Genomic DNA, 55103 nt, shown 5'->3' on the forward strand with positions numbered 1-55103 from the left:
GCAGTCCATGCGCGGAGCCACCCACGCCCAGTGGGCCGCATGTGCGGTGGCCGTCGCCCTCGCGGCGACGGCCTGCGGCGGCGGGAGCGACAGCGGCGGGGGCGGTGGCGGCGCGGCGGGGATCGTCAGCTCCTCCTGGGGTGACCCCCAGAACCCGCTGGAGCCGGCCAACACCAACGAGGTGCAGGGCGGCAAGGTCCTCGACATGCTCTTCCGCGGCCTCAAGCGCTACGACGCCAAGACCGGCGAGGCCCGCGACATGGTCGCCGAGAAGATCGAGACCACCGACAGCCAGAACTTCACCGTCACCCTGAAGGACGGCTGGAAGTTCAGCAACGACGAACCGGTCACCGCCCAGTCCTTCGTCGACGCCTGGAACTACGCGGCGGACGTGCGCAACAAGCAGAACAACGCCACCTTCTTCGCCAGCATCGTCGGCTACGACGACGTGCACCCCGCCTCCGGGGAGCCCAAGGCCAAGACCATGTCCGGGCTGGTGGTCAAGGACCCCAAGACCTTCACCGTCGCCCTGAAGTCGAAGTTCTCCACCTGGCCCCAGACCCTGGGCTACCAGGCGTTCTCCCCGCTGCCCAAGGCCTTCTTCACCGACCACTCCGGCTGGCTGAACAAGCCCGTCGGCAACGGCCCCTACACGGTGGACTCGTACACCAAGGGCACCGGTATGAAGCTGCGCAAGTGGGACGGCTACCCCGGCCAGGACAAGGCGCAGAACGGCGGCGTGGACCTCAAGGTCTACACCGACAACAACACCGCCTACACCGACCTGATCTCCGGCAACCTCGACCTCGTCGACGACGTCCCCGCGCAGCAGCTGAAGAACGTCAAGAACGACCTCGGCGACCGGTACATCAACCAGCCCGCCCTCATCATCCAGACCCTCACCTTCCCCCTGTACGACCCCCAGTGGGGCAAGGAGGGCATGGACAAGGTCCGCCGCGGCATCTCCATGGCCATCAACCGCGAGGAGATCACCGAGCAGATCTTCCGCGAGACCCGCACCCCGGCCAAGGACTGGACCTCGCCCGCCCTCGGCGACAAGGGCGGCTTCAAGTCCACGCTCTGCGGGGACGCCTGCAAGTTCAACCCGGCCGAGGCCAAGAAGCTCATCCAGGAGGCCGGCGGCCTGCCCGGCGGCAAGATGACCCTCACCTCGAACGTGGACACCGGCTCCCACCGCGACTGGATGGAAGCCGTCTGCAACAGCGTCAACAACGCCCTGGGCGAAGGCCCCGTCTGCACCGTCAACCCCATCGGCACCTTCGCCGACTTCCGCAACCAGCAGAGCGCCTTCAAGCTGACCGGCCCCTTCCGCTCCGGCTGGCAGGCCGACTACCCGCTCATCCAGAACTTCCTCCAGCCGCTCTACTACACCGGGGCCTCCTCCAACTACGGCAAGTTCAGCAGCCCGGAGTTCGACAAGCTGGTCGACGAGGCCAACCAGGAGAGCGACACCGCCAAGGCCGTCGGCAAGTTCCAGGACGCCGAGAAGGTCCTCGCCGAGCAGATGCCCTCCATCCCCCTCTGGTACCAGAACGGCAGCGCCGGCCACTCCGAGCGGATCTCCGACGTCGCCCTGAACCAGTTCAGCGTCCCCGTCTACAACGAGATCAAGGTCAGCTGACCCCCGCCGCCGCGCCCGACACCCTGGAGCATCCATGGGACGTTACGTGATCCGGCGGCTGCTCCAGATGATCCCCGTGTTCATCGGCAGCACCTTCCTGATCTTCTTCATGGTCTACGCGCTCGGCGACCCGGTGGCGGCCCTGTTCGGGGACAAGGCCCCCGACCCCGCCACCGTCGCCCGCATCCGCAAGGACCTCTACCTCGACCGCCCCCTGTGGGAGCAGTACGTCCACTACATGGGGCAGATCTTCAAGGGCGACTTCGGCACGGCCTTCAACGGCCAGAAGGTCACCGAGCTGATGGGCACCGCCTTCCCCGTCACCCTCCGCCTGACCTGCGTCGCGATCGTCATCGAGGTCCTCGTCGGCATCACCCTCGGCGTGGTCAGCGGACTGCGCCGGGGCAAGGCGATCGACACCACCCTGCTGGTGGCCACCCTCATCGTCATCTCCGTGCCCGCCTTCGTCACCGGCTACCTGCTCCAGTTCCTCTTCGGGGTGAAATGGGGCTGGGTCCGGCCCACCGTCTCCGCCGGCGCGCCCTTCGACGAGCTGATCCTGCCCGGCGTCGTCCTCGCCCTGGTCTCCCTCGCGTACGTCACCCGGCTCTCGCGGACCTCCATCGCCGAGAACGTCAAGGCCGACTACGTCCGCACCGCCGTCGCCAAGGGACTGCCGCGCCGCCGGGTCATCACCCGCCACCTGCTGCGCAACTCCCTCATCCCGGTCGTCACCTTCATCGGCACCGACATCGGCGCCCTGATGGGCGGCGCCATCATCACCGAGCGGATCTTCAACATCAAGGGCGTCGGCTACCAGCTCTACCAGGGCATCCTGCGCGGCAACTCGCCCACCGTCGTGGGCTTCGTGACCATCCTCGTCATCGTCTTCCTGGTGGCGAACCTGCTCGTCGACCTGCTCTACGCGGTCCTGGACCCGAGGATCCGCTATGCCTGAACCCGAGCGGCAGCCCTACGACCCGCTGAAGCCGGGCGAGAACGGGGCCATCGCCCCCACGGGGCAGGGAGGTGCCATGGACCTCGCGCTGGAGGAGGCCGAAAGCCTGGAGCAGCCCCCCGCCCCCGGATCCGGCGTCCCCCGCGAACGGGCCCGCTCCCTGTGGTCCGACGCCTGGCACCAGCTGCGCCGCAACCCCGTCTTCCTCGTCTCCGCCCTGCTGATCGTCTTCCTCGTGCTCATCTCGGTCTGGCCCCAGCTCATCGCGAGCGGCGACCCGCTCCACTGCGAGCTGTCCAAGTCCCAGCAGGGCCCCGCCCCCGGACACCCCTTCGGCTACGACACCCAGGGCTGCGACGTCTACACCCGCACCGTGTACGGGGCCCGGGCCTCCATCACCGTCGGCATCTGCGCCACCCTGGGCGCCGCCCTGCTCGGCTCCGCCCTCGGCGGGCTCGCCGGGTTCTTCGGCGGCTGGAGCGACGCCCTGCTCTCCCGGGTCGCCGACATCTTCTTCGGGATCCCGGTCGTCCTCGGCGGACTCGTCTTCCTGTCCGTGGTCACCGGCACCACCGTCTGGCCCGTGGTCGGCTTCATCGTGCTGCTCGGCTGGCCGCAGCTCGCCCGCATCGCCCGCGGCTCGGTCATCACCGCCAAACAGAACGACTACGTCCAGGCCGCCCGGGCCCTCGGCGCCGGCAACGCCCGCATGCTGCTGCGGCACGTCGCGCCCAACGCCGTCGCCCCCGTCATCGTCGTCGCCACCATCGCGCTCGGCACCTACATCGCCCTGGAAGCGACCCTGTCCTTCCTCGGCGTGGGCCTGCGCCCGCCCACCGTCTCCTGGGGCATCGACATCTCCAACGCCGCCCCCCAGATCCGCAACGCCCCGCACATGCTGCTCTGGCCGGCCGGCGCCCTGAGCCTGACCGTGCTCGCCTTCATCATGCTCGGCGACGCCGTCCGCGACGCCCTCGACCCCAAGCTGCGCTGAGGAGTGAGCCGCCAGATGCTGCTCGAAGTCCGCGACCTGCACGTGGAGTTCACCACCCGCGACGGGGTCGCCAAGGCCGTCAACGGGGTGAGCTACTCGGTGGACGAGGGGGAGACCCTCGCCGTCCTCGGCGAGTCCGGCTCCGGGAAATCGGTGACCGCCCAGGCCGTGATGGGGATCCTCGACGCCCCGCCGGGCCGGATCGCGGGCGGCGAGATCCTCTTCAAGGGCAAGGACCTGCTGAAGGCGAAGGAGGAGGAACGCAGGAAGATCCGCGGCGCCGAGATGGCGATGATCTTCCAGGACGCCCTGTCCTCCCTCAACCCCGTGCTCAGCGTCGGCGCCCAGCTCGGCGAGATGTACGAGGTCCACCGCGGGATGTCCCGCAAGGACGCCCGCGCCCGCGCCGTCGAGCTCATGGACCGGGTCAGGATCCCCGCCGCCCGGCAGCGCGTGGGGGACTACCCGCACCAGTTCTCCGGCGGCATGCGCCAGCGCATCATGATCGCGATGGCGCTCGCCCTGGAACCCTCCCTGATCATCGCCGACGAGCCCACCACCGCCCTCGACGTCACCGTCCAGGCCCAGGTCATGGACCTGCTCGCCGAGCTCCAGCGCGAACTCAACATGGGCCTGATCCTGATCACCCACGACCTCGGCGTCGTCGCCGACGTCGCCGACAAGATCGCCGTCATGTACGCGGGCCGGATCGTCGAGGAAGCCCCCGTCCACGCCGTCTACAAGGCGCCCGCCCACCCCTACACCCGGGGCCTGCTGGACTCGATCCCGCGTCTGGACCAGAAGGGCCAGGAGCTCTACGCCATCAAGGGCCTGCCCCCGAACCTGCTGGCCATCCCGCCCGGCTGCGCCTTCAACCCGCGCTGTCCCATGGCGCGGGCCGCCTGCCGGGCCGAGGTCCCGCCGCTCGCGGAGGCCGGCCCCGGCCGGGCCAGCGCCTGCTTCTTCTGGAAGGAGTGCCTCGGTGCCTGAGCCCATCCTGGAGGTCCGCGACCTCGTCAAGCACTACCCCCTCACCCAGGGCGTCCTCTTCAAGAGGCAGATCGGCGCGGTCAAGGCCGTCGACGGGGTCTCCTTCGACCTCGCGGCCGGTGAGACCCTCGGCATCGTCGGCGAGTCCGGGTGCGGGAAGTCCACCGTCGCCAAGATGCTGGTCCACCTGGAACGCCCGACCGCCGGGAGGATCTCGTACAAGGGCGAGGACGTCACGAAGCTGTCGGGCAGGGCCCTCAAGGCGGTGCGCCGCAACATCCAGATGGTGTTCCAGGACCCGTACACCTCGCTGAACCCGCGCATGACGGTCGGCGACATCATCGGCGAGCCGTACGAGATCCACCCCGAGGTGGCCCCCAAGGGCGACCGGCGCCGCAAGGTCCAGGAGCTGCTGGACGTGGTGGGCCTGAACCCCGAGTACATCAACCGCTACCCGCACCAGTTCTCCGGCGGCCAGCGCCAGCGCATCGGCATCGCCCGCGGCCTCGCCCTCCGGCCGGAGGTCATCGTCGCGGACGAACCCGTCTCCGCCCTCGACGTCTCCGTCCAGGCCCAGGTGGTCAACCTCCTCGAACGCCTCCAGGCCGACTTCGGCCTCTCGTACGTGTTCATCGCGCACGACCTCTCGATCGTCCGGCACATCTCCGACCGGGTCGCCGTCATGTACCTGGGCCGGGTCGTCGAGACCGGCACCGACGCCCAGATCTACGAGCACCCCACCCACCCCTACACCCAGGCGCTGCTCTCCGCCGTGCCGGTGCCCGACCCCGAGGCCCGCGCCCACCGCGACCGGATCCTGCTCTCCGGCGACGTGCCCTCCCCGGCAAACCCGCCCTCGGGCTGCCCCTTCCGCACCCGCTGCTGGAAGGCCGAATCCCGCTGCGCCGCCGAGGTGCCCCCGCTGGCCGTCCCGGCGGCCTTCCCCTCCGGTCCGGCGGCCCACCCGTCCGCCTGTCACTTCGCGGCGGAACGGCAGGTGGTCCCCGCCCCCGGCGAACTCCGGCCCCCGCCGGCCCCGCTGACGAAGGAGTAGCCACCGATCATTTCCAGCCACCCCACGCGCCCCGCACCGGGTAGCCGATGCCGGGGCCAATCGCCCTGCGCCAAGGGTGACTTGACCGATTCTGCCCCGAGTTCCGACCCTCCGCCGGCCCGGCTGGTTACGGCCGCACGGGCACCGGAGGGCGCGAGGGCGGGCGCGCGGGGCTCCAGTCCGGCTTTTCCACGCCCCCGGCCGTGCGCGGTATGCGCCCCTCGTGCTGCCGGAATTCGACCGATGCGCTGGTACGGATAGTTATGATCCGTAGCGCACGGTGGGTATGAATCGCCGAGCAACGAGTACGCGTACCGATGTCCGTTCGACGTGGAGGTGAAACGCCGTGGCACTATCGATCTCCGCCGTGGTGCTGCTGGCGATCGTCGTCTTCCTTCTGGTCCGGAGGTCGGGACTGAAGGCGGGGCACGCGTTCGTCTGCGTACTGCTCGGGTTCTACCTGGCGAGTTCGACGGTGGCTCCCACCCTCAGCCAGCTCACCTCCAACGTGGCGAACATGATCAGTGGCCTCAAGCTGTAGGACGGCCTCGTAGGCTGGCCCCATGAACGGTCTTCCCGCCCGTCGTCTGCTCCTCGTGCACGCGCACCCGGACGACGAGTCGATCAACAACGGCGTCACCATGGCCAAGTACGCGGCCGAGGGCGCCCATGTCGCGTTGGTGACCTGCACCCTCGGCGAGGAGGGCGAGGTCATCCCGCCCGAGCTGGCCCACCTCACGCCGGACCGCGACGACACCCTCGGCCCCTTCCGGGTCGGCGAGCTCGCCGCCGCCATGAAGGAGCTCGGGGTCGCCGACCACCGCTTCCTCGGCGGCACCGGCCGCTTCCGCGACTCCGGGATGATGGGCGCCCCGCAGAACGACCGCCCCGGCGCCTTCTGGTCCACCGGCGTGGACGAGGCCGCCGGCCACCTCGTCGAGGTCGTCCGGGAGCTGCGCCCGCAGGTCCTCGTCACCTACGACCCCGACGGCGGCTACGGCCACCCCGACCACATCCAGGCGCACCGGGTCGCCATGCGCGCCGCCGAACTGGCCGCCGACCCCGCCTACCGCCCCGAACTGGGCGCCCCGCACGCCATCGCGAAGGTCTACTGGAACCGGGTCCCGCTCTCCGTCGTCGAGGAGGGCTTCGCGCGGCTGCGCGCGCTCGGCGCGGAGCTGCCCTTCCCCGGCCTCGCGACCCCGGCCGACGTGCCGGGCGTGGTCCCCGACGAGCGGATCACCGCCGAGATCGGCGACGCGGAGGGCGAGCGGTCCCTGGTGGAGGCCAAGGCGGCCGCGATGCGGGCGCACGCCACCCAGATCGCCGTGGACGGCCCCTTCTTCGCCCTCTCGAACGACCTGGCCCAGCCGCTGTTCGCCCGCGAGTACTACGAGTTGGCCGTGGGGGAGTCCGGGGCCCCGGCCGGCGAGCGCGAGCGGGACCTCTTCGCGGGGGTGGAGGCGTGACCACGGCGATGACCGCCGGGCGGATCGCCGCCCTGCTGGGCCTGCTGGTCGCGGGCACGGTCACCGGGCTGGCCGGCTGGCTCGTGGTGGACCTGTGGTTCCCGGCCGGACTGCTGCTCGCCGTACTCGCCCTCCTCGGGCTGTTCCTCGGGGCCCGGACCGCCCTCGGCGGGGGGCTCGGGGTGGGCGTCGCGGCGGCCGGCTGGTTCCTCTCGTACGTCCTGCTCGGTGTCCCGCGCCCCGAAGGGGACTTCCTGCTCGGTTCCTCCGGAATGGGTATGTACGCGTACCTTTTGGGGGGAAGTGCGGTCGCTGTGATCTGCGCCACGATGCGCGGTCCGGTGGAACCGCCGGTTTCGGCCTCGAATCGGGGCTGACGGCGGGCCGTCGAACTCCCGCGCCCCCCGATCGGGGACGGGTTGCGGGGGTTTGACGGGCCCTCGGCGGCGGGCTCCGGGAAAGCTAAGAGGAACCTTTCATTCCCCGGGGACAGTTGCGCGCGGGCGGCGGCCAGTATGGTGGACGGGCCGCCGAGCAGCCCGCGCACGGTATGACGGGCGGCGGAGCCAACCGGGAGAACCTGCCTTGAGTCGTGAAACTGACAGTTCGTCCCCCGGGCCCCAAGGGCACGGTGGAGCCGCCTACCCCTCGGGTACGCCGCCGTATGGAACCGGCCAGTCCGCGCCCGCCCCGGAGGAGAATGCTGTGACTTCGAACCCGTCCACGCCCGACACCGACGGGCCGAAGACCGAGACCACCCTGACGACCCGGATCCGGATCAACATCCCGGGTTCCCGGCCGATCCCGCCCGTGGTCGTCCGCAAGCCGGTGAAGGACGCCTCCCCGGAGGCCGGCCCCGGCTCCGCCGAGCCCGAGTCCCAGCCGGCGCCCGCCCCGCGCGGCCCGGCCCCGGTGCGCGCCGCCCTGCCCGCGCGGCCCACCGACCGGACGCCCGCCCCGGCCCCGCAGGCGCAGGCGCCGAAGGCCCCCGCCGACGCGCCGTCCGACGGCGGCTGGTTCGCTCCGCGCAAGGCGGCGACGCCCCCGCCCGCCGCCCCGGCGCCCGCGGCGAGCTACGGCTCCTCCGCGCCCGGCCCCGGCCGGGACGCGGGCGGCTTCCCGGGGGGCGCTCCCGCCGAGGCGTTCGACGGCGCCCGCGGCAACGTCCCGGGCGGCGGCTTCGACGGAGCTCCGGGTCCCGGCCCGGGCGCCGCCCCGTACAACGGCCCGGGCACCGGTGCGGGCTTCGCGCCCCCGGCCGGCCCCGGCCGCCCGCAGCCGCCCGCCCCCGCCCCCGGTGCGGGGACCGGCGCCGGCTTCGCGCCCGCCCCCGCCGTCGGCGGCCCCGGCGTCGGCTCGGCCCAGGGGTACGCGGCGTACGACGGCGGCCCCTCCACCGAGGCCTTCCCCGCCTTCACCGAGCCCTCCGGCCCCACCGGCGGGCCCGCCCTGGGCACCGTGCCCGTGGGCGCCGAGGAGCCCCCGCGCTGGCCCGGCCCCGAGGCCGCCCCGGGCGTCCCCGCCCCCGGCCCCCGGTCCGGCCCGGCCGCCCCGCCGCCCGGCCCGCGGCCGCCCCTGCCGACGCCCGCCCCCGCTCCCGCGGGCAAGTCCGGCAAGGCCGGCAAGTCCGGTAAGGCGGCCCCGGCCGGCAAGCCCACCAAGAAGAAGGGCCGCTCCAAGCTGGTCCTGCTCGGCGGCGGCCTCGTCGGCATCGTCGCCGTGGCCTACGGCGCCGGACTGCTGATGAACCACTCCGACATCCCCAAGGGCACCAAGGTCCTCGGCGTCGACATCAGCGGCAGCCGCGACGACGCCGTGGCCAAGCTCCAGACGGCCTTCGGCAAGCGCTCCGCCGCCCCGCTCCAGCTCACCGTCGGCGGCAAGAGCGTCGAGCTGAAGCCCGAGAAGGCCGGCCTGACCCTCGACAGCCAGACCACCGTCCGCAACGCCACCGGCAGCGACTACAACCCGGTCACGGTCATCGGCTCGCTGTTCGGCGTCGAGCGCACGGCCGCCGCCGTCATGCCCGTCGACGAGGAGAAGCTGAAGGACTCCCTCCAGGAGCTCGCCGGCACCGCCGGCACCGCCTCCGAGGGCACCATCACCTTCGACACCGGCAAGGCCGTCGCCGTCCCCGGCAAGGCCGGCACCAGCCTGGACGTCGACAAGTCCGTGGACCTGGTCACCAAGGCCTTCCGCGACCTCGTCGCCAACGGCAAGGCCGCCCCCGTCGAACTCCCCACCGCCACCAAGGAACCGACGGTCGGCCAGGCGGAACTGAACCGGGCCATGAAGGAGTTCGCGGAGCCCGCCATGTCCGCCCCGGTGACCGTCAAGGCGGGCACCAAGTCCCTGGCCTTCGGCGCCAAGTCCCTGCCCAAGATCCTGAGCATGCAGCCGGTGCAGGGCAAGCTCGTCGAGAAGTACGACCTGGAGGCGCTGAAGGCCACCTACGGCAACGCCTTCGACGGGGTCCTCGTCACCCGGGGCACCGGCCAGAAGACCCCCGTCACCCCGCAGGACGTCGCCGGCGCCCTGGGCAAGGGGCTGGTGGGCAAGACCGCGGCCGAGCGCGTCGTGACGATCGACACGAACGCCAACTGAGGCCGCTGAGGCCGGCAGAGGCCCGCTGCGGCCCCTGAGGAGCCCCTTCCCGGATTCCGGGGAGGGGCTCCTCACGTCCCCGGCCCCTCCCGGGCGGGCCGCGTCACCCCGGGCGCATGACATCTGTCATGCAGCTGTCACGACTGAAGACACTGCCGCGCGCACCCCCGTCCGGGAGAAGCTCGGTACATGACGACGACGACCGCGACGCAGTCCGGAGCCCCCGGACCCGCACGCGGTGCCGGCAGTGGCACCGTGGTGAGCTTCCAGAACGTGACCAAGAGCTACGGCCAGGTCAAGGCCGTCGACGGCCTCACCCTCGAACTCCACCCGGGCGAGACCGTCGCACTCCTCGGCCCCAACGGCGCCGGCAAGTCCTCCACCCTCGACCTGCTCCTGGGCCTGCGCCCCGCCGACTCCGGCACCGTCAGCCTCTTCGGCACCACCCCCCGCGAGGCCGTCACGGCCGGCCGGGTCGGCGCGATGCTCCAGAGCGGCGGCCTGATGGAGGAGGTGACCGTACGCGAGCTGATCACCCTCGGCTGCGCCCTGCACCCCCGCCCGTACCCGGTCGAGGAGGTGCTCTCCCGGGCCGGTGTCGAGGAGATCGCCGGACGCATGGTCAACAAGCTCTCCGGCGGCCAGGAACAGCGCGTGCGCTTCGCCCTCGCCACCGCCGGGCACAACGACCTGATCATCCTGGACGAGCCGACCACCGGCATGGACGTCACCGCCCGCCAGGCCTTCTGGGCCACCATGCGGGAGCAGGCCGCCCAGGGCCGCACGGTCCTGTTCGCCACCCACTACCTGGAGGAGGCGGACGCGATCGCCGACCGGGTGCTGGTCCTGAACAAGGGCCGGCTCCTCGCCGACGGCACCGCCGCCGAGATCAAGGCCAAGGCCGGCGCCCGCAAGGTCGCCTTCGACCTCGACGGCGAGATCGACCAGCAGGTCCTGCGCGCCCTGCCCGGCCTGACCTCCTTCGAGCTCAACGGCACCACCGTGCGCCTCCAGTCGCGCGACGCCGACGCCACCGTCCACGCGGTGTACGCGCTCGGCCTCTACCCCCGCAACCTGGAGGTCGCGGGCCTCGGCCTGGAACAGGCCTTCATCGCCCTCACCGAGGCCGAGGAGGCCCACGCATCGTGAACACCGGAACGCTGAACCTGGTCAAGCTGGAGATCACCCGCGCCCTGCGGAACAAGAAGTACATCTTCTTCACGCTGCTCTACCCGGCCGCCCTCTTCCTGATGCTCGGCGGCACCCTCGACGGCACCACCAAGGTCATGGGCACCGAACTGACCATGCCCGCCTTCTACATGGTCGCCATGGCCTCCTTCGGCGCCCTCACCGCCGTCCTCGTCGGCAACGCCGAACGCATCGCCAAGGAGCGCGAGGCCGGCTGGGTGCGCCAGCTGCGCCTGACCGCCCTGCCCGGCCACGGCTACGTGCTCGGCAAGACCGCCAGCGCGGGCGTGCTGTCGCTGCCGGCGATCCTGGTGGTCTTCCTCGTCGCCGCCGTCGCCAAGGGCGTCCGCTTCGAGGTCTGGCAGTGGCTCGCCCTGACCGGCTCCATCTGGGCCGGCAGCCTCGTCTTCGCCGCGCTGGGCGTGGCCATCGGCTACCTCGCCAGCGCGGACAACGTGCGGCCGCTGAGCATGCTCTTCTACTTCGGCCTGTCGATCCTCGGCGGCCTGTGGATGCCCACCGCCGCGTTCCCGCAGTGGCTCCAGGACATCTGCGAGTGGCTGCCGACCCACGCCTACGCGGGCCTCGGCCAGGCCATCGAGCTGGGCGGCGCCCCGCACCTCAAGGACGTGGCGATCCTCGCCGTGTACTTCGTACTGTTCACGGGTGCGGCCGCCTGGCTGTACCGCAAGGACTCACTGAAGGCGTAGGACCGTGGCGCTGACGCACGAGGCCGGGGACGAGGACCAGATCGGCGGGGCACCCGAGAGCACCGTCCACAAGGTGGTCAAGAGCCTCTGGATCGCCATCTGGCTCTTCTACCTCAGCGCCCCCGTCACCGACCTGGTGCGCGGCGGGCACAGCGGGGGCGCCCGGCTGCTCGGCGGGCTGGGCCTGCTGGCCTTCGTCGGCTGGTACCTGGTGCTGGTGTTCCGGCCGGACCGGCAGAAGCCCGTACGGCCGGTCCTCCTCTCGCTGACGGTGCTCAGCGCGGAGGCCACGGTCCTGTCGCTGGCCCTGGGCCGCGAGTGGCTCGTGCTCTTCGTCTACGTCTCCATCGCCTCCGGCGCCGCGCTGCCCGCGAAGATCGCCCGCTTCACGGTGCCCGCCGCGACGGCGCTGCTGACGGCGCTGGCCCTCACGGTCCCGGAGGGCGGCGACTACCTGTGGGGGCTGCTGATCCCGGCCCTGATGGGCGGGTTCGCGATGGTCGGGGTCCGCGCGATGATCCGGACCACCATCGAACTCCGCCAGGCCCGGGCCACCGTGGCGCAGCTCGCGGCCAACGAGGAACGCCTGCGGATGGCCCGCGACCTGCACGACCTGCTGGGCCACTCGCTGTCCCTGATCACGCTCAAGAGCGAGCTCGCGGGCCGGATGCTGCCCGACCACCCCGACCGGGCCGCCCAGCAGGTGGCGGACATCGAGAAGGTCTGCCGGCAGGCGCTGGTGGACGTACGGGAGGCCGTGAGCGGCTACCGGCGGCCCACCCTGCCCGGGGAACTCGCGGGCGCGCGGACGGCGCTGGCCGCGGCCGGGGTCAAGGCCGACCTGCCGGCGGACTTCACCGACACCGTGCCGGAGGAGCCGGAGTGCGCCCTGGCCTGGTCCCTGCGCGAGGCGGTGACCAACGTGGTCCGGCACAGCGGTGCCAAGCGCTGCACGGTCGCGCTGACGACCCGGCAGACGCTGGCCGGGCCGGTGCTGGAGCTGTCGGTGACCGACGACGGCTCGGGCGGCACCGCGGTCCCCGGCAACGGCCTGACCGGCCTGACCGAACGTCTGGAGGCGGTCGGCGGCACGCTGTGGGCGGGCCCCGCAGGGAAGACCGGCTTCCGGTTGCTGGCGCGGGTCCCCCTAGGATCCCGGTCATGACCCAAGCCTCCGAAGCCGCCCCGGCCCCCATCCGCATCCTCCTGGCGGAGGACCAGTCCATGGTCCGGGAGGCCCTCGCGGCGCTCCTGGGGCTGGAGCCGGACATCGAGGTGCTGGCCCAGGTGGCGCGCGGCGACGAGGTCGTGGCGGCGGCCCTGGCCCACGACGTGAACGTGGCGCTGCTGGACATCGAGATGCCGGGCATGACGGGCATCGAGGCGGCGGCGGCCCTGCGCCGCTCCCTCCCCGCCCTCAAGATCGTGGTCCTGACCACCTTCGGCCGCCCCGGCTACCTCCGGGGCGCCATGGAGGCCGGTGCCTCGGCGTTCCTGGTCAAGGACGCGCCCGCCGCGCAGCTCGCCGAGGCGGTGCGCAAGGTCCTGGCGGGTGACCGCGTCATCGACCCCACCCTCGCGGCGGCCGCCCTCGCGGAGGGCGCGAACCCCCTCACCGAGCGGGAGCGGGAGGTCCTGCGCGCGGCGGAACACGGCGCGACCAACGCCGAACTGGCGGCGGCCCTCAGCCTGTCCCAGGGCACGGTCCGCAACTACCTCTCCACCGCGATCCAGAAGCTGGCGGCCCGCAACCGGGCCGAGGCCGTCCGCGTGGCCCGCGAAAAGGGCTGGCTCTGACCGGGCGGTCTTGACCAGACTGCGCCGGTGTTCAGAAAACTGTGGGCGGCGACCGCCGCGTCGAACCTGTCGGACGGGGTGAGCCTGGCCGCGGCGCCCCTGCTCGCGGCCACGATCACCCGCGATCCGGCCCTGATCGCCGGCATCACCGTCGCCCAGCGGGCGCCCTGGCTGGTGCTGGCCTTCGTCTCCGGGGCGCTGGCCGACCGCCTGGACCGCCGGAAGGTGGCGCAGAGCGCGAACTGGATCCGCGCCGCGGCCTTCGCCGCCCTCACGGCGGCCGTCCTGTCCGGCGCCCTGTCCATGCCGCTGCTGTACGTGGTCTTCTTCGCGATCGGCACCGCCGAGACGCTCTACGACAGCGTCTCGGCCGCCTGGGTCCCGATGCTGGTCGGCCCCGAGGAGCTGACCCGGGCCAACAGCCGGCTCCAGACCACGTGGGTGGTCTGCAACGAGTTCGCGGGCCCGCCGATCGGAGGCTTCCTCTTCGCGGCGGCCGCCTCCGCGCCGTTCCTCCTGGGCACCGCCGGATACCTGGCCGCCGTGGCCCTCCTCGCCCTCATCCCCCCGGCGGCGCGCCGTCAGGACGAGCCGGAGGGCGGACCACTCACGGTCAGGAACGTGCGCGAGGACATCGTGACCGGCGCCCGCTGGTACTGGTCCTCGCCCGTGCTGCGCGCCCTGAGCCTGGTCGCGGCCGCCGGCAACGCGGCCGTCGCGGCGAGCTACGGCCTGCTGGTGCTGCTCGCCCAGGACGAACTCGGCGTCTCCGACGAGGGCTACGGCGTGATGCTCGCCGCCTCCGCGGTCGGCGCCGTCCTCGGCGGCATGACGGCGGGCCGGGTCGGCGGCCGGTTCAGGCCCGGCACCCTGATCCTCGTGACCAACCTGCTGTCGGCCGCCGCCACGGCGGGACTGGGCCTGGCCGTCAGCCCGGCGGTGACCGTCGCCCTCATGGCCCTGGACGGCTTCGTGGTCCTGGTCGTGTCCGTCCACATGGTGACCCTGCGCCAGCAGATCGTCCCGAACGAGCTGATGGGCCGGGTCACCTCCGTCTACCGGGTCGTCGCCGTGGGCTCCTTCGCCGTCGGCGGCATCGCGGGCGGCGCGGTGGCCCGGGCCTTCGGGGTCCAGGCCTCCTTCTACGCCGCCGGTGCGGCCATCGCCGTCGCCGCCCTCGCGGTGCTGCCGGTCCTGAGCAACGCCCGCCTGGCCGAGGTCAAGCGGCGGGCGGAGGCCGCCGCCGGCCCGGCCGAGGAGGCCGCGCCGGTCAGTTGAGCAGCGCCCGCGCCGAGGCGGCCTCCGCCCGGATGCGGACCGCCGCCGGCGGGTCGACCGCGTCCATGACGACGGCGTACGCGTCCATCTCCGCCGCCCCCTCCCGGAAGGAACCCCGCTCCACCAGCAGCTTCGCCCGCTCGTAGCGCAGCGCCGCCGGATGCGAGGGCAGCAGCAGGGACAGGTCCAGGGACCACAGGGCCACCGCCGAGTGCTCCGGCCGCGCCGACGCCCAGACCCGGATGTTGCCCAGGACGCGCAGCACGATGTCCAGGGTCCGCGCGGGCGTCCGCGGCCCCCGCGCCAGCTCCGCCGGGCCCGCGCCCAGCGAGGCCCCGCCCGCGAACGGGTCGACCACCACCCCCTCCTCCGGGTCCCCGAAGCCCACCGTGAAGTGCCCCGGCAGCCCCAGCCCGTACACCGGCGCCCCCGCCCGCCGGGCCACCTCCAGCCAGACCACCGACAGCAGGATCGGCAGCCCCCGCCGGCGCCGCAGCACCTCGTGCAGCAGCGAGGACTCCAGCCGGTCGTAGTCCTTCGGGGTGCCGTGGAAGCCCATCCGGCCGCCCAGCAGGTCCGTCACCGCCGCCGCCCAGGCCTTCGCCCCGCGCAGCCCGTACGGCAGCATGCCCGCGAGCCGGTCCAGCTCCATCTGCGCCCAGTCCATGGCCCGTTCGTCCAGCTCCGGGTCCGCCTCCGCCGCCAGCAGCAGGCACAGCAGCGCCAGGTCCGGCCGCTCGGAGCGGGCCTCCGCCGCGAACAGCTCCCGCGAGGCCGCGCTCACGCCCCGGCTCCCGCGCGGAAGTGGTGGTAGGCGTGGTGCGTGGCGAAGCCCATGCCGTCGTACAGGGCCCGCGCGGCGGGGTTGTCCGTCTCGACCTGGAGCCAGGCCGCCGACGCCCCCTCCTCCAGCGCCCGCCGCGACAGCGCCGCCATCACCGCCGTCGCGAGGCCCTTGCGGCGGTACTCCGGGTCGACCGCGACGGCCCCGAAGCCGGCCCAGCGCCCGTCGACCACGCACCGCCCGATCGCCCGGCCGCCGTCCAGGGAGGCGAACCACACCGACGGCCCCTCCACCAGCATCCGCCGCGCCAGCCCGGGGTCCCGGACCCGGCCGTAGCGGCCGAGCCAGGCCTCGTCCGGCTCGCGCGTCAGCCGTACCCCCGACACGTCCGCGTCCAGGTCGGCCACCGGTGCCAGGCCCCCGGTCCGGACCTCCGCCGAGACCTCGTTGACCCAGCCGCGCCGCTCCAGCTCCGCGCAGAGCAGCTCCTGGGTGCCGGCGGCGCCCGTCGCGGCCTGGACGTAGGCCGGCAGGTCCCGTCGCGCGTACCAGGCCGTCACCCGCGCGAGTGCTTCGTCCAGGGGTATCCCGGGGTCGCCGAGCGGCAGCACCGAGTTGGCGCGGCGGGTGAACCCGGCCGCCGCGCGCAGCGTCCATTCGCCCAGGGACTCGCTCTCCAGCGGCAGCCACGCCCGCGCCGTGACCCTCGTCAGCTCCTCGAAGGAGGCCGCGGGACCCCTGCGGCGGGCCGGCGCGGAGGGCACCACCTTGCCCGCGACCAGCGAGGATTCCGGGATGTGGACGGACACGCCGTCCTTGCGTGTGATCGTCAGCACACCCGCGGTCCAGGATGTGAGAACCCCGACCGCGTCGGCGAAGACGGGGGCGCCGCCGCCACCGTCCCGCACCCGTCGTACAGAGACTCGTTTACCCACGTCAGCCGGGGTGATACGGATCTCCAGCAGCCCTCCGGCAGTGATTTCCACAGCTCTGTCCGCCCCTCCTGTTCGGATCGTGCCCGGGAACGGAGATACTAGGTGCGGGCATCGACGACGCCGCGCTCCCGCGCGATTGGACAGCCCTACCGAGGAGGAACGAGAGCGTGACCTACGTCATCGCGGAGCCTTGTGTCGACGTCAAGGACAAGGCCTGTATCGAAGAGTGCCCCGTCGACTGCATCTACGAGGGCCAGCGGTCCTTGTACATCCACCCGGACGAGTGCGTCGACTGCGGCGCCTGTGAGCCGGTGTGCCCGGTCGAGGCGATCTTCTACGAGGACGACACCCCGGAGGAGTGGAAGGACTACTACAAGGCGAACGTCGAGTTCTTCGACGAGCTCGGCTCGCCCGGTGGTGCCTCCAAGCTCGGCCTGATCGAGCGCGACCACCCCTTCATCGCCGCGCTGCCCGCCGGCATCAACGGCGAGCACTGACCGTTTCACGGCAGACGCGCCCCTCGGTCCCGTACGGCACTGCTGCCGCGCGGGACCGAGCCGTTTTCCCGCACCGTTCCAGCCCCTGAGAGAGAGCAGAGCACCGTGGCCGCAGTTTCCGACCGTCTTCCCACGTTCCCCTGGGACAAGCTGGAGCCGTACAAGAAGACGGCGGCGGCCCACGAGGACGGCCTCGTCGACCTGTCCGTCGGCACGCCCGTCGACCCGGTGCCGCAGCTGATCCAGGACGCCCTGGTCGCCGCCGCCGACTCCCCGGGCTACCCGACCGTGTGGGGCACCCCGGAGCTGCGCGACGCGATCACCGGCTGGCTGCGCGGCCGGCTCGGCGCGAGCGCCGCCGGACACCGCAACGTGCTGCCCGTGGTCGGCTCCAAGGAGCTCGTGGCCTGGCTGCCGACCCAGCTGGGCCTGGGCGCGGGCGACAAGGTCGCCTACCCCCGCCTCGCCTACCCGACCTACGAGGTCGGCGCGCGGCTGTGCGGCGCCGAGGCCGTCGTCTACGACGACCCGACCGAGCTCGACCCGGCCGGCCTGAAGCTGCTGTGGCTCAACTCCCCGTCCAACCCCACCGGAAAGGTCCTCGGCAAGGAGGAACTGATCCGGATCGTCGCCTGGGCACGCGAGCACGGGATCCTGGTCTTCAGCGACGAGTGCTACCTGGAGCTCGGCTGGGAGGCCGAGCCGGTCTCCGTCCTGCACGACGAGGTCTGCGGCGGCTCCTACGAGGGCCTCGTCGCCGTCCACTCCCTCTCCAAGCGCTCCAACCTGGCCGGCTACCGGGCCGCCTTCATCGCCGGCGACGAGAACGTCCTCGCCGAGCTGCTGGAGATCCGCAAGCACGGCGGCATGATGACCCCCGCCCCCGTCCAGGCCGCCGTCGTCGCCGCCCTCGGGGACGACGCCCACGTGGCCGAGCAGCGCGGCCGCTACGCCGCCCGCCGCGAGGCGCTGCGCACCGCCCTGGAGGGACACGGCTTCCGGGTCGAGCACAGCGAGGCCAGCCTCTACCTCTGGGTGACCCGCGACGAGCCCTGCTGGGACACCGTGGCCCACCTCGCGTCCCTCGGCATCCTGGTGGCGCCGGGCGACTTCTACGGCGAGGCCGGCGCGAACTTCGTGCGCGTCGCCTTCACCGCCACCGACGAGCGGGTCGAAGCCGCGGTCAAGCGCCTGGGCTGAAGGGCCTGAACGCCCCGAGGGGCCGGGAGCTGTGCGCTCCCGGCCCCTCGGCGTTCCGCGTGCGGCGGGATCAGCCGCCCAGCGGCAGGGAGCCCAGCGGCAGCGCGCCGACCGGCAGGTCGTGGCCGACCGGCAGCTGCTGCGCGGCCGGCAGCCCGCCCAGCAGCTGGCCCGCGCCGCCCGCGACGTCGGCGGCGGGAGCGGCGGCCGGGACGGCCTTGGTGGCGGTGCCCGCGACGTCGGAGGCCGCGCCGGTGGCGGCACCGGTGGCGGCGGTGGCGTCGGCGGTGTCCGGGGCGGCGAGCGTGCCCAGCTGCGGCACGGACTCCAGGCCCGCGGCGCTGGCCGCGCCGGCCGCACCGACCACGGGAGCGGTACCGGCTGCGAGGAGAAGCGCGGCGCGGGCGATCCGACGGGTCAGGGGGAGGGACATGATGCTCCTAAGCGGTAGCGGCTGCGTACGCCGTGTACAACCGCTCCCGGGGTGCGCCGAGTTGCGGACCACCCGGGTAAAGGATCAGTAACGCATCGTTTTATCGGCTTCCGTGACAAGCCCATCGGACCCGCGCCCACCAGGGGTTCTGCCCGCCGGCACGCCCCGCGCGGGAGGGGACCCGGAAACCCTCCCGGGGGACGGGCCGCACGCGCGAACGATCACGTCCCGCCGGCGGGACGCACGGGCCCCGCCTCAGCGCGCGTTGCCGGCGACGAAGATCCGGACCTGGCCCGGGAGCGCCCGGTAGGGGTCGGCGGCGCCCGACGCGCCCTTCGCGCCGTCGCTCGCCCCCCGCTGCCACTCGCCCCGGTTGCGCCCCGCCACCCAGGCGGCGCCGTCGTACGAGACCCGGTCGATGCCCAGGTCCTTCGCGCGGGCGACCGCCCAGTGCGCCATCGCCCGGCCGCGCCGGGCCTCGGCGGGGCCCCCGCCCTCCTTCAGCCACAGGTCCACCGAGGCCTCGGGGGCGCTGCCGGGATCCGCGGCCGGCTCCGCCGGGGCGGCGGACCCCGCCGCGGGGCTCGCCCCGGCCTTCGGCGCGGCACCCGCCCCCGCCTTCGCCCCCGCGTGCACCGCGGGGCGCCCGGCGGACAGGGCCTCCCGGCCGAACGCCCGGGCCAGCTCCGTGCGCACCTTCTCCGGATCGCCCTTCAGGGGCGCCGGCCCCGTACAGGTCAGCACGGCCGGGGTGCCGCCCTCGCCGAAGGCGGCCGTCAGCACCGTCGCGTCCGGCTCGTGCTTGGCGTAGGCCTGCGGGAACCCGCTGAGCTGCACCCGCTGCGCGGCCACCGTCAGCGGCAGCCGGGTGTATCCCTTCACCTCCACCAGACGGTCGTAGAAGATCCCCGCCGAGTACACCGGGTCCATGATCTGCTCCGGGGTCCCCCAGCCCTGCGAGGGCCGCTGCTGGAACAGGCCCAGCGAATCCCGGTCCCCGTGGTCGAGGTTGCGCAGCTGCGACTCCTGCATGGCCGTCGCCAGCGCGATCGTCACGGCCCGGTCCGGGAGCCCCTTGGAGATCCCGACGGCGGCTATCGTCGCGGCGTTCGACGCCTGCTCGGGGCTCATCTCGTACGTCTGGACGGCCCCCTCGGAGCCGCCGCCCGAGCCCTTCGCCGTCACCGTGCAGTGCGGGGCGCCCACCCCGCCGTCCGAATAGTGGTGCACCGCGACGTACCCGATCACCGCGAGCAGGACGGCCAGGCCCACGGCCGCGCGGAGCGGCCCGCGGCGGCGGGGACGGGGGCGATCGGTCTCGGACACGCGGCCCACCGTACTTGAGGCCGATATCGCGTCCACCGACCGGACGCTCCCGGTACCCGCCCATCCCGGGGCGTTAGGGTCGGTTCATGTCCGAATCCGAGCTCGACCTCACCCTCGACGCCGCCGGGCTGACCGCCCGCCTCGTCGACATCCCCTCCGAGAGCGGCGACGAGAAGGTGCTCGCCGACCTCGTGGAAGACGCCCTGCGCCGCCTCCCGCACCTCACCGTCGACCGCCTCGGCAACAACGTCGTCGCCCGTACCGCCCTCGGCCGCGCCGAGCGCGTCGTCCTCGCCGGGCACCTCGACACCGTGCCGATCGCCGGGAACGTCCCGTCCCGCCTGGACGAGAACGACGTCCTGTGGGGCTGCGGCACGACGGACATGAAGTCCGGGATCGCCGTACAGCTGCGGATCGCGGCGACCGTGCCCGAGCCCAACCGCGACCTCACCTTCGTCTTCTACGACCAGGAGGAGGTCGCCGCCGACTTGAACGGACTCGGCAAGGTCGCCGCGGCCCACCCCGACTGGCTGGCCGGGGACTTCGCCGTCCTGCTGGAGCCGTCCAACGCCGAGGTCGAGGGCGGCTGCCAGGGCACCCTGCGCGTCCTGCTGCACACCCGGGGCGAGCGCGCCCACTCCGCCCGCAGCTGGATGGGGTCCAACGCCATCCACGCCGCGAGCCCCATCCTGGCGAAGCTGGCCGCCTACGAGCCCCGCAGGCCCGTCATCGACGGCCTGGAGTACCACGAGGGCCTCAACGCCGTCCGCATCGAGGGCGGCGTCGCCAACAACGTGATCCCCGACGCCTGCACGGTCACGGTCAACTTCCGCTACGCCCCCGACCGCAGCGAGGCCGACGCGCTCGCCCACGTGAAGGAGGTCTTCGCCGACTGCGGCGTCGACGCCTTCACCGTCGACGACTCCTCGCCCGGCGCCCTCCCCGGCCTGTCCCACCCGGCGGCCGCCGCGTTCATGGAGGCCGTCGGCGGCCACGCCATGCCCAAGTTCGGCTGGACGGACGTCTCACGCTTCAGCGCCCTCGGCGTCCCCGCCGTCAACTACGGTCCGGGCGACGCGCTGCTCGCCCACAAGGTCGACGAGCGGGTCGAGACCAAGGCGATCCTGCACTGCGAGGAACGACTCCGCGCCTGGCTGACCTCGTAAATTCCCCCTCCCGTCACTTTTGTGCGCCTAACCTGATCCAACGATCAGCAGGAGGGAGCACATCATGGGCAACTCCGAAGGCAACGGGCCCCGGCGCCCCGAGGAGCAGCAGCTCGGGCCGGTGCTGCGCAGGCGGGGTCAGGTGCAGGCGGGCAGTACGACGGACCAGCGGCTGCTGGACTCGGCCGGCCCCTCCGAGTGGGTGCACACCGACCCCTGGCGGGTCCTGCGCATCCAGTCGGAGTTCATCGAGGGCTTCGGCACGCTCGCCGAGCTGCCGCCCGCGATCAGCGTGTTCGGCTCGGCGCGCACCCCGGTGGGCTCGCCGGAGTACGAGGCGGGCGTGCGGATCGGCAGCGCGCTCGTCGAGGCCGGCTTCGCCGTCATCACCGGCGGCGGCCCGGGCGCGATGGAGGCGGCCAACAAGGGCGCCCGCGACGCGAACGGCATCTCGGTCGGCCTCGGCATCGAGCTCCCCTTCGAGCAGGGGCTCAACCAGCACGTCGACCTCGGGCTGAACTTCCGGTACTTCTTCGTCCGCAAGACGATGTTCGTGAAGTACAGCCAGGGGTTCGTGGTGCTGCCCGGCGGGTTCGGCACCCTGGACGAGATGTTCGAGGCGCTGACCCTGGTGCAGACGCAGAAGATCACCCGGTTCCCGATCGTGCTCTTCGGCACCGAGTACTGGGGCGGCCTCGTCGACTGGCTGCGGAACACGGTCATCGCGCAGGGCAAGGCCTCCGAGAAGGACCTCTACCTCTTCCACCTCACCGACGACGTGGACGAGGCGATCGCCCTCGTGACGAAGGAAGTCGGCAAGTAGCGGGCGCCCCAGGGCGCGGGGTGGCTCAGGCCAGCCCGCGCCGGGCGACGGCCGGCGGGCGCAGGCCCTGGATCGAGCGGACCATGTCCAGCACCTGCCTGGTCTCCGCGACCTCGTGGACCCGGTAGACCTGGGCACCCAGCCAGGCCGAGACGGCCGTGGTCGCCAGAGTGCCCAGCAGCCGCTCCTTGACCGGCTTGTCGAGGGTCTCGCCCACGAAGTCCTTGTTGGACAGCGACACCAGTACCGGCCAACCGGTTTCGGTCATCTCCGCCAGGCGGCGGGTGGCTTCGAGCGAGTGCCGGGTGTTCTTCCCGAAGTCGTGGCCCGGATCGATCATGATCGACTCCCGGGGCACGCCCAGGGCCTCGGCCCGCTCCGCGAGCCCGACCGTCACGCGCAGGATGTCCTCCATCACGTCCTCGTACGAGGTCCGGTGCGGCCGGGTGCGCGGCTCGACCCCGCCCGCGTGGGTGCAGACGATGCCCGCGCCGTAGCGCGCCGCGACCTCCGCCAGCTTGGGGTCCACCCCGCCCCAGGCGTCGTTCAGCAGGTCCGCGCCGGCCTCGCAGACGGCCTCGCCGACCTCGTGCCGCCAGGTGTCCACGCTGATCACCACGTCCGGGTGGCGGCGGCGCACCTCCGCCACGAAGCCGACCGTGCGCCGGGCCTCCTCCGCCGCGTCCACGTGCTCGCCCGGGCCCGCCTTGACCCCGCCGATGTCGATGATCGCCGCGCCCTCGGCCACCGCCTGCTCCACCCGGTCCAGGGCGGGCCGGTCGCGGAAGGTGGCGCCCTGGTCGTAGAAGGAGTCAGGGGTCCGGTTCACGATGGCCATGATCACCGGCTCGTGGGTGTCGAACTCGCGCCTGCCCAGTCGCAGCATCCCGCTCTTTCCTCCTTCGGCGACCCTCGCGCCACGTCTGCGACCTTAACCTGGTGGCCGGAGTCTCTCAGGGGAGTTGATCGTGTTCTGGTTCTTGCTGATCGCGCTGGTCGTGGTCGTGGCCGCGGTCACCCTCGCGGTGATCGGCGGAGGCGCGGAGGCCGTCCTGCCCGAGGCCGAGCCCGACCGGGTGGCCGACGCCCTGCCGGAGACCCGTCCGGTCGTACGGGAGGACATCGACGCGCTGCGGCTGCCGATCGGGCCGCGCGGCTACCGGGTGGCCGAGGTGGACGACGTACTGGACCGGCTCGCGGCCGAGCTCGCCGAGCGGGACGCCCGGATCGCGGAGCTGACGGCGGCGCGCACCCCGGCGGCCCAGGCCGCCGCACAGACCGCCGGGCAGGCGCCGGCGCCGGCCGACCGGGCCGTGGACCTCACGAAGGACGAGCGGTGAGCGGCGGCGGGCTGCTGGCCGGCCCGGACGGCGCCCCGCGCTGCCCCTGGGGGCTGGCCACGGAGGACTACGTCACCTACCACGACACCGAATGGGGCAAGCCGGTCCACGGGGGCGACGCCCTGTACGAGCGGCTGTGCCTGGAGGCCTTCCAGTCGGGGCTGTCCTGGCTGACGATCCTGCGCCGGCGCGAGGGCTTCCGGAAGGCCTTCAGCGACTTCCGGATCGCGGCCGTCGCGGAGTTCGGCCCCGCCGACGCCGAGCGGCTCCTCGCGGACGAGGGGATCATCCGCAACCGGGCCAAGATCGAGGCCACCCTGGCCAACGCGAAGGTCCTCGCGGAGTGGCGGCCCGGCGAGCTGGACGAGCTGATCTGGTCCCACGCCCCGAAGCGCAAGGGCCGGGCCCCGAGGACCACCGGCGACGTGCCGGCGGTCACCCCGGAGTCCACGGCCCTGGCCAAGGCGCTCAAGAAGGCGGGCATCCGCTTCGTCGGGCCGACCACGGCCTACGCCCTGATGCAGGCGTGCGGCCTGGTCAACGACCACCTCGCGGGCTGCGTCTCCCGCGAGGCGTGAACCTTCGGTGAACCTTCAGCGGCCCAGGTACCGCGGCGGCTGCTTGGCGAGGAAGGCCTGGACGGCGATGGAGTGGTCCTCCGAGGCGCCCGCGCGGGTCTGGAGGACGTCCTCGTGCTCCAGGGCGTCGGAGAGCGAGTGGGAGGCGCCGTAGGCGAGGGACTCCTTCAGGGCGGCGTAGGCCACCGTGGGGCCCGCGGCGAGGGTCCGGGCGACCGCCTCGGCCTCCTCGTGCAGGGTGTCCGCCGGCACCAGGCGGTTCGCGATGCCCAGCTCGTACGCCTCCTGCGCCTTGACCGAGCGGGGGAACAGCAGCAGATCGGAGGCCCGGGAGGCGCCGATCAGGCGGGGGAGGGTCCAGGAGACGCCGGAGTCGGCGGTGAGCGCCACACCGGCGAACGAGGTGTTGAAGGAGGCGGTGTCGGCGACCACGCGGAAGTCCGCCGCCAGCGCGAAGCCGAAGCCCGCCCCGGCCGCGACGCCGTTCACCCCGGCCACCACGGGCTTGGGCATGCCGGCGAGGGCCCGCACGATCGGGTTGTAGTGCTCGGAGACCGTGTTCATCGTGAGCTTCGAGCCGCTCTCGCGGTCCGCCGCCAGGTTCCCGATGTGCTCCTTGAGGTCCTGGCCCACGCAGAAGGCCCGGGTACCGGAGGCGGTCAGCAGGACCGCCCGCACGGCCGGGTCGGAGGCCGCGGCCTGCACCGCGTCCCGCAGGGCGACCTTGGCCTCCGTGTTCATGGCGTTCATCGCGTCGGGCCGGTTGATCGTGACCTTCGCGAGTCCGTCGGTCACTTCGTAGAGCACGCTGTCGGCCATGGCGGGGGTCCCCCTTCGTCGCGGGTGTGGCTACCGGCCGGTACCGGCCGGTCCAAGGGTCAGCATGGCGGACGGGGCCACCGCCGGGCATGTGATGTGCGTCAAACGAAGCGGAGGCGCTTCCCCGGGAGCGGCGGCGAAGTATCGCAGGCGGATCCCCGAAATGAGTGGTTTTGGCCGAGCGCGTTGCGCAAGCGTTCCCCGCCGATGTTGGTCATCGGGTCCTGACATGCGGGATAATGGCCGGGAAGCAATGTGTTCGATGCCGGGTACTAGGCGCCTGAACGGGGCCGTCGGCTGACGATGAGCTGGTTTCAGGAAGGGGAACGAGCATGGCGGCCATGAAGCCGCGGACGGGCGACGGCCCGCTCGAGGTCACCAAGGAGGGGCGAGGCATCGTCATGCGCGTACCGCTCGAAGGCGGCGGTCGGCTTGTCGTCGAGCTGACGCCGGACGAGGCGGACGCCCTGGGTGACGCCCTGAAGAAGGTCGTCGGCTAACCCTCGACCACTGGATCTCTGCACCGCCCCCGCCGCTCCCGCGGCGGGGGCGGTGTTGTCATGCCCGGCCTCGCCGGCGTTTGAGGCGCGGGGGTGGAGCCCCCAGGGGGCCGGGTCCGGGGCTTGCCCCGGGACTACCGCCGGACGGCGCAGAGCAGGCCGTCCCCCACGGGGAGCAGCGCCGACTCCAGCGCCGGGCTCTCCCGGACGCTGCGCAGCAGCTCCCGCACCCGCAGCACCTCCACCGGCTGCGCGGCGGAGTCGACCGTACGCCCGTCCGAGAACACTCCCTCGAAGCACACCAGCCCCCCGGGCCGCAGCAGGCGCAACGATTCCGCGAGGTAGTCCAGCGACTCGGTCGGGTCCCCGTCGCAGAACACGAGGTCGTACCCGCCGTCGGCGAGCCGCGGCAGTACGTCCAGGGCCCGCCCCGGAATGAACCGCGCGCGGTTCCCCGCGAAGCCGGCCGCGCGGAACGCCTGCCGGGCGAAGGCCTGCCGGTCCGCCTCCGGATCGACCGTGGTCAGCACCCCGTCCGGCCGCATCCCGTGCAGCAGGTGGATGCCGGAGACCCCGGTGCCGGTGCCGATCTCGGCGACCGCCTTGGCGTCCGCGGTGGCGGCGAGCAGACGCAGCGCGGCCCCGGTGCCGGGGGAGACGGAGCGCAGGCCCGCTTCCCTGGACCGGTCGCGGGCCCATCGCAGAGCGTCGTCCTCGGCGACAAACGCGTCGGCGAACGCCCAGCTCGTCTGCCGGTTGCCGGTAATGACCCTCTCCTGTCCCCATAGTTGGCGCAACGGTGACTGTATCCGCTGCGGTCGGGAACCCGCAGATGGGACCGGGCGTTGGGAGGGTGAGAGGCGGGATAGAGGGGACGCCGGCGGGCAGATCGGCGGCGTGCAACCCGAGTCCCGGGCAAAGTTACTGCAAAAATGCTTATCCGGAGCTGACGGGAGGGGTGGCTATGGTAGGGGCTCCACTGGACACCACCAGAGCCGACAGGGGAGGTGCGGCTGCGCCTGTGGATCGTGGAGGCGTACTGAGACGTCTCCTCTGGTCGGCGGGTGAGCCGAAATCCGTGACCTACACCGCTGACCGTTTCCACACCGCCCACACCGCGACCACCGCGACCTTTGCCGCCGATGCGGGCTCCCAGGCGTGGACCCCTCCCACCTGGGAGGAGATCGTCAGCACGCACAGCGCGCGGGTCTACCGCCTCGCCTACCGCCTGACGGGCAACCAGCACGACGCCGAGGACCTGACGCAGGAGGTCTTCGTCCGCGTCTTCCGCTCGCTGTCCACGTACACGCCCGGCACCTTCGAGGGCTGGCTGCACCGCATCACCACCAACCTGTTCCTGGACATGGTCCGCCGCAAGCAGCGGATCCGCTTCGACGCGCTCGCCGACGACGCCGCCGAGCGGCTGCCGAGCCGTGAGCCCTCCCCCCAGCAGGTGCTCCACGACACCCACTTCGACGCCGACGTGCAGCAGGCGCTGGACACCCTCGCGCCCGAGTTCCGCGCCGCCGTGGTGCTCTGTGACATCGAGGGCCTGTCCTACGAGGAGATCGCCGCCACCCTCGGCGTGAAGCTCGGAACCGTCCGCAGCCGGATCCACCGCGGCCGTTCGCACCTGCGCAAGGCGCTCAAGCACCGCTCCCCCGAGGCCCGCGCGGAGCAGCGTGCCCTGGCGGGTGTGGCGGTGGGCGTCCCGGGCGCCGGGGGAGAGGGCGGAACCGAGTGAGCGGAGTCAGTCCGTCCCCCGCCGAACAGCACCTGGGCGACCGCCTCGCGGCCCTGGTGGACGGCGAGCTGGAGCACGACGCCCGCGAGCGGGTGCTGGCGCATCTGGCCACCTGTGCCCGCTGCAAGGCCGAGGCCGACGCGCAGCGCAGACTGAAGACCCTCTTCGTGGAGAGCGCCCCGCCGCCGCTGTCCGCCGGCCTGCTGGCCCGGCTCCAGGGCCTGCCGGGTGCGGGTCCCGAGGGTCCCGCCGGGCCGCCGGCCGGCCCGGGCGGTCCCGGTGCGGCGCGCACCCCCGCCGCTCCCGGCGCCGATCCCTTCGCCACCTTCGGGTACGCGGTGCCCGCCGCTCCGCGCGAGGGCTTCCGCATCCATGAGATGGGGCGTCCCAGACGCCGGCTCGCCTTCGTGGCGGCCGGGGCGGTGTCGCTCGCGGCGATCGCCCTGGGCGGCACGCTCCCGCTGGACGCCGTCGAGCCGAACGCCCGGGGCGAGGCGCCCGCCTCCCGGCCCGGCCCGGCGGTACCGCTGACCGACGCCGCCGTCCGTGACCGGCTGCCGATCCCCGACGGGGTCCACAGCCTCAGCCCGGCCGCCCCCCTGCCGACGGCGGCCACCTCGCCGCCGGTCTCGGCCCAGCCGGCCTCCCTCGCCCGCTGACCCGGCCGGGCCCGCCCGGCCCCGGCCCCCGGGCCAGCGCCGGGGGCCGGTACCTGGTTGAATCTGCGGCACACGCGCCGCCCCGCGGTGCGTCAGGCCCGCGGGGGAGTGCGCATGTCCGACAGTCAGAAGAGCGGCCCGGCTCCATCCTGGTGGAGCCGCCCCACCACCCCGCCCGACACCACTCCCGCCACCCCGGACCACGCCGCCCAGGCCGCCCCGGCCGACGCCGCTTCGGCGGAGGGGGCGGGGGACGTGTCCGTCTCAGGTGTCCCGGAGGTCGCGTCCGTGCCCGTCGGGGAGGCGGGGGCGGCGGACGGCTCCGGCGACGGGCCGAGCTACGACCCCTGGGCCGCCGCTCCGCTCCAGCTGGCGGACTCCGCGGGGGCGCCGCGCCGCGTCGGCCCCTCGGCATGGCGGCTGGCGGTGTTCGGGCTGGCGATCGCCCTCCTCGCGGGCGGCGTCGGCGGCTGGATGGGCGTCCTCGCCGAGCGCCGCACCAGCACCCGCCTGGAACTCCCGCAGGCCGCCGTGGACGACAAGGGGCGGGCCCCCGACAGCGTGGCCGGCATCGCCGCCACCGCCCTGCCCGGCGTGGTCACCCTGCACGTCAGCGGCGGAGAGGGCAGCGGCACCGGCACCGGCTTCGTCCTGGACGAACAGGGCCACATCCTGACGAACAACCACGTCGTCGCCGACGCCAAGGACATAACGGTCACCTTCGGCACCGGCGACAGCGTCACCGCCGAGCTGGTCGGCCGCGACAGCGGCTACGACCTCGCCGTCGTGAAGGTCACCGGCGTCCGGGGCCTGCGCCCGCTGTCCCTCGGGAACTCCGAGAACGTCCGCGTCGGCGACCCCGTCGTGGCCATCGGGGCCCCCTTCGACCTCTCCAACACCGTCACCGCCGGCATCATCAGCGCCACCGGCCGCCCCATCACCGCGGGCGGCGGCAAGAGCGGCGGCAGCGACATCAGCTACGTCGACGCCCTCCAGACCGACGCCCCCATCAACCCCGGCAACTCCGGCGGCCCGCTCCTCGACTCCCGCGCCCGCGTCATCGGCATCAACAGCGCCATCCGGGGCGCCGACAAGGGCGACGACGAAGGCGAGCGCACCCGCCAGAGCGGCAGCATCGGCCTCGGTTTCGCCATCCCCGTCAACCAGGGCAAGCGCGTCGCGGAGGAACTCATCCGCACCGGCCACGCCACCCACCCCGTCATCGGCGTCACCTTGGACATGCAGTACACCGGCGACGGAGCCCGGGTCGACACCAAGGGCGCGGACGGCAAGCCCGCCGTGGTCGCCGCCGGCCCCGGCGCCCGTGCCGGGATCCGCCCCGGAGACGTGATCACCAAGGTGGACGGGGTCCGCGTCCACGGCGGCGACGAGCTGATCATCAAGATCCGGGCCCACCGGCCCGGCGACCACCTCTCCCTGACCGTGCTGCGCGACGGCCGGGACCACACCCTGGACATCGTCCTCGGTTCCGCGAGCGGCTCCTGAAACCGGCCGTCCGCCGTGGGAATACGGCGTGACGGCCGGGTGAATCCGCCGAAGGGCCCGCACCGGCGTAGGGCCGGGCCGCGATCGCCGGGTACCGTTGACCGGGCCGGACGTGGAGAGAGCCGAGGAGCGGCAAGGTGTTCAACGACATAGGCGCACTCGAGCTGGTCACCATCGTGGTGCTCGCCATCCTCATCTTCGGGCCCGACAAGCTCCCGAAGGTGATCCAGGACGTCTCGGGCTTCATCCGCAAGATCCGCGAGTTCTCGGACAGCGCCAAGCAGGACATCCGCTCCGAGCTGGGACCCGACTTCAAGGACTTCGAGTTCGAGGACCTGAACCCGAAGACCTTCATCCGCAAGCAGCTCACCGAGAACGAGGACCTCCAGGAGCTGCGCAGCAGCTTCGACCTCCGCAAGGAGCTGAACGAGGTCACGGACGCGGTCAACAGCCGTGAGACCGGGCAGGCGTCCGCCGCCTCCCCGGAGCCCGCCACGCCCGCCGCCGGCACCGGTCCCGACCTGCTGAAGAAGCCCGCCGCACCGGCCCAGCAGCCGCGTACGCCCTTCGACGCCGACGCCACCTGAGCCGCAGCCTGCCCGTCGATCCCGGGCCGGATGGCTATCCTCCATCTGTCCGGAGCCAGCATGCCCGAGGGTGGGGGTCCCCCCAGCGAAGCGAGGGGGAGGGCCGTTCCGGATCCCACGGAACGAGAGGCCGCCCATGGAGACCACGAGCACGAGCAGTAGCCGCGTGGGCGTACAGCCCGCGGAAGCCCCCGACGCCACGACCCCCCAGCCCGGCCCGGCCGAGCCGGCGGCACAGCCCGCCGCCGGCCGGAGCGCCGACGCCACCGCACCCGTCCCGGCGGCCCGCCGCGCCGCCGAGGGCTACCTGAAGGCCGAGTTCCCCTGGTACGGGCTGGACGGCGCCTTCACCGGCCCCCGCTGGCTCATGCAGGTCGGCACCGGCGCCGACGGCACCGTCGAGCACGGCTCGACCGGGCACGGCGACGAGCCCTCCGTCCGGGGTGAGATCGCCACGGGCGAGAAGGAGCGGTTCGCGGTGGTGGTCACCGTCGCCAGCAACCCCCTGCGCCGCAGCGGGGACGGCACCGGCGTCCTGGAGGCCACCTCGGTCTCCTCGGCCGCCTGGCTGGCCGGCTCGGGGCTGCTGGCGTACAGCTGGCCGCCCCAGATGGACCACAGCCTGCGCGACGACTGGCTGGACCAGCAGACGGAAGCGGCGTGGGAGCTGGCCGACGACCTCACCGGCGAGGACTGGTCGACGCTGTCCCTGCCGGTGGACGGGGAGCCGACGACGTTCCACTACCGGGAGTCCGAGTTCGGCTGGGTGCTGGCCGGGTCCACCGGGAGCGGGGTGCACCTGGGGGCGTACGGGCGGGGGATGAGCGCGTACGGCCTGGGCTTCTCGGCGATCCCCGACCTCGGGGCGTACGAGTAGGTCCGGCCGGACGGCGGCCCGCAGGGGCCCGCACAGCGTGAAGGGGCACCACCGTCCGGTGGTGCCCCTCGCTCGTACCCCTAGAACTTGTTGCGCGGGGTGATGCCCAGGGACATCCCCGAGAGGCCGCGGGCGCGCCCGCCCAGCTTGCCGGCGATCGTCCGCAGGGCCGCGCCCGCCGGCGAGTCCGGGTCCGCGAGGACGACCGGCTTGCCGTTGTCCCCGCCCTCGCGCAGCCGCACGTCGATCGGGATCTGGCCCAGCACCGGCACCGTCGCGCCGGTGGTCTTGGTCAGGCCGTCCGCGACCATCTGGCCGCCGCCGGTGCCGAAGACGTCCACCATCTCGTCGCAGTGCGGGCACGGCAGGCCCGACATGTTCTCGACGACGCCCACGATCTTCTGGTGCGTCTGCACCGCGATCGAGCCGGCCCGCTCCGCGACCTCGGCCGCGGCCTGCTGCGGGGTGGTGACGACCAGGATCTCCGCGTTCGGGACCAGCTGGGCCACCGAGATGGCGATGTCGCCCGTACCCGGCGGGAGGTCCAGCAGCAGCACGTCCAGGTCGCCCCAGAACACGTCGGCCAGGAACTGCTGGAGCGCCCGGTGCAGCATCGGGCCGCGCCACACCACCGGGGCGTTGCCCGGGGTGAACATGCCGATGGAGATGACCTTCACGCCGTTCGCCGACGGCGGCATGATCATGTTCTCGACCTGGGTCGGCTTGCCCTCCACGCCGAGCATCCGCGGCACGCTGTGGCCGTAGATGTCCGCGTCGACCACGCCGACCTTCAGGCCGTCGGCCGCCATCGCGGCCGCCAGGTTGACCGTGACGGAGGACTTGCCGACGCCGCCCTTGCCGGAGGCGACCGCGTAGACGCGGGTCAGCGAGCCCGGCTTGGCGAAGGGCACCTCGCGCTCGGCGGTGCCGCCGCGCAGGGTGGCCGCGAGCTCCTTGCGCTGCTCGTCGCTCATCACGTCCAGGGCGACGGACACGGAGGTGACGCCCGCGACCTTCGCGACGGCGTCGGTGACGTTCTTGGTGATGGTCTCGCGCATGGGGCAGCCCGACACCGTCAGGTAGACCGTGACGGCGACCGCGCCGCCGTCGCCGATCTCCACCGATTTGACCATGCCGAGTTCGGTGATCGGCCGGTGGATCTCGGGGTCGTTGACCGTCGCCAGCGCGTCCAGGATCGCGTCCTGCTCCGGCACGGCGGCGGAGGGTGTCTCGGTAGCCATGCCCCCGATGGTACGGCTCGGTAGCAGGGCTCAGGTAAGCCGATCAGCGGTCGCCTTCGTCACTTTCACCCGGGAACAGCCGCCGCTCGTCCATCTCCTTGATCAGGTCCTGGAACTCCGAGCGGATCCAGTCGCGCGTGGCGACCTCGCCCAGACCCATCCGCAGCGCCGCGATCTCCCGGGTCAGGTACTCGGTGTCGGCGATCGACCGCTCGTTCTGCTTGCGGTCCTGCTCGTGGGTGACCCGGTCCCGGTCGTCCTGCCGGTTCTGCGCGAGCAGGATCAGCGGGGCCGCGTACGAGGCCTGGAGGGACAGCATCAGCGTCAGGAAGATGAAGGGGTACTGGTCGAAGCGCAGGTGGTCCGGGGCGAAGATGTTCCACAGCACCCACACCACGATGACCAGGCTCATCCAGACGATGAACCGGCCCGTGCCCAGGAATCGCGCGACCCGCTCCGACAGCCGCCCGAAGGCCTCCGGGTCGTACTCGGGCAGCAGCTTGCGCCGGTTCTGACGCGGCTGGTCCAGCCGCACCCGCGAACGCGTCAGCGCGCTCGCACCCGACGGCGCGGCGCTGCGCGCCCGTTCGGAGGAACGTTCCGCCAACCGCTCGCCGCGCAGCCGCGCCACCTCCTCCAGCCGCTCCGAGAGCCCCTCACGGGCCTGCTCGCGCCGCTCCCGGCGCCGCTCGCGCGCCCCGTCACCGCGCCCGCGCTCAGTGGCCATGGACGGCCTCCTCGGAATGGAAGTCCGTCTCCCGCCAGTCGTCGGGCAGCAGGTGGTCCAGGACGTCGTCGACCGTCACCGCGCCCAGCAGCGAGCCGCTCTCGTCGACGACGGGCGCCGCCACCATGTTGTACGCGGCCAGGTAGCTCGTCACGACGGGCAGCGAGGCGTCCGGGGGCAGCGGCGGCAGGTCCGTGTCCACGATCGAGCTGACCAGCGTGAACGGGGGGTCCCGCAGCAGCCGCTGGAAGTGCACCGTCCCCAGGTACTTGCCCGTCGGCGTCTCGTCGGGCGGCCGGCACACGTACACCTGCGCCGCCAGCGCCGGCGACAGGTCCGACTGGCGTACGCGGGCCAGCGCGTCGGCGACCGTCGCGTCCGGCCGCAGCACGATCGGCTCGGTGGTCATCAGACCGCCCGCGGTGTTCTCCTCGTACGACAGCAGACGGCGCACGTCGGCGGCGTCGTCCGGCTGCATCAGCGTCAGCAGCCGCTCCTTGTCGTCCTCGGGCAGCTCGGAGAGCAGGTCGGCCGCGTCGTCCGGGTCCATCGCCTCCAGGACGTCGGCGGCGCGCTCCTCCTTCAGCTTGCCGAGGATCTCCACCTGCTCGTCCTCGGGCAGCTCCTCCAGGACGTCCGCCAGCCGGTCGTCGTCGAGGGCGTTGGCCACCTCGGCGCGCCGCTTCGGCGTCAGGTGGTGCAGCACGTTCGCCACGTCGGCCGGGCGCATCTGCTCGAAGGTGGCGACCAGGTTCTCCGCGCCCTGGCCCTCCTCCTCCAGCGAGAAGCCGGTCACCGCCGACCACTCCACGGTCAGCGTCTCGCCCCGGCGGCGCAGCGCGCCCCCCTTGCCCTTGCGGACGAAGATCCGGTCGATCTCCCAGTCGCGGCGGGCCGGCAGCTGCTGGATGGCCACGTCCAGGACGGTGACCTCCTCTGCGGTGGCCACCAGCGTCACCCGGCGGTCCAGCAGCTCGCCGATGATCAGCCGCTCGGTCGGCCGCTGCTCGAAGCGCCGCATGTTGACCACGCCGGTGGTGATGACCTGCCCGGACTCCACGCCGGTCACCCGGGTCATGGGCAGGAAGATCCGGCGCCGGCTGACCACCTCGACCACCAGGCCCAGCAGCCGCGGCGGGCGCCCGCCGACGCGCAGCATCGCGACGAGGTCGCGGACGCGCCCGACCTGGTCGCCGTTGGGGTCGAAGACGGGCACACCCGACAGATGCGAGACGAAGATCCGCGGGGCGCCTGCACCCATCCGAGCGCCTCCTAGAGCGTCGATCACCAGTCGTGCCGTGCCTCAGGCTAGCCCCTGCCACGGGCAAGCGTCCTGGTGGGGCGGTCCGGCCGGGGGTCCGGGGGGACCGGTCGCGGGGGCGGGTACGCTGCCTGTCGCTCCTCCGGCCACCACCGGGAGACGCCCCCAGCTGACCCACGACGAGAGGCACCCGACGTGACCGCCTACCCCTCCGCAGTACGGCTGCGCCGGGCCGCCGTCATCGGCGCCCTGTGCGCGGGCATCGCCGTCACCGGGGCGGGCTGCGGGGAGAAGAAGGACCCCGACCAGGGCACGAACGGGGTCGGCAAGCAGACCCCCGAGAAGATCGAGAGCCAGGCCAAGGCCGCCGCCGGCGCCGCGAACTCCGTCCACCTCTCCGGGACCCTGGTCAGCGGCGGCAAGACCTTCACCCTCGACATGCGCCTCAAGGCCGACGGCGGCTCCGGCGAGGTGAAGTCGCAGTCGGACACCTTCCAGCTGCTGCGGATCGGCGAGCAGCTGTACCTCAAGGCGAGCGCGGCGTTCTGGGGGAAGTCGGACTCGGCCGGCAAGCTCGGCGACAAGTACGTGAAGGTCCCCGAGAGCGACCCCACCTACAAGCAGTTCCGCGGGTTCACCGACATGCACGTCCTGCTCGACGGGCTCCTCGGCCTCCAGGGCAAGCTCACCAAGGGCGGCTACACCACCGTCGGCCACACCCGGGCGGTACCGCTCGCGGCCGACGCGGGCAAGGGCGGCAAACTGACGGTGTCCCTGGAGGGCACCCCGTACCCGCTGCTGATGGAGCGCGCGGGCGGCGCGGGCCGGGTGGAGCTGTCCGAGTGGGGCAAGGCCTTCCCGCTGGAGGCGCCGGCGCAGGACCAGACCGTGGACTACGGATCCCAGCTGCCGACCACCAAGGACGGCACGGGCACGGGCACCGGCACCGCCTCCCCGGCCCCGTCGAAGGGCTCCGGCACGGGCGGCTCCTCCGCCGGCACGGGCGGCAGCGGGTCCTCCGGTACGGGCGGCGCCGGCCAGGGCTCGAACCCGACGGGCGGCTGAGCCCCCTACTTCCTCGTCTACTTCTTCTTCCGCTTCAGCAGCAGCTTCGGCAGCCCCGCCGGGATCGGCCTGCGGGTGATCGCGGGGGACTCCAGGGGCGCCGCCGCCAGCGAGCCCTCGGGCAGCCGGTCGGCCACCGCCACCGGCTCCAGGCGCAGCAGCCGGCACTCCCGGGCCCAGCGCTCCGTCATCATCTCCGAGTCGGGAGCGTTCAGCCGCTTGCCCTTGAGCTCGGCCACGGCGGCCTCCCACGGCTCGGTCCGGGGCGCGAGCTCCCGTACGGCCGCGGTCCAGGCGACGAGCCGGCCGCCCTTGTCCTTGCTGCGTACGGTCACCTCGGCGGCCGCGCCGTCGGCGAGCCCCGGGAACGGCTGCTCGCCGGGCCCGTCGCCGAGCACGTGCGCGGCGCCGTCCACCCAGGCGTGCCACAGGGCCCGGTCGGCGCCCGCGCCGCGGACCCAGATCAGCCCGGACTTCTTGGAGGCCTCCTCGACGAGGGCCAGGTCGAGTGCGCTGAGAGTCATGCGCACAGCGTAGGGCGTCCGCCGCCGCCCGCTACAGCCAGCCGTTGCGCCGCAGCGTCCGGTGGATGACGAAGCAGCTGCCGACGATCGCCACCATCACCATCGGATAGCCGTAGCGCCAGTGCAGCTCCGGCATGTGGTCGAAGTTCATCCCGTAGACCCCGCAGATCATGGTGGGGACGGCGATGATCGCCGCCCAGGAGGTGATCTTGCGCATGTCCTCGTTCTGGGCGACGGAGGCCTGGGCCAGGTTCGCCTGGAGGATGGAGTTCAGCAGCTCGTCGAAGCCGATGACCTGCTCGTGCACCCGGGCCAGGTGGTCGGCGACGTCACGGAAGTACTTCTGGATGTCGGGGTCCACCAGCCGCATGGGCCGCTCGCTCAGCAGCTCCATCGGCCGCAGCAGCGGGGAGACCGCCCGCTTGAACTCCAGTACCTCGCGCTTGAGCTGGTAGATGCGGCCCGCGTCGCCGCCCCGCGCCACGCCCTTGGCGGGGGCGGCGAAGACCGCGCTCTCCACCTCGTCGATGTCGTCCTGCACGGCCGCGGCGACCGCGATGTAGCCGTCCACCACGTGGTCGGCGATCGAGTGCAGCACCGCCGAGGGGCCGCGGACGAGCAGCTCGGGGTCGTCCTGGAGCCGGTGGCGCAGGGGCCGCAGCGAGCCCTGGCCGCCGTGCCGGACCGTGATCACGAAGTCGGGGCCGGTGAAGCACATCACCTCGCCGGTCTCCACGACCTCGCTGGTGGCGGTCAGTTCGGCGTGCTCCACGTAGTGGATCGTCTTGAAGACGGTGAAGAGGGTCTCGTCGTACCGCTCCAGCTTCGGCCGCTGGTGCGCGTGCACCGCGTCCTCCACGGCGAGGGGGTGCAGGCCGAAGGCGGCGGCGATCCCGGCGAACTCGGCCTCGGTGGGCTCGTGCAGCCCGATCCAGGCGAACCCGCCGTCCTCCCGGACCCGGCGCAGCGCCTCACGGGGCGTCAGGCAGTCGCCCTGCGCGCGCCGGCCGTCGCGGTAGACGGCGCAGTCGACGACCGCGCTGCTGGCGGAGGGGTCGCGGGTGGTGTCGTAGCCGGGCTGTACGGGGGTGGACTTGCGCAGTGCCGGACGGACGGCGGCACGGAGGTAGGGCAGCATCGACATGGCAGGCTCCTTCTCACGCGCGGCTGCGGACCGCACGGGTGGGAGGCCCTCCGGCGGCGCACGGGCAGGGCCGTGCGGACGGAGGGAAACAGGACGGGAGGACAAAGTTCTGCCGTCGCTCTTCTGCTGATCAGAAGATCAAAGGGGGCTGGAGCCGCCCTGGAAAGTGGCCGAAGAGCGATTGGTACTGCACGATCGACTTCGATCCATCGCAGCCCCACCTCCTCCGGCCGGTCCCCCGTGGGGGACGTCCTGTCGCCGGGGCCCTGAATCATGCTTCTGCACGCGGTCCCGACCAGCTGTCAACACTATCAGCCGACGGATGGTCAAACGCCGGTCTTTACCCGGCGGATAGGAGTTCTATGCTCGCTCCATGGCAGAAATTCCGGCCCTCGTCGAAGCCCGGCTCCGCAGCGCGTTCGGCGAACCCGACGCCCGCGCCGCCGTCACCTTCCTGGGCACCGACCGCATCGAGGTCCTCCGCTTCGCCGAGGGCGACCTCGTCCGGTACGCGACCCTCGGCATGTCCGCGCACCCCATGACCGACCCGACCGCCGTGGTCGCCGACCCGGTGCGCGGACCGCGCGCCGAGCTGCTGCTGACCGTACGGGCGGGGCTCGCGCCCACCGACAAGGTCCTGCGGCCGCTCGCGGTGCTGGCGGCCTCCCCGATGGTCGAGGGGCTGATCGTCGCCCCCGGCGCCTCCCTCGACGTGGGCGAACCGCTGTGGGAGGGGGCGCCGTTCACCTCGGTGCTCGTCGCGGAGCCGGGCGGACTGGTCGAGGACCTCGTCCTGGACGAGCCGATGGACCCGGTCCGCTTCCTCCCCCTCCTGCCCATGACGGCGAACGAGGCCGCCTGGAAGCGGGTGCACGGCGCGGCCGCCCTCCAGGAGCGCTGGCTCGCGCGCGGCACGGATCTGCGGGACCCTCTGCGTACGGCCGTCGCACTGGACTGAGCGCGGTGCCCGCTGGTGCGGGCTGCCATCCGGACGGGTGATCGTGTCTTGACGGGGCGCCGGGCGGGGAGGAGCGTGCTTCTTATGAGGGGCGAACCGAGTTGCCCGAAGTGTGGTGGCCGGGTCCGCGCGCCCGGTCTTTTCTCCGACTCCTGGCAGTGCGCCGTGCACGGCCCCGTCCACCCGTTGCAGCCCGTCATCCCGCCCAGCGTGGAGGGCCTGGGGGTCGTGGCGAACCGGTCGAAGGTTCCGGTGTGGATGCCGTGGCCGCTGCCGGTGGGATGGTTGTTCACCGGGGTCGGCTCCGCCGGTGACGACCGGACCGGCGGCCGGGCCACGGTCGTCGCCTGCACGGGCCCCGGCCCGCTGGGCGGGCTGGGCGAGCTGCTGCTGGTCGCGGAGGAACTGGGCGTGGGCCTCGGCGCCCGCTTCGCGGGCATCGACGGCCCCGACCCCGGCCCGGGCCTCGACGTCTCGGGCCCGCCGCACGCGAAGGTCGTCGCGGACGGCCGCCCGACCCCGCTCTGGCACGTGAAGGGGGCCCCGGAGGACCGGGCCGTCTTCGCGGGCGAGGCCCGCGGGCTCTGGCTGTGGGCCATCGTCTGGCCGGAACAGTCGGGGCTGCTCATGTACGACGAACTCGTCCTGGCCGACCTCCGCGACGCGGGGGCGGAGGTGGAACTGGTCCCGTGCGGCGCGCTGAGCCCACGGATCCTGGGGCCGTAGGGGGCTCCCGGTCCGGGCACGCCATCTCCCCCGCGAGGGGCCGGGGGTGCGGGTGGGCGGGGTCTGACCTGGGCGGTCTCAGAGAAGGCTTGGGGGTTTCCCGTCAGTCCCATCGTCCTTCCGCGTCGGGCCGCCCTGTCAAGGGCGCTCCTTCGTCGCGTCGCTGCGCGATGGCCTTCGGCCACCCTTGACAGCCCGTCCCGCCACGGAAAAACGAAGACTGCCGGGAACCCCCCAAAGGAACGGGACGGATGTTCATGGGGCATGCGGCGGGATCAGGGACCCTTCGGGGTGGTCGGGGGCCGGCAGACCAGCCTTCCGGCCCCCATCACCGTCAATCGGTGCCAGCCCACGCATCAGATCGCTACGCGCTTCTCTCATTTCAGCGTCCGCCGGCCGTCTGGGGCCGCTACCCGCACGAAATGCCGATCAGGACCCCATTCGGAGCGGATCGGCGCCCAGATCGCTACGCGCTTCTCTTTTCTCGGCGGCTTGCCGCCGTCCTGGGCCGGGATGCTCTGCGGGTTGGCCTGGGGTGCCGGTACCAGCCCAAGACGGCCGATGGCCGCCGAGGAATGGGCAGCGCGTAGCGATCTGACGCGCCCACCGGCCCCGGAGGCTCATTCCATCGGCCTTCGGGTCGGGTAGCGGCCCCAGGCGGCCGCCGGACGCTAAGCGATGAGGAGCGCGTAGCGATCTGATGCGTGGGGTGGCCCCCGGCCCCGGCTTCGCCGGTTGGGGGCCGGATGCCCGGCCTGCCGGCCCCCAACCTCCCCGGCTCATCGCTGATCCCGCCGCATGCCTGCCTTGCATCCGTCCCGTTCCTTTGGGGGTTTCCCGGCAGTCTTCGGCTTTTCGTGGCGGGACGGGCTGTCAAGGGTGGCCGAAGGCCATCGCGAAGCGACGCGACGAAGGAGCGCCCTTGACAGGGCGGCCCGACGCGGAAGGACGATGAGACTGACGGGAAACCCCCAAGCCATCTCTGAGACCGCCCCACCGGGACCCCGACCATCCCCCGCCCCCGGCCCCTCGCGGGGGCGATGGCGCGCCCCGCCGTAAGCCCCCCGGCCCCGCAGTGGTCATAGCACGGGTACCCTGGAGTGTCCCCCTTCGTCCGTCTGAACCCTGGAGCCCGGCTGTGCGCATCGATCTGCACGCCCACTCCACGGCTTCCGACGGTACCGACACCCCCGCCGAGCTCGTGCGCAATGCCGCCGAGGCGGGGCTGGACGTGGTCGCGCTGACCGATCACGACACCGTCGGGGGATACGCCGAGGCCATCGCGGCCGTGCCGCACGGCCTCACGCTGGTCACCGGGGCCGAGCTGTCCTGCCGGCTCGACGGGGTCGGGATGCACATGCTCGCGTACCTCTTCGACCCGCGGGAGCCCGAGCTCGCCGCCGAGCGGGAGCTCGTGCGCGACGACCGTACCCCCAGGGCGCAGGCCATGATCGGCAAGCTCCAGGAGCTGGGCGTCGGGGTGACCTGGGAGCAGGTGGCCCGGATCGCCGGGGACGGCTCCGTCGGGCGCCCGCACATCGCGACCGCCATGGTCGAACTGGGCGTCGTCCCCACCGTCTCCGACGCGTTCACCGCGGACTGGCTCGCCGACGGTGGCCGTGCGTACGCGGAGAAGCACGAGCTCGACCCCTTCGACGCCATCCGCCTGGTCAAGGCGGCGGGCGGGGTCACCGTCTTCGCGCACCCCGCCGCCGTCAAGCGCGGCGTCTGTGTGCCCGAGGAGGCGATAGCCGCCCTCGCGGCCGCGGGCCTGGACGGTATCGAGGTCGACCACATGGACCACGACACGGACACCCGCGCGCGCCTGCGCGGACTGGCCGGTGACCTCGGTCTGCTGACCACCGGTTCCAGCGACTACCACGGCAGCCGCAAGACCTGCCGTCTCGGGGAGTACACCACCGACCCCGAGATCTACGGCGAGATCACGCGCCGGGCGACGGGGGCCTTCCCCGTCCCGGGCGCCGGCGGAGACGCCCGCGCCTGACGTCGCCGGCCGCCGCCCGTACGGCGGTCGCCGCGCCCACGCGCGCCCTTCCCCCTCGCCCTTTTTCGTGACACCCCTCTATGCAAGGCATCACTGTGTTCGATTTCGCTGTCTTCGGATCCCTTTTTCTCACGCTTTTTGTGATTATGGACCCGCCGGGCATCACCCCGATCTTCCTCGCGCTGACCTCGGGCCGCCCGGCCAAGGTCCAGCGCCGTATGGCCTGGCAGGCCGTCTGCGTCGCCTTCGGTGTGATCGCGACCTTCGGCGTCTGCGGCCAGCAGATCCTGGACTACCTGCACGTCTCCGTCCCGGCACTGATGATCGCCGGTGGTCTGCTGCTCCTGCTGATCGCGCTCGACCTGCTCACGGGCAAGACGGACGAGCCGAAGCAGACCAAGGACGTCAACGTCGCCCTCGTCCCGCTGGGCATGCCGCTGCTGGCCGGTCCCGGTGCGATCGTCTCCGTCATCCTGGCCGTGCAGAAGGCCGACGGGTTCGGCGGGCAGCTCTCGGTCTGGACGGCGATCGCCGCGATGCACGTGGTGCTGTGGCTGACCATGCGCTACTCGCTGGTGATCATCCGGATCATCAAGGACGGCGGCGTCGTCCTGGTCACCCGCCTCGCCGGCATGATGCTCTCGGCCATCGCCGTCCAGCAGATCATCAACGGCGTCCTCCAGGTCGTCCACGGCGCCTGACCTCGTCCGCATGTACGAACGCCCCCGCCCCGGGTGACCGGTGCGGGGGCATTCGTCGTGTCGGCTAGAGGGCGCCGCCGCTCTTGATGCGGTCGACCAGGGTGCCAAGGGCGGCGTACGAGAAGAGGAGGGCCGGGCCGTGGGGCACCTTGCTGTCGCGAACCGCGACGATCTGCTCGTCGGCGCTGACGATCCCGCACTCGACGCAGACCGCGCCGCTGTCTGACCGCGACGACTTCCACCAGGTCACCGGGAGCGTGGACGCATCCTTGATGTGGCTCATAGGGCCCTCCTTATTTCGGTGATCATTTCCGCCGATTTTTCGACGGACTCGGCGGCAGCGGCGACGAGCAGTGCTGCGTCTCTGTACACGCTGACCTGCTCGCGTTGCTCGACGTACAGGGCGGCGGTCAGCGCCTCGGTGTGGACCACGTCGAGGTCGTCGTGATCGTCAAAGCGTAGGAGGCAGAAGCCGCTCAGCTGCCCGACGTGGGGTGGGGCGTCCGAGCGCAGCACCTGGATATCGATGTTGGGTCGCCTGCCCATGGTCAGAAGGCGGCCGAGCTGTTCATCCATCACGGCCGACAGCTTCAACGGCTTTTCGCGCGTGAGGACGGCCTGCCGGGCAAGGCGGACCTCGACCAGCGCGTCGACCTTGGCGTCGGCCCCGTCCGACATGGCCGTCGCCTTGATGATCTGACGGGCGTACTCCGATGTTTGCAGTAGGCCCGGAATCACGCCGAGCTGCCATGCCTTGGCAGACGTCGCTTCGGCCTCAAGCGAGATCAGATCCTCATACACCGGACTGAGCACGCCACGATACGAGTGCCACCAGCCGCGTTGACTGCCCTCCCGGGTCAAGGCGACCAGGGCGGCCCGCAGTTCGTCGTCGACGTCCCGGCCGAGATCGGCATACAGACTGAGTAGGTCCTCGATGTCTTGCCGCTTGGCCGCAACCTTCGCCGTTTCGAGTCGGCTCAGCTTGTGCGCGCCGAACTTTCCGCCGGACTTCTCGGCCACCTCGTCCAGCGTCAGCGGCCCACGCAGCTCTCGAAGTTTCCCGCCGAGCCTGCGTCGGCGCACCGTGGGCGCACTCACGTTGTCTCTCCCCCATCAACGTCCAGCGACCAAGTCTGCCGTGCGCTGTCATCGGATGTCACCTGCCCCGGACACTATGTGCGGGCACTTGCGCGGTGGTGTGCAATTTTGCATGGAAGTCTGCAATTGACTGCGACAGGGAGTGCTTAGCGAGCAGCATGGAGTTACGAACCGATCTCGTGCTCGTCAGCGTGATGAAGATTCGTGCTGCCGACGCGCGCCTTGGAAGGGGACCGCGTGATTCCTTCGCTCCCGCAGGGGCTATCGCTGTCAGGCCATCTCTCTGTCGGGCCGCGCCCACAGCTGCTTCTGGACAGTTCGCCGGATGCAGTGCGCATCGCGCGCCACTGGGTGGAGGCATTCGTCAGCGCCGAGGCTCCGGGAGCACCCGAGGAACACGTGCACGACGTGGTGCTGGCGGTCTCGGAGCTGGTTACCAACGCAGTGCGCTACGGGACCGAGCCTGGGGATTCCCTGCGGATCGTCCTCGATGTCGGCCCGGGAAGCACACGTGTGGAGGTGCACGACCCCTGCCGCCGCCCACCTCGCCGCAGGCCCGCATCCGACGTTCGCAGCCGGGGTCGCGGTCTGCTCGTGCTCGATGCCCTCGCCTACAGCTGGGGTGTCGCCGAGCGTCCCATGGGCAAGGCCGTCTGGGCCGAGGTGCGGTGGGTGGCGGCTTCGTGATCGTTCATCCTGCGCGCCGGGTCGTTCCCGGTGCGGATTTCCTCGCCGAGCTCCTCGTCTCGTATGGCATGGGCACGCGGGGGAGGCCAGGTGTCTTGGTGCAGCACCCGGAGGCCTGTGCGGTCGGCGGGGTCGGCCGGGCGTTGCTGGGGTTGGCCGAAGGGCTCGGCCTCGGCCTCGGGGGTGAGGGGTGCGGCGGGGAGCGGCTCGTCGACGCCCCGCCGTTGTGGGCGCTCGACTACGGGCACGCCGACATCGCGATGATGCTGCCCGAGCCGCCCCCGTACTGGGTCAGCGGGGTGCGCCGGCTCGGGTGCACGCGGGTCTTGGTCGAACTCGGTCAGGGTGTCCGGCTCGCTGGGTGGGTCGGAGTGCGGGCGAGGAGGTGAGCCGCGCATGCGAACGCCCCCGTACCGGTTCGGTACGGGGGCGTTTCGGGAAGCATCAGGAGGACGCACTCTCGGCCGGTCGGATCAGGATGCGCTGGCCGATGGCGGCCGCCTGCTGCACGATCCGGTTGACGGAGGCCGCGTCCACGACGGTGCTGTCCACGGCGGTTCCGTCGACGTCGTCCAGGCGCAGAATCTCGAAGCGCACGGCTTCTCCCTTCGTCGGTGTTCTCCTTGCACAGGGGTCAACCAGGGGCGCTTCAGAAACATTCCCTACGCTAAGGAAATTTTTTCCTTAGCTAACTACCGCGTGGTCAAGGATCGCCAGAAGGTGGCTAGAGAAACGGCCGTGAGCTGGGGGTTCTCCGCGTTGGGGGAGTGCTCGGCGCCGTCGATCACGACCCGGGAAGCGGCCAGGCGGACGGCCATCTCGTCCATGAGGGGGACCGGCCAGGCGTAGTCGACCGCCCCGGACAGGACCAGCTTCGGCAGCGGGACCGCCGCCAGTTCCGCCACCCGGTCCGGCTCCGCGACCAGGATCCGGCCGGTGGTGATCAGCTGTTCGGGGACGGTGGCCAGCCAGCGCTCGCGCAGGAACGCGGCCAGCTCGGGGGAGTCGGGGACGGCGTCCGCCGGGTCCTGGGCCCGCATCGCCTCCCAGATGGCGGGCATGTCGGCGCGCATCGCCTCCAGGGCCGCCACCAGCAGCTTCGTCCGGGCCTGCTGCTCCTCCGTGATCGCGGCCGGGCCACTGCTCATCAGGGTGAGGGAGGCGAAGGGGGAGGCGTCGCGCAGGACCGCCGCGCGGGAGATCAGGCCGCCGAGGGAGTGGCCCACCAGGTGGAGGGGGCCGGGGGAGCCCAGGGCTTCGGCCTGGGCCAGGAGGTCCAGGGCCAGCTCGTGGAGTTCGTACGCGGACTCCTCGCGCGGGCCGGGGCTCTCGTACTGCCCGCGCCCGTCGACGGCGACCACCCGGAACCCGGCGGCGGCCAGGGGCTCCAGCAGGGCGCTGAAGTCCTCCTTGCTGCCCGTGAACCCGGGGACCAGCAGGGCGGTGCCGTGTACGGGCTCGCCCGCCTCGTGCGCGGCGAAGGCGCCGCGGGACGTGTCCAGGCGGTGCGCGCGGGCGGCGGGGGGCAGGGTGAGGCGCGGCGGCTTGCTCATGGCCCGAGGTTACCGGCCCGTAGACGGCGTGCGGGCCCGGGTACGAGGACGGCCCCGGCCCCCTGGTGAGGGGGCCGGGGCCGTTCGCCTGCGCGGCGGTGCCTAGCGGAAGCGGCGCGTGGTGCGGGCCGGCTCGGTCGGCGGGGCGATCTGGAACTGCGGCTCGGAGTCCGCGGCGGCCGCCTTGCGGGTCCGGCGGCGGGGCGCGACGGGCGCCTCGTCGATGACCACGGCCGGGATCGGGGTGGCCACGGCCTTGCGGGTCGGGACCCGGCGCGGCCGGACCGGAGCCGAGGCGTCCGCGACCGGAGCGGCGGCCGCGGGGGCCTCCACCGGGGCCTCCGCGACGGCGGCGGCCTTGCGGGTCCGGGTGCGCTTCGGCTTCGCCGGCGCCTCCTCGGCGACGGCCGGGGCCTCGGCCACGACCGGAGCCGGGGCCTCGACCGGAGCCGGAGCCTCGGCGACCGGCGCCTCGGCGGCGGCCGTCTTGCGGGTCCGGGTGCGGCGCGGCTTGACCACGGTCGCCTCCTCGGCCACGACCACGGCCGGGGCCTCGGCGACCGGGGCCTCGACGACGGCGGCCTCGGCCACCGGCGTCTGCGCCTCGTTCACCGCGGCGACGGCCGCGGCCGTCAGCCGGGTGCGGCGGCGGCGCGGGCGGCGCGCCTCGCCGTCGGCGGGGGCCTCGTCGGCCGGGGACACCGGAGCGGCCACGGCCTCGGCCTCGGCGCCCAGCTCCGTACCGCCACGGGTGCGGCGGCGCTGGCGCGGCGTACGGGTCCGGGCGGGACGCTCCTCGGCCGGAGCGGCTGCGCCGCGGCCGCCACGGCCACCGCGCCCGCCGGTCTCGCCCAGGTCCTCCAGCTCCTCGGCCTTCAGGCCGGCCCGCGTGCGCTCGGCGCGCGGCAGGATGCCCTTGGTGCCGGCCGGGATGCCCAGCTCCTCGTAGAGGTGCGGGGAGGTGGAGTACGTCTCGACCGGGTCGTGGAAGTCCAGCTCCAGCGCCTTGTTGATCAGCTGCCAGCGCGGGATGTCGTCCCAGTCGACCAGGGTGACGGCGGTGCCCTTGTTGCCCGCGCGGCCGGTGCGGCCCACGCGGTGCAGGAAGGTCTTCTCGTCCTCCGGCGTCTGGTAGTTGATGACGTGGGTCACGCCCTCGACGTCGATGCCGCGCGCGGCGACGTCGGTGCACACCAGCACGTCGACCTTGCCGTTGCGGAACGCGCGCAGCGCCTGCTCGCGGGCGCCCTGGCCCAGGTCGCCGTGGACCGCGCCGGAGGCGAAGCCGCGCCGCTCCAGCTGCTCGGCGATGTCGGCGGCCGTGCGCTTGGTACGGCAGAAGATCATCGCGAGCCCGCGGCCGTCGGCCTGGAGGATGCGGGAGACGAGCTCCGGCTTGTCCATGTTGTGCGCGCGGAAGACGTGCTGCTTGATGTTGGCGACGGTCGCGCCCTCGCCGTCCTCGGAGACGGCGCGGATGTGCGTCGGCTGCGACATGTAGCGGCGGGCCAGACCGATGACCGCGCCCGGCATGGTCGCCGAGAACAGCATCGTCTGCCGCTTGGCCGGCAGCAGGTTCATGATCTTCTCGACGTCGGGCAGGAAGCCCAGGTCGAGCATCTCGTCGGCCTCGTCGAGGACGAGGGCCTTGACGCGGGACAGGTCGAGCTTCTTCTGCCCGGCCAGGTCCAGCAGGCGGCCCGGGGTGCCGACGATCACGTCGACGCCCTTCTGGAGCGCCTCGACCTGGGGCTCGTACGCGCGGCCGCCGTATATGGCGAGGACGCGGACGTTGCGGACCTTGCCCGCGGTCAGCAGGTCGTTGGTCACCTGGGTGCACAGCTCGCGGGTCGGAACCACCACGAGGGCCTGCGGCGCGTCGGTCAGCTGCTCGGGCGTGGCCCGGCCGGCCTCGACGTCCGCGGGGACGACGACCCGCTCCAGCAGGGGGAGGCCGAAACCGAGCGTCTTGCCGGTGCCGGTCTTGGCCTGGCCGATGACGTCCGTGCCGGAGAGGGCGACGGGGAGGGTCATCTCCTGGATCGGGAAGGGGGACACGATGCCGACGGCTTCCAGGGCCTCGGCGGTCTCGGGGAAGATCCCGAGTTCACGGAACGTAGTCAGGGTGCTGCCTCTTCTGTGAGACGCGGCGCGAGGCGGCGAGGGGGGTCCTACCGTGCCGGGCTTGCGGTACTGCGCCCGCCCAGGGTTCGGGCGGGTCGTACGAAGCTGCGCGGGACCACTGCCATCGCTCAGGCGCTCATGCCGCTGAGGGGGCCCCTCGTGGAGGCGGTACGCATGGGCGTACTCGCCGCGCCGAGGGCGGTCGGGTGGAGCCGATCGGGCCACCGACCGGGCATCCTCATTCGGATGGCCCGCCGAGTATTCGGCAGGCGCATTACCACTGTACCCCGGAATCGCGCAGGTGTGTCGGGTGAATTCACCGCGTAGGCGGGTTTACACGGACCGGGAGCGCGTAGGAGGGGTGAGTTGTCCCGCCTTTCGGCGGGCTATTGTGCGGAGCATGCCGACCGTTGAAAACGCATCTCCCGCCGACGACAACGCCCAGGCCGGGGCCCAGGGCATCGCCGACCAGGACTGGGCGACCGCCTCCGCCTCCCCGCAGTACCGGGCCGCCGTCGTGGACCTCCTCGGCGCGCTGGCGTACGGCGAGCTCGCGGCCTTCGAGCGCCTCGCGGAGGACGCCAAGCTCGCGCCCACCCTGGGCGACAAGGCCGAACTGGCGAAGATGGCCTCCGCCGAGTTCCACCACTTCGAGCGGCTGCGCGACCGGCTCGCGGCCATCGACGCCGAGCCCACCGCCGCGATGGAGCCCTTCGCGAAGGGCGTGGACGACTTCCACCGCCAGACGGCGCCCTCGGACTGGCTGGAGGGCCTGGTCAAGGCGTACGTCGGCGACTCGATCGCCAGCGACTTCTACCGTGAGGTCGCCACCCACCTCGACACCGACACCCGCGCCCTGGTCGTCGGCGTCCTCGACGACACCGGCCACGGCGGTTTCGCCGTCGAGAAGGTGCGGGCGGCGATCGAGGCGGACCCGCGCGTCGGCGGCCGGCTCGCGCTGTGGGCGCGCCGTCTGATGGGCGAGGCCCTCTCGCAGGCCCAGCGGGTGGTGGCCGAGCGCGACGCGCTGTCCACCATGCTGGTCGGCGGTGTGGACGGGATGGCGGCCGGCTTCGACCTGGCGGCCGTCGGCGAGATGTTCACCCGGATCACCAAGGCCCACACCAAGCGCATGGCCGCCCTCGGCCTCGCCGCCTAGGCCGTCCCTTCCGGCCTGCCGGCCGGTGGCCGCCCGCCCTCAGCTCCGCGACGGAAGCGAAAACGGAGGGCGGCGCGGGCCCCCGCCGCCGCCGGCGGCGGGGCGCAGCAGCAGGGACAGCACGACGGCCGACACGCCGAGCCCGCCCATCAGCGTGGCGAAGAGGGTGTTGTGCCCCGGCCCCAGCGACATATGCGTCAGGTAGGCCCCGAACAGGGCGCCGCTCACCCCGCTGACCAGCACCGTTCTGGTGGAGGGCAGCCGCTTGGCGAGTACGCGCGCGGCCACGCCCGCGAGGGCGAGGCCCAGCAGACCGGAGCCGACGGCCTCCATCAGCATCATCTGGTCACTCCCCTACGTCAGGGCAAACCGGGTCACTGCGGTCCTACCCGAAGCGGAAGATACGGAAACGGCCCGGCGGAGGTGTCCGCCGGGCCGTTCCAGTCGTACTCCAGTGCCTCAGAGCGCCCCGAAACCGACCTTGCGCTGCGCCGGCTCGCCGAGGTCGACGTACGCCAGACGGTCGGACGGCACCAGGACCTTGCGGCCCTTGACGTCGGTCAGGCTCAGCAGCGGCGCGGTGCCGGTCAGGGCGTCGGCGACGATGCCCTCCAGCTCCTCGGCGCTCAGGCCGCTCTCCAGCACGATCTCCCGGGGTGCGTGCTGCACGCCGATCTTGACCTCCACGGCTTTGTCCCTCCGACGATCCGGTTCGCGCGATCAGCCGCGCCGTACGCGGTCCACATTAGCCCGGTGAGGGGACACGATCGGCTCGCGGCGGACACGCTCGCAGCGAACAGCGGCCGGTCACGCCGGTCAGGCCCGTCAGGCCTCCGTGCCGTGCAGCGGGAAGCCGGCGATACCGCGCCAGGCGAGCGAGGTCAGCAGACCCACCGCCGTGTCACGGGCGACCGGGCTCTCGCTCGACAGCCAGTACCGGGCCACGACCTGCGAGACCCCGCCCAGGCCCACGGCCAGCAGCATCGACTCGTCCTTCGACAGCCCGGTGTCCTCGGCGATCACGTCCGAGATGGCCTCCGCGCACTGGAGCGAGACGCGGTCGACGCGTTCGCGCACCGCCGGCTCGTTGGTCAGGTCCGACTCGAACACCAGCCGGAACGCGCCGCCCTCGTCCTCGACGTACGCGAAGTAGGCGTCCATCGTCGCCGCCACGCGCAGCTTGTTGTCACTGGTGGACTCCAGCGCCCCGCGCACCGCCTGAAGCAGGTTCTCGCAGTGCTGGTCCAGCAGGGCCAGGTACAGGTCGAGCTTCCCGGGGAAGTGCTGGTACAGCACCGGCTTGCTGACGCCCGCCCGCTCCGCGATGTCGTCCATGGCCGCAGCGTGGTAACCCTGCGCGACGAACACCTCCTGGGCAGCGCCCAGCAGCTGGTTGCGCCGGGCACGGCGCGGCAGTCGCGTACCCCGCGGACGCGCTGCCTCGGTCTGCTCGATGGCTGTCACGCCGCCTCCCACTTTCTCTAAGAACACAGTGCGCTCTGCGCCGCGCCGCCATCGTACTTTTCGGTAACCGAATCTGGTGGGTTCAAGCCTAGTTTTCTCGCTGTGCGGACGGCCTGGACACACCCCGGACACGCTGGTCAGAGCCTGCCAGATGCTGTCAGCGGTAGTCCTCCTCGTCCAGGGGTACCACCCGGGCCTGTTCGGCGGCGTCCGCTTCCGGCGCCTCTCCCGGGTCCCCGCCGCCGAGCGGGTCGTCCTCCTGCGGCTGGATGTCGGTGAGCTGCTCCGCGGCGTCCGCCTCCGGGGCCTCGTCGTCGAGCGGGTCCGCGAACCGGTCCCGGAAGGTGTCCGGTTCCGAAGGGTCGACACTCATTCCACTCCCCTCGCCTTCGGTCGTCCTCATACGAGCCTAGGAGGATCGGGAGGCGCACGCCAGACGGTCCTGTGACCGCCAACACAAGGGAACGCCAGGGGGCGGGCGTGATCGTCTCGTAACATTGGCCCATGTCTTCGACCGAGCTGCCGGGCGTACGGTCCACCGCCGAGCCGACCTCCCAGGTGGGGGCCGCCCGGGTGGCCGAAGGAGAGGGGCTGCGCACCGTCGCGCTGCCGGGCCTGGAGATGAACGTACGTTTCCGGCCACCGCTGCGGGAGGGCCTGCCGCCCGCGCTGTTCGTCCACGGACTCGGCGGCTCCTCCCAGAACTGGTCGGCGCTCATGGAGCAGCTGGCCGGCTCCGTCGACGGCGAGGCGGTCGACCTGCCCGGCTTCGGCTGGTCCGCCCCGCCCGCCGACCGCGACTACTCGGTCACCGCGATGGCCCGCGCCGTCATCCGTCACCTCGACGCCGCCGGACGCGGCCCCGTGCACCTGTTCGGCAACTCCCTCGGCGGCGCCGTCTCCACCCGCGTCGCCGCCGTCCGCCCCGACCTCGTGCGCACCCTGACGCTGGTCTCGCCGGCCCTGCCCGAGCTGCGCGTGCAGGGCTCGGCCGTGCCCACCGCCCTGCTGGCCCTGCCCGGGGTGCCCGCCCTGTTCGGGCGCCTCACCCGGCACCTGACGGCCGAACAGCGCACCAGAGGGGTGACGGACCTCTGTTACGGAGACCCCTCACGGGTGACGGACGAGGGCTTCCGGGGTGCCGTCGAGGAGATGGAACGGCGCATGGCGCTGCCCTACTTCTGGGAGGCGATGAGCCGTTCCTCGCGCGGGATCGTCGACGCGTACACCCTCGGCGGGCAACACGGGCTGTGGCGCCAGGCGCAGCGCGTCCTCGCGCCGACGCTGCTGGTCTACGGTGGCCGGGACCAGCTGGTCTCGTACCGTATGGCGCGCAAGGCCGCCGCGGCCTTCCGGGGTTCGCGGCTGCTGAGCCTGCCCGAGGCCGGACACGTGGCGATGATGGAGTACCCCGAGGTGGTCGCGGCCGCCTTCCGGGAGTTGCTGCGCGACACCGCCACCGGGGACACCGACCGAGATACCGCAGACGGCAAGGGCTGAGCACGTGGGACGACATAGTCGCAAGGGCCCCGGATCCGCGGCCGCCCGTCCGCAGCCGGAGCCGGCGCCCTCGCCGTACGAGCCGGGCCCGGACGGGCTGTACGAGCCCGGGCCGTACCCGGCCGACCCGTACGACCCCGCGCCCCCCGGGTACGGGGAGCGGCGCGGACGGAGCCGGTCCGCCGAGCACACCGTCGTCCACGACGGGTTCGCCCCGCCCGCCGCCCGCCCCGCCGGCCATCCCGAGCAGCGCGAGGAGGGCGGTGCCTGGGGCGCCGGCCCGGCCCCCGCCGCCCTGTACGGGGACTGGCGCGGCGCCCCCCGCGCCGCCGCCCCCACCGCGCCCACGGCCGGGGACGCCGCCGTCCCGCCCTTCGCCACTCCCGCCTCCGGTTTCCCCCGCGTCACCGAGGGGCCCCCGGCGCCCGCGCCCGACCCCGTCACCTCCACCGGCTCCCACCGCCGCGTTCCGGGACCGCGTACGCCCGCCGCCCCCGGCGCGAGGGGCTCCGGAGGCGGCCGTGGCACGCGGGCCCGTACCTACACCGGGATCGCCGCCCTGGCCGTGACGGCCGTGCTCGCCGTCGTCATCGCCGGCCAGGTCACCTCCGAGGGCGACCCGGCCGCCTCCGGCGCGCACGCCGCCGGCGGCGACGGGCCCGAGCGGGCCCCCGACGACAAGGCCGCCTCCCGCTCCGACGGCCGCCCCACCCCCGCCTCCCCGCCGCCCGCGCAGCCGCTGACGTACGAGCAGCAGATGGCGCGGCAGCTGCCCATCGACGCGAAACTCACCGGAACGGGCGTCTTCGACACCGTCCCCGGCCTCGCCAAGGCGCCCGGCAAGGGCAAGGTCGTGCGCTACCGGGTGGACGTGGAGCAGGGCCTCGGCATGGACCCGCAGCTCTTCGCCGAGGCCGTCCAGCGCACCCTCAACGACCCGCGCAGCTGGGGCCACGACGGCGCGATGACCTTCGAGCGGGTACCGGACGGCAAGGCCGACTTCGTCGTGACCCTGGCCAGCCCCGGCACCACCGGTGCCTGGTGCGCCAAGTCCGACCTGGACACCACGATCGACAACGTCTCCTGCGACTCCGCCAGTACCGAGCGCGTGATGATCAACGCCTTCCGGTGGGGCCAGGGCTCGGCGACCTACGGCGCCGACCAGATGCTCGCCTACCGGCAGATGCTCATCAACCACGAGGTCGGCCACCGGCTCGGCCACGGGCACGAAAGCTGCCGCACACCGGGCTCCCCCGCGCCGATCATGCAGCAGCAGACGAAATCCCTCGACATCGACAATATTCACTGCCTCCCCAACCCTTGGGTATTCCCCGGGAATTGACGGCACGGGGCGGGGGAGTGGCCGGTTCGTCCGTTGACAGGCGTTCGATGATCGGTAATTGTTCTCCGCATGTCGCACCGCCACACCTCTCCCGCGAGCGCCGCCATCGAGCTGGCGCTCCTCGGTGTGGCCGCGCACAGCGTGGCCGACATCTTCTGTCGCTGACGCCTGCCTGAGCGCCGCGACCCCCTCTTTTCCTCTCCTGGATCCGTCGCGCCCGGGCATTCCCCTTGCCCGCAGGCGCGGCTTCCCCTTTTCCCCGGCCCCCGTCACGGCCGGTGATCCCCGTTGCTGCCCCTCGCGTGGCCCTTCCGTACCCCCTTCACGCCGAGAGGTCCCTTCCGTCATGCCCCGTCAGTCCCACATATCGCGCCGCGTCGCCGCGCTCGCCGTCAGCCTCGTACTGGCCGGGGGCGCCGCCGCCTGCGGGCCCAAGGACGCGGCGGGCGGCTCCGGCGGCGAGTCCTCCGGCAAGCCCGGCGCCGCCGGCGCCCCGCAGAAGGGCGGCACCCTGACCGTCCTCAACAACGAACCGCAGAACGACTTCGACCCCGCCCGCCTCTACACCTCGGGCGGCGGCAACGTCCCCTCGCTGGTCTTCCGCACCCTGACCACCCGCAACCGCGAGGACGGCCCGGCCGGCGCCAAGGTCGTCCCCGACCTGGCCACCGACCTCGGCAAGCCCAACGCCGACGCCACCGAGTGGACGTACACCCTCAAGGACGGCCTCAAGTACGAGGACGGCAGCCCGATCACCACCGCCGACATCAAGTACGGCATCGAGCGCTCCTTCGCCGCCGAACTCTCCGGCGGCGCCCCCTACCTGCGCGACTGGCTCGTCGGCGGAGAGACGTACGAGGGCCCCTACAAGGACGGCGGCAAGGGCCTCGACTCCATCGTCGTCCCCGACGCCAAGACCATCGTCTTCAAACTCCGCAAGCCCGAGGGCGAATTCCCCTTCCTCGCCACCCAGACCCAGTTCGCCCCCGTGCCCAAGGCCAAGGACACCGGCGTCAAGTACGAGGAGCACCCCGTCTCCTCCGGCCCGTACAAGGTCGTCAAGAACACCGGCGACGGCGAGACCCTGCTGCTGGAACGCAACGAGAACTGGGACCCGAAGACCGACGAGGAGCGCAAGGCCTACCCGGACCGGATCGACGTCCGCTCCGGCCTCGACGCCGCCGTCATCAACCAGCGGCTGTCCACCAGCTCCGGCCCCGACGCCGCCGCCGTCACCACCGACACCAACCTCGGCCCCGCCGAACTCGCCCAGATCGGCGACAACAAGGAGCTCGCCTCCCGCGTCGGCACCGGCCACTTCGGCTACATCAACTACCTGGCCTTCAACCCGAAGGTCGCCCCCTTCGACAACCCGAAGGTCCGCCAGGCCATCTCCTACGCGATCAACCGCACCAGCGTGGTCAACGCCGCCGGCGGCTCCGCCCTCGCCGAGCCGGCCACCACCTTCCTCCCCGAGCGCGAGGCCTTCGGCTACACGGCCTACGACCACTTCCCGGCGGGCAAGACCGGCAACCCGGCCAAGGCCAAGGAGATCCTGAAGGAGGCGGGCTACCCCGACGGCCTGACCGTCACCCTCACCCACTCCAACGCCCAGAACCGCCAGACCGGCCCCGAGACCGCCACCGCCGTCCAGCAGGCCCTCGCCGCCGCCGGCATCACCGTCAAGCTGGAGGGCCTGGAGGCCAACGCCTTCAACGAGCGCCGCTGGGACGCCAAGAACACCCCCGGCTTCTTCCTCTCCCGCTGGGGCGCCGACTGGCCCTCCGGCGGCCCCTTCCTCGCCCCGATCTACGACGGCCGCCAGATCGTCACCAACGGCTCCAACTACAACCACGCCCAGCTCAACGACCCGGCCGTGAACGCCGAGATCGACGAGATCGCCAAGCTCACCGACCTCGCCGCCGCCGGCAAGCGCTGGGGCGCCCTCGACAAGAAGATCGGCGAGCAGGCCCTCGCCGTCCCCCTCTTCCACCCCGTCTACAAGCGGCTCGTCGGCAAGGACGTCAAGAACGTCGTCATCAGCGACTGGACCGGCGTCCTCGACATCTCGCAGGTCGCCGTCAAGTGAGTACGTTCCTCGACCGGCCGGCGTCCGCGCCCGGGGCCCCCGCCCCGGCCGCGGGCGCCGGCCCCCGGGTCCGGCGGTGGCTGCGCGGGCGTCCGTCCGCCCTCGCGGCCACCGCCGTCCTGGCCCTCCTCGTCCTCCTCGCCCTCGCCGCACCCCTGCTCGCCCACCTCACCGGACAGGACCCGAACGCCTACCACGACGACCTCGTGGACTCGGCACGCGGCGGCGTCCCCCTCGGCTCCTTCGGCGGGATCTCCGCCGACCACTGGCTCGGCGTCGAACCCGGCACCGGCCGCGACCTGTTCACCCGCCTCCTCTACGGAGCCCGGATCTCCCTGCTCGTCGCCGTCGGCGCCACCGCACTCCAGGTGGCCGTCGGCGTCGCCGCCGGAATCACCGCGGCCCTCGGCAGCCGGGCCCTGGGACGGCTCATCGGCGGGGCCACCGACGTGATGATCGCGCTGCCCATGCTGGTCCTCGCCATCGCGCTCACCGCCGTCGTCCCGCCCGACTTCCCGCGCCCGCTGCTGCTGGTCCTCGTCATCGGCGTCCTCGACTGGGGCGGCACCGCCCGCCTGGTCCGGGCCCAGACCCTCGCCCTGCGCGGCCTGGACTTCGTCGAGGCCGCCCGGCTGTCGGGCAACAGCCGGCTGCGCATCGCCCGCCGCGAACTGCTGCCCTCACTGGCCGCGCCCGTCATCACCCTGGCCGCCCTCAAGGTCCCGACCAACATGGTGATCGAGGCCTCGCTGTCCTTCCTCGGCGTCGGCGTCAAACCACCCACCCCGTCCTGGGGCCAGATGCTCTCCAGCGCACAGACCTGGTTCCGCGCCGACCCCGCCTACGTCCTGCTCCCCGCCGGCCTGCTCTTCGTCACCGTGCTGGCCTTCACCGTCCTCGGCGACGGCATCCGCACGGCCCTCGACCCGCGCGAGGGCTCGCGCCTGCGGATCGGCACGGCGAAGGAGCGTTCCGCGTGATCCTCTTCCTCCTCAAGCGGCTCGGCGGCGCCCTGCTGGTGCTGCTCGCCCTGTCCGCCGTCGTCTACGCCCTCTTCTACGTCGCCCCCGGCGACCCCGCCCGCCTGGCCTGCGGGGAACGCTGCAACCCGGTCCAGATCGCCCAGGTCCGCACGCAGCTCGGACTGGACGACCCCGTCGCCGTCCAGTACCTCCACTTCCTCCAGGGCGTGCTCGCCGGCCGCGACTACTCCGGCGGCGCCGGACTCGTCCTGCACTGCGACGCCCCCTGCCTCGGGTTCTCGTACCAGAACGACC

General features: G+C 72.7%; 61 protein-coding genes (1 of these 61 cut by a window edge). 40 read left to right on the forward strand and 21 right to left on the reverse strand.

Features of this window, described 5'->3' with window-relative positions:
• Nucleotides 1–7 precede the first annotated feature (7 nt).
• The 14 genes from ABT403_RS09050 to ABT403_RS09115 all read left to right on the forward strand — a co-directional run bounded on the left by ABT403_RS09050 (nt 8) and on the right by ABT403_RS09115 (nt 14684).
• Nucleotides 8–1642, forward strand: coding sequence for a peptide ABC transporter substrate-binding protein (locus tag ABT403_RS09050; protein ID WP_344164502.1), 1635 nt, complete (start codon nt 8–10; stop codon nt 1640–1642).
• A 34-nt stretch (nt 1643–1676) separates the two neighbouring features.
• Nucleotides 1677–2600 (forward strand): ABC transporter permease, encoded by a 924-nt coding sequence (locus ABT403_RS09055; RefSeq protein WP_344164505.1) that lies wholly within the window; start codon nt 1677–1679, stop codon nt 2598–2600.
• Nucleotides 2593–3594 carry an ABC transporter permease gene (locus tag ABT403_RS09060; RefSeq protein WP_344164508.1) on the forward strand — a complete coding sequence of 334 codons (1002 nt, stop codon included), beginning with the start codon at nt 2593–2595 and terminating at the stop codon, nt 3592–3594. The genes ABT403_RS09055 and ABT403_RS09060 overlap by 8 nt, the downstream gene beginning before the upstream one ends.
• A gap of 15 nt (nt 3595–3609) precedes the next feature.
• On the forward strand, nt 3610–4584 hold the full coding sequence (locus tag ABT403_RS09065; protein ID WP_344164511.1) for an ABC transporter ATP-binding protein: 975 nt from the start codon (nt 3610–3612) through the stop codon (nt 4582–4584).
• Nucleotides 4577–5638, forward strand: coding sequence for an ABC transporter ATP-binding protein (locus ABT403_RS09070; RefSeq protein ID WP_344164514.1), 1062 nt, complete (start codon nt 4577–4579; stop codon nt 5636–5638). The genes ABT403_RS09065 and ABT403_RS09070 overlap by 8 nt, the downstream gene beginning before the upstream one ends.
• A 346-nt stretch (nt 5639–5984) precedes the next feature.
• On the forward strand, nt 5985–6179 hold the full coding sequence (locus ABT403_RS09075; protein ID WP_042809907.1) for a hypothetical protein: 195 nt from the start codon (nt 5985–5987) through the stop codon (nt 6177–6179).
• 22 nt (nt 6180–6201) lie between these two features.
• Entirely contained in the window at nt 6202–7107 is a 906-nt protein-coding gene (mshB, locus tag ABT403_RS09080) for an N-acetyl-1-D-myo-inositol-2-amino-2-deoxy-alpha-D-glucopyranoside deacetylase (protein ID WP_344164520.1), read from the forward strand.
• On the forward strand, nt 7104–7484 hold the full coding sequence (locus ABT403_RS09085) for a DUF6113 family protein (protein ID WP_344164523.1): 381 nt from the start codon (nt 7104–7106) through the stop codon (nt 7482–7484). Before mshB ends, ABT403_RS09085 begins: the two co-directional genes overlap by 4 nt.
• A 328-nt stretch (nt 7485–7812) precedes the next feature.
• Nucleotides 7813–9711 carry a peptidoglycan binding domain-containing protein gene (locus tag ABT403_RS09090; RefSeq protein WP_344164526.1) on the forward strand — a complete coding sequence of 633 codons (1899 nt, stop codon included), beginning with the start codon at nt 7813–7815 and terminating at the stop codon, nt 9709–9711.
• A 189-nt stretch (nt 9712–9900) separates the two neighbouring features.
• Nucleotides 9901–10860: an ABC transporter ATP-binding protein gene (locus ABT403_RS09095; protein ID WP_344164529.1), complete on the forward strand. Its 960-nt coding sequence runs from the start codon at nt 9901–9903 to the stop codon at nt 10858–10860.
• Nucleotides 10854–11609, forward strand: coding sequence for an ABC transporter permease (locus tag ABT403_RS09100; protein ID WP_344165849.1), 756 nt, complete (start codon nt 10854–10856; stop codon nt 11607–11609). Before ABT403_RS09095 ends, ABT403_RS09100 begins: the two co-directional genes overlap by 7 nt.
• 4 nt (nt 11610–11613) lie before the next feature.
• A complete protein-coding gene (locus ABT403_RS09105; protein ID WP_425580253.1) occupies nt 11614–12774 on the forward strand; it encodes a sensor histidine kinase in 1161 nt (386 codons plus the stop codon).
• Complete coding sequence (locus ABT403_RS09110; RefSeq protein WP_344164532.1) at nt 12771–13406, forward strand: response regulator; 636 nt, start codon at nt 12771–12773, stop codon at nt 13404–13406. The genes ABT403_RS09105 and ABT403_RS09110 overlap by 4 nt, the downstream gene beginning before the upstream one ends.
• Nucleotides 13407–13433: 27 nt before the next feature.
• Nucleotides 13434–14684 carry an MFS transporter gene (locus tag ABT403_RS09115; RefSeq protein ID WP_344164535.1) on the forward strand — a complete coding sequence of 417 codons (1251 nt, stop codon included), beginning with the start codon at nt 13434–13436 and terminating at the stop codon, nt 14682–14684.
• Here ABT403_RS09115 and ABT403_RS09120 read toward each other — a convergent pair.
• Both ABT403_RS09120 and ABT403_RS09125 read right to left on the reverse strand, forming a co-directional pair.
• Nucleotides 14677–15468, reverse strand: a complete 792-nt coding sequence (locus ABT403_RS09120; protein ID WP_344164538.1) for a transglutaminase-like domain-containing protein — start codon at nt 15466–15468, stop codon at nt 14677–14679. The two genes, ABT403_RS09115 and ABT403_RS09120, sit on opposite strands and share 8 nt — an antisense overlap.
• Nucleotides 15465–16454 carry a GNAT family N-acetyltransferase gene (locus ABT403_RS09125; protein WP_344164541.1) on the reverse strand — a complete coding sequence of 330 codons (990 nt, stop codon included), beginning with the start codon at nt 16452–16454 and terminating at the stop codon, nt 15465–15467. Before ABT403_RS09125 ends, ABT403_RS09120 begins: the two co-directional genes overlap by 4 nt.
• Before the next feature lie 116 nt (nt 16455–16570).
• On the opposite strand from ABT403_RS09125, the gene fdxA reads away from it, so the two are divergent.
• Nucleotides 16571–16900 (forward strand): ferredoxin, encoded by a 330-nt coding sequence (fdxA, locus tag ABT403_RS09130; RefSeq protein ID WP_030713714.1) that lies wholly within the window; start codon nt 16571–16573, stop codon nt 16898–16900.
• 105 nt (nt 16901–17005) lie between these two features.
• Nucleotides 17006–18100, forward strand: coding sequence for a succinyldiaminopimelate transaminase (dapC, locus tag ABT403_RS09135; protein ID WP_344164546.1), 1095 nt, complete (start codon nt 17006–17008; stop codon nt 18098–18100).
• A gap of 70 nt (nt 18101–18170) precedes the next feature.
• On the opposite strand, the gene ABT403_RS09140 is transcribed toward dapC, so the two are convergent.
• Together ABT403_RS09140 and ABT403_RS09145 are read right to left on the reverse strand one after the other, a co-directional pair.
• The gene (locus ABT403_RS09140; protein ID WP_344164549.1) at nt 18171–18533 is read right to left on the reverse strand and encodes an ATP-binding protein; all 363 of its coding nucleotides are present in this window, start codon (nt 18531–18533) and stop codon (nt 18171–18173) included.
• 255 nt (nt 18534–18788) lie between these two features.
• On the reverse strand, nt 18789–19859 hold the full coding sequence (locus tag ABT403_RS09145; RefSeq protein WP_425580254.1) for a hypothetical protein: 1071 nt from the start codon (nt 19857–19859) through the stop codon (nt 18789–18791).
• Between the two features lie 86 nt (nt 19860–19945).
• Here ABT403_RS09145 and dapE point away from each other — a divergent pair, with 86 nt between their 5' ends.
• Both dapE and ABT403_RS09155 read left to right on the forward strand, forming a co-directional pair.
• Nucleotides 19946–21025, forward strand: coding sequence for a succinyl-diaminopimelate desuccinylase (dapE, locus tag ABT403_RS09150; protein ID WP_344164552.1), 1080 nt, complete (start codon nt 19946–19948; stop codon nt 21023–21025).
• A gap of 64 nt (nt 21026–21089) precedes the next feature.
• The gene (locus ABT403_RS09155) at nt 21090–21848 is read left to right on the forward strand and encodes an LOG family protein (protein ID WP_344164555.1); all 759 of its coding nucleotides are present in this window, start codon (nt 21090–21092) and stop codon (nt 21846–21848) included.
• Nucleotides 21849–21873: 25 nt separating this feature from the next.
• Here ABT403_RS09155 and folP read toward each other — a convergent pair whose 3' ends face one another.
• Nucleotides 21874–22734 (reverse strand): dihydropteroate synthase, encoded by an 861-nt coding sequence (folP, locus tag ABT403_RS09160; protein ID WP_344164558.1) that lies wholly within the window; start codon nt 22732–22734, stop codon nt 21874–21876.
• Nucleotides 22735–22810: 76 nt separating this feature from the next.
• Between folP and ABT403_RS09165 the strand changes: the two genes are divergently transcribed.
• A complete protein-coding gene (locus tag ABT403_RS09165; RefSeq protein WP_344164561.1) occupies nt 22811–23188 on the forward strand; it encodes a DivIVA domain-containing protein in 378 nt (125 codons plus the stop codon).
• Nucleotides 23185–23766, forward strand: coding sequence for a DNA-3-methyladenine glycosylase I (locus tag ABT403_RS09170; protein ID WP_344164564.1), 582 nt, complete (start codon nt 23185–23187; stop codon nt 23764–23766). Before ABT403_RS09165 ends, ABT403_RS09170 begins: the two co-directional genes overlap by 4 nt.
• Before the next feature lie 15 nt (nt 23767–23781).
• Here the strand turns inward: ABT403_RS09170 and chcB are convergent, their stop codons facing one another.
• Nucleotides 23782–24585 (reverse strand): 2-cyclohexenylcarbonyl CoA isomerase, encoded by an 804-nt coding sequence (gene chcB, locus ABT403_RS09175; protein ID WP_344164567.1) that lies wholly within the window; start codon nt 24583–24585, stop codon nt 23782–23784.
• Nucleotides 24586–24917: 332 nt separating this feature from the next.
• On the opposite strand from chcB, the gene ABT403_RS09180 reads away from it, so the two are divergent.
• Entirely contained in the window at nt 24918–25085 is a 168-nt protein-coding gene (locus ABT403_RS09180) for a DUF3117 domain-containing protein (RefSeq protein WP_003966491.1), read from the forward strand.
• 134 nt (nt 25086–25219) lie between these two features.
• Here ABT403_RS09180 and ABT403_RS09185 read toward each other — a convergent pair whose 3' ends face one another.
• Entirely contained in the window at nt 25220–25882 is a 663-nt protein-coding gene (locus tag ABT403_RS09185; RefSeq protein WP_344164570.1) for an O-methyltransferase, read from the reverse strand.
• Between the two features lie 167 nt (nt 25883–26049).
• On the opposite strand from ABT403_RS09185, the gene sigE reads away from it, so the two are divergent.
• The 5 genes from sigE to ABT403_RS09210 all read left to right on the forward strand — a co-directional run bounded on the left by sigE (nt 26050) and on the right by ABT403_RS09210 (nt 30458).
• A complete protein-coding gene (gene sigE, locus ABT403_RS09190; protein ID WP_344164573.1) occupies nt 26050–26829 on the forward strand; it encodes an RNA polymerase sigma factor SigE in 780 nt (259 codons plus the stop codon).
• Nucleotides 26826–27488, forward strand: coding sequence for a zf-HC2 domain-containing protein (locus tag ABT403_RS09195; protein ID WP_425580255.1), 663 nt, complete (start codon nt 26826–26828; stop codon nt 27486–27488). Before sigE ends, ABT403_RS09195 begins: the two co-directional genes overlap by 4 nt.
• Nucleotides 27489–27602: 114 nt before the next feature.
• On the forward strand, nt 27603–28994 hold the full coding sequence (locus tag ABT403_RS09200) for a S1C family serine protease (RefSeq protein WP_344164576.1): 1392 nt from the start codon (nt 27603–27605) through the stop codon (nt 28992–28994).
• 137 nt (nt 28995–29131) lie between these two features.
• Nucleotides 29132–29581 (forward strand): sec-independent translocase, encoded by a 450-nt coding sequence (locus ABT403_RS09205; protein WP_344164579.1) that lies wholly within the window; start codon nt 29132–29134, stop codon nt 29579–29581.
• A 136-nt stretch (nt 29582–29717) separates the two neighbouring features.
• The gene (locus ABT403_RS09210) at nt 29718–30458 is read left to right on the forward strand and encodes a hypothetical protein (protein WP_344164582.1); all 741 of its coding nucleotides are present in this window, start codon (nt 29718–29720) and stop codon (nt 30456–30458) included.
• Nucleotides 30459–30538: 80 nt separating this feature from the next.
• Here the strand turns inward: ABT403_RS09210 and ABT403_RS09215 are convergent, their stop codons facing one another.
• The 3 genes from ABT403_RS09215 to ABT403_RS09225 are packed head-to-tail and all read right to left on the reverse strand — an operon-like array spanning nt 30539 to nt 33687.
• A complete protein-coding gene (locus ABT403_RS09215) occupies nt 30539–31699 on the reverse strand; it encodes an Mrp/NBP35 family ATP-binding protein (RefSeq protein WP_344164585.1) in 1161 nt (386 codons plus the stop codon).
• 43 nt (nt 31700–31742) lie between these two features.
• A complete protein-coding gene (locus ABT403_RS09220; RefSeq protein WP_344164588.1) occupies nt 31743–32426 on the reverse strand; it encodes a DUF1003 domain-containing protein in 684 nt (227 codons plus the stop codon).
• Complete coding sequence (locus tag ABT403_RS09225) at nt 32416–33687, reverse strand: magnesium transporter MgtE N-terminal domain-containing protein (protein ID WP_344164591.1); 1272 nt, start codon at nt 33685–33687, stop codon at nt 32416–32418. Before ABT403_RS09225 ends, ABT403_RS09220 begins: the two co-directional genes overlap by 11 nt.
• Nucleotides 33688–33882: 195 nt before the next feature.
• Here ABT403_RS09225 and ABT403_RS09230 point away from each other — a divergent pair, with 195 nt between their 5' ends.
• Nucleotides 33883–34752: a hypothetical protein gene (locus tag ABT403_RS09230; protein WP_344164594.1), complete on the forward strand. Its 870-nt coding sequence runs from the start codon at nt 33883–33885 to the stop codon at nt 34750–34752.
• A gap of 17 nt (nt 34753–34769) precedes the next feature.
• Here the strand turns inward: ABT403_RS09230 and ABT403_RS09235 are convergent, their stop codons facing one another.
• Entirely contained in the window at nt 34770–35276 is a 507-nt protein-coding gene (locus tag ABT403_RS09235; RefSeq protein WP_344164597.1) for a hypothetical protein, read from the reverse strand.
• 31 nt (nt 35277–35307) lie between these two features.
• On the reverse strand, nt 35308–36420 hold the full coding sequence (locus tag ABT403_RS09240) for a magnesium and cobalt transport protein CorA (RefSeq protein ID WP_344164600.1): 1113 nt from the start codon (nt 36418–36420) through the stop codon (nt 35308–35310).
• A 373-nt stretch (nt 36421–36793) separates the two neighbouring features.
• Here ABT403_RS09240 and ABT403_RS09245 point away from each other — a divergent pair, with 373 nt between their 5' ends.
• The 4 genes from ABT403_RS09245 (at nt 36794) to ABT403_RS09260 (ending at nt 40810) form a co-directional block, all read left to right on the forward strand.
• On the forward strand, nt 36794–37378 hold the full coding sequence (locus ABT403_RS09245; protein ID WP_344164603.1) for a suppressor of fused domain protein: 585 nt from the start codon (nt 36794–36796) through the stop codon (nt 37376–37378).
• 84 nt (nt 37379–37462) lie between these two features.
• The gene (locus tag ABT403_RS09250; protein ID WP_344164606.1) at nt 37463–38104 is read left to right on the forward strand and encodes a DUF6758 family protein; all 642 of its coding nucleotides are present in this window, start codon (nt 37463–37465) and stop codon (nt 38102–38104) included.
• A 1138-nt stretch (nt 38105–39242) separates the two neighbouring features.
• A complete protein-coding gene (locus ABT403_RS09255; protein WP_344164609.1) occupies nt 39243–40109 on the forward strand; it encodes a PHP domain-containing protein in 867 nt (288 codons plus the stop codon).
• Between the two features lie 95 nt (nt 40110–40204).
• Nucleotides 40205–40810: a MarC family protein gene (locus ABT403_RS09260; RefSeq protein WP_344164612.1), complete on the forward strand. Its 606-nt coding sequence runs from the start codon at nt 40205–40207 to the stop codon at nt 40808–40810.
• Between the two features lie 64 nt (nt 40811–40874).
• Here ABT403_RS09260 and ABT403_RS09265 read toward each other — a convergent pair whose 3' ends face one another.
• Both ABT403_RS09265 and ABT403_RS09270 read right to left on the reverse strand, forming a co-directional pair.
• Nucleotides 40875–41093, reverse strand: coding sequence for a DUF397 domain-containing protein (locus tag ABT403_RS09265; protein WP_344164615.1), 219 nt, complete (start codon nt 41091–41093; stop codon nt 40875–40877).
• The gene (locus ABT403_RS09270) at nt 41090–41908 is read right to left on the reverse strand and encodes a DUF5753 domain-containing protein (protein ID WP_351648487.1); all 819 of its coding nucleotides are present in this window, start codon (nt 41906–41908) and stop codon (nt 41090–41092) included. Before ABT403_RS09270 ends, ABT403_RS09265 begins: the two co-directional genes overlap by 4 nt.
• Nucleotides 41909–42112: 204 nt before the next feature.
• On the opposite strand from ABT403_RS09270, the gene ABT403_RS09275 reads away from it, so the two are divergent.
• Nucleotides 42113–42595, forward strand: coding sequence for an ATP-binding protein (locus ABT403_RS09275; protein ID WP_344164621.1), 483 nt, complete (start codon nt 42113–42115; stop codon nt 42593–42595).
• A gap of 95 nt (nt 42596–42690) precedes the next feature.
• A complete protein-coding gene (locus ABT403_RS09280) occupies nt 42691–42984 on the forward strand; it encodes a hypothetical protein (protein WP_344164624.1) in 294 nt (97 codons plus the stop codon).
• 55 nt (nt 42985–43039) lie between these two features.
• Here ABT403_RS09280 and ABT403_RS09285 read toward each other — a convergent pair whose 3' ends face one another.
• From ABT403_RS09285 to ABT403_RS09295, 3 genes are all read right to left on the reverse strand, one after another.
• Nucleotides 43040–43192 carry a DUF8834 family protein gene (locus tag ABT403_RS09285; protein ID WP_007266367.1) on the reverse strand — a complete coding sequence of 51 codons (153 nt, stop codon included), beginning with the start codon at nt 43190–43192 and terminating at the stop codon, nt 43040–43042.
• 95 nt (nt 43193–43287) lie between these two features.
• Complete coding sequence (locus ABT403_RS09290) at nt 43288–44148, reverse strand: alpha/beta fold hydrolase (RefSeq protein ID WP_344164629.1); 861 nt, start codon at nt 44146–44148, stop codon at nt 43288–43290.
• A 102-nt stretch (nt 44149–44250) separates the two neighbouring features.
• The gene (locus ABT403_RS09295) at nt 44251–46206 is read right to left on the reverse strand and encodes a DEAD/DEAH box helicase (protein WP_344164632.1); all 1956 of its coding nucleotides are present in this window, start codon (nt 46204–46206) and stop codon (nt 44251–44253) included.
• 466 nt (nt 46207–46672) lie between these two features.
• Between ABT403_RS09295 and ABT403_RS09300 the strand changes: the two genes are divergently transcribed.
• On the forward strand, nt 46673–47431 hold the full coding sequence (locus ABT403_RS09300) for a ferritin-like fold-containing protein (protein WP_344164635.1): 759 nt from the start codon (nt 46673–46675) through the stop codon (nt 47429–47431).
• A gap of 39 nt (nt 47432–47470) precedes the next feature.
• Here the strand turns inward: ABT403_RS09300 and ABT403_RS09305 are convergent, their stop codons facing one another.
• From ABT403_RS09305 to ABT403_RS09320, 4 genes are all read right to left on the reverse strand, one after another.
• Complete coding sequence (locus ABT403_RS09305) at nt 47471–47773, reverse strand: hypothetical protein (RefSeq protein WP_425580256.1); 303 nt, start codon at nt 47771–47773, stop codon at nt 47471–47473.
• A 117-nt stretch (nt 47774–47890) separates the two neighbouring features.
• A complete protein-coding gene (locus ABT403_RS09310; RefSeq protein WP_344164638.1) occupies nt 47891–48118 on the reverse strand; it encodes a DUF3107 domain-containing protein in 228 nt (75 codons plus the stop codon).
• Nucleotides 48119–48256: 138 nt separating this feature from the next.
• Nucleotides 48257–48895, reverse strand: coding sequence for a TetR/AcrR family transcriptional regulator (locus tag ABT403_RS09315; protein ID WP_007266374.1), 639 nt, complete (start codon nt 48893–48895; stop codon nt 48257–48259).
• Nucleotides 48896–49052: 157 nt separating this feature from the next.
• Nucleotides 49053–49268, reverse strand: coding sequence for an Rv3202a family protein (locus ABT403_RS09320; RefSeq protein ID WP_344164643.1), 216 nt, complete (start codon nt 49266–49268; stop codon nt 49053–49055).
• 131 nt (nt 49269–49399) lie between these two features.
• Between ABT403_RS09320 and ABT403_RS09325 the strand changes: the two genes are divergently transcribed.
• From ABT403_RS09325 to ABT403_RS09350, 6 genes are all read left to right on the forward strand, one after another.
• The gene (locus ABT403_RS09325) at nt 49400–50395 is read left to right on the forward strand and encodes an alpha/beta fold hydrolase (protein ID WP_344164646.1); all 996 of its coding nucleotides are present in this window, start codon (nt 49400–49402) and stop codon (nt 50393–50395) included.
• A 4-nt stretch (nt 50396–50399) separates the two neighbouring features.
• Nucleotides 50400–51737: a DUF3152 domain-containing protein gene (locus tag ABT403_RS09330; protein WP_344164648.1), complete on the forward strand. Its 1338-nt coding sequence runs from the start codon at nt 50400–50402 to the stop codon at nt 51735–51737.
• 69 nt (nt 51738–51806) lie between these two features.
• A complete protein-coding gene (locus ABT403_RS09335; RefSeq protein ID WP_344164651.1) occupies nt 51807–51902 on the forward strand; it encodes an Ms4533A family Cys-rich leader peptide in 96 nt (31 codons plus the stop codon).
• Nucleotides 51903–52083: 181 nt separating this feature from the next.
• Nucleotides 52084–53826 carry an ABC transporter substrate-binding protein gene (locus tag ABT403_RS09340; RefSeq protein WP_344164654.1) on the forward strand — a complete coding sequence of 581 codons (1743 nt, stop codon included), beginning with the start codon at nt 52084–52086 and terminating at the stop codon, nt 53824–53826.
• Entirely contained in the window at nt 53823–54806 is a 984-nt protein-coding gene (locus ABT403_RS09345) for an ABC transporter permease (RefSeq protein ID WP_344164657.1), read from the forward strand. Before ABT403_RS09340 ends, ABT403_RS09345 begins: the two co-directional genes overlap by 4 nt.
• On the forward strand, nt 54803–55103 hold the 5' end (the start) of the coding sequence (locus ABT403_RS09350; protein ID WP_344164660.1) for an ABC transporter permease. Its footprint extends 692 nt past the window's final position; 301 of the gene's 993 nt are visible here — the first part of the coding sequence; its start codon is at nt 54803–54805; its stop codon lies off the right edge, out of view. The genes ABT403_RS09345 and ABT403_RS09350 overlap by 4 nt, the downstream gene beginning before the upstream one ends.

The sequence above is a fragment of the Streptomyces sp. NPDC000075 genome (assembly GCF_040301925.1).
Lineage (GTDB): Bacteria > Actinomycetota > Actinomycetes > Streptomycetales > Streptomycetaceae > Streptomyces > Streptomyces polychromogenes.

Excerpts from the sequence above, each read along its gene's own strand:
- ABT403_RS09325 (WP_344164646.1), top strand. The coding sequence starts at position 49,400 with ATGTCTTCGACCGAGCTGCCGGGCGTACGGTCCACCGCCGAGCCGACC.
- sigE (WP_344164573.1), top strand. The coding sequence starts at position 26,050 with ATGGTAGGGGCTCCACTGGACACCACCAGAGCCGACAGGGGAGGTGCG.
- ABT403_RS09095 (WP_344164529.1), top strand. The coding sequence starts at position 9,901 with ATGACGACGACGACCGCGACGCAGTCCGGAGCCCCCGGACCCGCACGC.
- ABT403_RS09110 (WP_344164532.1), top strand. The coding sequence starts at position 12,771 with ATGACCCAAGCCTCCGAAGCCGCCCCGGCCCCCATCCGCATCCTCCTG.
- ABT403_RS09320 (WP_344164643.1), bottom strand. The coding sequence starts at position 49,268 with ATGAGTGTCGACCCTTCGGAACCGGACACCTTCCGGGACCGGTTCGCG.
- ABT403_RS09220 (WP_344164588.1), bottom strand. The coding sequence starts at position 32,426 with ATGGCCACTGAGCGCGGGCGCGGTGACGGGGCGCGCGAGCGGCGCCGG.
- ABT403_RS09240 (WP_344164600.1), bottom strand. The coding sequence starts at position 36,420 with ATGTCGATGCTGCCCTACCTCCGTGCCGCCGTCCGTCCGGCACTGCGC.
- dapE (WP_344164552.1), top strand. The coding sequence starts at position 19,946 with ATGTCCGAATCCGAGCTCGACCTCACCCTCGACGCCGCCGGGCTGACC.
- ABT403_RS09265 (WP_344164615.1), bottom strand. The coding sequence starts at position 41,093 with ATGAGCCACATCAAGGATGCGTCCACGCTCCCGGTGACCTGGTGGAAG.
- ABT403_RS09300 (WP_344164635.1), top strand. The coding sequence starts at position 46,673 with ATGCCGACCGTTGAAAACGCATCTCCCGCCGACGACAACGCCCAGGCC.
- folP (WP_344164558.1), bottom strand. The coding sequence starts at position 22,734 with ATGCTGCGACTGGGCAGGCGCGAGTTCGACACCCACGAGCCGGTGATC.
- ABT403_RS09055 (WP_344164505.1), top strand. The coding sequence starts at position 1,677 with ATGGGACGTTACGTGATCCGGCGGCTGCTCCAGATGATCCCCGTGTTC.
- ABT403_RS09065 (WP_344164511.1), top strand. The coding sequence starts at position 3,610 with ATGCTGCTCGAAGTCCGCGACCTGCACGTGGAGTTCACCACCCGCGAC.
- ABT403_RS09180 (WP_003966491.1), top strand. The coding sequence starts at position 24,918 with ATGGCGGCCATGAAGCCGCGGACGGGCGACGGCCCGCTCGAGGTCACC.
- ABT403_RS09340 (WP_344164654.1), top strand. The coding sequence starts at position 52,084 with ATGCCCCGTCAGTCCCACATATCGCGCCGCGTCGCCGCGCTCGCCGTC.
- ABT403_RS09140 (WP_344164549.1), bottom strand. The coding sequence starts at position 18,533 with ATGTCCCTCCCCCTGACCCGTCGGATCGCCCGCGCCGCGCTTCTCCTC.
- ABT403_RS09225 (WP_344164591.1), bottom strand. The coding sequence starts at position 33,687 with ATGGGTGCAGGCGCCCCGCGGATCTTCGTCTCGCATCTGTCGGGTGTG.
- ABT403_RS09060 (WP_344164508.1), top strand. The coding sequence starts at position 2,593 with ATGCCTGAACCCGAGCGGCAGCCCTACGACCCGCTGAAGCCGGGCGAG.
- ABT403_RS09200 (WP_344164576.1), top strand. The coding sequence starts at position 27,603 with ATGTCCGACAGTCAGAAGAGCGGCCCGGCTCCATCCTGGTGGAGCCGC.
- ABT403_RS09250 (WP_344164606.1), top strand. The coding sequence starts at position 37,463 with ATGAGGGGCGAACCGAGTTGCCCGAAGTGTGGTGGCCGGGTCCGCGCG.
- ABT403_RS09215 (WP_344164585.1), bottom strand. The coding sequence starts at position 31,699 with ATGGCTACCGAGACACCCTCCGCCGCCGTGCCGGAGCAGGACGCGATC.
- mshB (WP_344164520.1), top strand. The coding sequence starts at position 6,202 with ATGAACGGTCTTCCCGCCCGTCGTCTGCTCCTCGTGCACGCGCACCCG.
- ABT403_RS09155 (WP_344164555.1), top strand. The coding sequence starts at position 21,090 with ATGGGCAACTCCGAAGGCAACGGGCCCCGGCGCCCCGAGGAGCAGCAG.
- chcB (WP_344164567.1), bottom strand. The coding sequence starts at position 24,585 with ATGGCCGACAGCGTGCTCTACGAAGTGACCGACGGACTCGCGAAGGTC.
- ABT403_RS09245 (WP_344164603.1), top strand. The coding sequence starts at position 36,794 with ATGGCAGAAATTCCGGCCCTCGTCGAAGCCCGGCTCCGCAGCGCGTTC.
- ABT403_RS09050 (WP_344164502.1), top strand. The coding sequence starts at position 8 with ATGCGCGGAGCCACCCACGCCCAGTGGGCCGCATGTGCGGTGGCCGTC.
- ABT403_RS09335 (WP_344164651.1), top strand. The coding sequence starts at position 51,807 with ATGTCGCACCGCCACACCTCTCCCGCGAGCGCCGCCATCGAGCTGGCG.
- ABT403_RS09235 (WP_344164597.1), bottom strand. The coding sequence starts at position 35,276 with ATGACTCTCAGCGCACTCGACCTGGCCCTCGTCGAGGAGGCCTCCAAG.
- ABT403_RS09210 (WP_344164582.1), top strand. The coding sequence starts at position 29,718 with ATGGAGACCACGAGCACGAGCAGTAGCCGCGTGGGCGTACAGCCCGCG.
- ABT403_RS09305 (WP_425580256.1), bottom strand. The coding sequence starts at position 47,773 with ATGATGCTGATGGAGGCCGTCGGCTCCGGTCTGCTGGGCCTCGCCCTC.
- ABT403_RS09290 (WP_344164629.1), bottom strand. The coding sequence starts at position 44,148 with ATGAGCAAGCCGCCGCGCCTCACCCTGCCCCCCGCCGCCCGCGCGCAC.